Annotated in this window: 57 protein-coding genes and 1 pseudogene (1 of these 58 running past the window's edge); 46 read left to right on the top strand and 12 right to left on the bottom strand. The window is 39.1% G+C overall.

All coding sequences use genetic code 11. From position 1 onward, the window contains the following. From F886_RS00285 to F886_RS00195, 19 genes are all read left to right on the top strand, one after another. Window positions 1-973: the 3' portion of a hypothetical protein gene (locus F886_RS00285; protein ID WP_005299171.1), read on the top strand. 524 nt of this gene lie to the left of the window's left edge; only the last 973 of its 1,497 coding nucleotides appear in the window; its start codon lies beyond the left edge, outside the window; it ends in the stop codon at window positions 971-973. A 7-nt stretch (window positions 974-980) separates the two neighbouring features. Next, complete coding sequence (locus F886_RS00280) at window positions 981-2,384, top strand: DUF4055 domain-containing protein (RefSeq protein ID WP_005299168.1); 1,404 nt, start codon at window positions 981-983, stop codon at window positions 2,382-2,384. Then, complete coding sequence (locus tag F886_RS00275) at window positions 2,350-3,435, top strand: minor capsid protein (protein WP_005299165.1); 1,086 nt, start codon at window positions 2,350-2,352, stop codon at window positions 3,433-3,435. The genes F886_RS00280 and F886_RS00275 overlap by 35 nt, the downstream gene beginning before the upstream one ends. Before the next feature lie 192 nt (window positions 3,436-3,627). Further along, window positions 3,628-3,930, top strand: coding sequence for a DUF2829 domain-containing protein (locus tag F886_RS00270; RefSeq protein ID WP_005299158.1), 303 nt, complete (start codon window positions 3,628-3,630; stop codon window positions 3,928-3,930). Between the two features lie 103 nt (window positions 3,931-4,033). Beyond that, entirely contained in the window at window positions 4,034-4,840 is an 807-nt protein-coding gene (locus F886_RS00265; RefSeq protein WP_005299154.1) for a hypothetical protein, read from the top strand. A gap of 12 nt (window positions 4,841-4,852) precedes the next feature. Next, complete coding sequence (locus F886_RS00260; protein WP_005299151.1) at window positions 4,853-6,007, top strand: major capsid protein; 1,155 nt, start codon at window positions 4,853-4,855, stop codon at window positions 6,005-6,007. A gap of 39 nt (window positions 6,008-6,046) precedes the next feature. Continuing rightward, entirely contained in the window at window positions 6,047-6,460 is a 414-nt protein-coding gene (locus tag F886_RS00255; protein WP_005299148.1) for a hypothetical protein, read from the top strand. Between the two features lie 3 nt (window positions 6,461-6,463). Further along, a complete protein-coding gene (locus tag F886_RS00250) occupies window positions 6,464-6,856 on the top strand; it encodes a hypothetical protein (protein ID WP_005299145.1) in 393 nt (130 codons plus the stop codon). 2 nt (window positions 6,857-6,858) lie between these two features. Further along, window positions 6,859-7,239 carry a hypothetical protein gene (locus tag F886_RS00245; RefSeq protein ID WP_005299142.1) on the top strand — a complete coding sequence of 127 codons (381 nt, stop codon included), beginning with the start codon at window positions 6,859-6,861 and terminating at the stop codon, window positions 7,237-7,239. Window positions 7,240-7,294: 55 nt separating this feature from the next. Continuing rightward, window positions 7,295-8,008, top strand: coding sequence for a hypothetical protein (locus F886_RS00240; RefSeq protein WP_005299140.1), 714 nt, complete (start codon window positions 7,295-7,297; stop codon window positions 8,006-8,008). 32 nt (window positions 8,009-8,040) lie between these two features. Next, window positions 8,041-8,463, top strand: a complete 423-nt coding sequence (locus tag F886_RS00235; RefSeq protein ID WP_005299137.1) for a hypothetical protein — start codon at window positions 8,041-8,043, stop codon at window positions 8,461-8,463. Window positions 8,464-8,465: 2 nt separating this feature from the next. Further along, the gene (locus F886_RS00230) at window positions 8,466-8,861 is read left to right on the top strand and encodes a phage tail terminator-like protein (protein WP_005299134.1); all 396 of its coding nucleotides are present in this window, start codon (window positions 8,466-8,468) and stop codon (window positions 8,859-8,861) included. A gap of 1 nt (window position 8,862) precedes the next feature. Next, window positions 8,863-9,084 (top strand): hypothetical protein, encoded by a 222-nt coding sequence (locus F886_RS00225; RefSeq protein WP_005299131.1) that lies wholly within the window; start codon window positions 8,863-8,865, stop codon window positions 9,082-9,084. A gap of 80 nt (window positions 9,085-9,164) precedes the next feature. Beyond that, the gene (locus F886_RS00220; RefSeq protein ID WP_005299127.1) at window positions 9,165-10,094 is read left to right on the top strand and encodes a phage tail tube protein; all 930 of its coding nucleotides are present in this window, start codon (window positions 9,165-9,167) and stop codon (window positions 10,092-10,094) included. Between the two features lie 46 nt (window positions 10,095-10,140). Next, window positions 10,141-10,665, top strand: a complete 525-nt coding sequence (locus tag F886_RS00215; protein ID WP_005299124.1) for a hypothetical protein — start codon at window positions 10,141-10,143, stop codon at window positions 10,663-10,665. A gap of 687 nt (window positions 10,666-11,352) precedes the next feature. Next, the gene (locus tag F886_RS00210) at window positions 11,353-12,075 is read left to right on the top strand and encodes a DUF4760 domain-containing protein (RefSeq protein ID WP_228129957.1); all 723 of its coding nucleotides are present in this window, start codon (window positions 11,353-11,355) and stop codon (window positions 12,073-12,075) included. 88 nt (window positions 12,076-12,163) lie between these two features. Next, the gene (locus tag F886_RS00205; RefSeq protein ID WP_005299118.1) at window positions 12,164-12,511 is read left to right on the top strand and encodes a hypothetical protein; all 348 of its coding nucleotides are present in this window, start codon (window positions 12,164-12,166) and stop codon (window positions 12,509-12,511) included. Window positions 12,512-12,561: 50 nt separating this feature from the next. After that, window positions 12,562-13,032: a hypothetical protein gene (locus F886_RS00200; protein ID WP_005299115.1), complete on the top strand. Its 471-nt coding sequence runs from the start codon at window positions 12,562-12,564 to the stop codon at window positions 13,030-13,032. A 58-nt stretch (window positions 13,033-13,090) separates the two neighbouring features. Continuing rightward, window positions 13,091-17,026, top strand: a complete 3,936-nt coding sequence (locus F886_RS00195) for a tape measure protein (RefSeq protein WP_005299112.1) — start codon at window positions 13,091-13,093, stop codon at window positions 17,024-17,026. 58 nt (window positions 17,027-17,084) lie between these two features. On the opposite strand, the gene F886_RS00190 is transcribed toward F886_RS00195, so the two are convergent. Next, complete coding sequence (locus F886_RS00190; protein ID WP_005299109.1) at window positions 17,085-17,942, bottom strand: ORF6N domain-containing protein; 858 nt, start codon at window positions 17,940-17,942, stop codon at window positions 17,085-17,087. A 144-nt stretch (window positions 17,943-18,086) separates the two neighbouring features. Between F886_RS00190 and F886_RS00185 the strand changes: the two genes are divergently transcribed. The 11 genes from F886_RS00185 to F886_RS00135 all read left to right on the top strand — a co-directional run bounded on the left by F886_RS00185 (window position 18,087) and on the right by F886_RS00135 (window position 26,980). Beyond that, entirely contained in the window at window positions 18,087-18,422 is a 336-nt protein-coding gene (locus F886_RS00185) for a hypothetical protein (protein ID WP_005299106.1), read from the top strand. An 89-nt stretch (window positions 18,423-18,511) separates the two neighbouring features. Next, the gene (locus F886_RS00180) at window positions 18,512-19,015 is read left to right on the top strand and encodes a DUF4468 domain-containing protein (protein WP_005299104.1); all 504 of its coding nucleotides are present in this window, start codon (window positions 18,512-18,514) and stop codon (window positions 19,013-19,015) included. A 399-nt stretch (window positions 19,016-19,414) separates the two neighbouring features. Next, window positions 19,415-19,891, top strand: coding sequence for a hypothetical protein (locus tag F886_RS00175; protein ID WP_005299100.1), 477 nt, complete (start codon window positions 19,415-19,417; stop codon window positions 19,889-19,891). Beyond that, window positions 19,892-20,398, top strand: coding sequence for a DUF1833 family protein (locus tag F886_RS00170; RefSeq protein ID WP_005299098.1), 507 nt, complete (start codon window positions 19,892-19,894; stop codon window positions 20,396-20,398). A gap of 14 nt (window positions 20,399-20,412) precedes the next feature. Next, window positions 20,413-20,745, top strand: a complete 333-nt coding sequence (locus tag F886_RS00165) for a hypothetical protein (RefSeq protein ID WP_005299096.1) — start codon at window positions 20,413-20,415, stop codon at window positions 20,743-20,745. Continuing rightward, window positions 20,723-21,043: a hypothetical protein gene (locus F886_RS20480; RefSeq protein WP_005299094.1), complete on the top strand. Its 321-nt coding sequence runs from the start codon at window positions 20,723-20,725 to the stop codon at window positions 21,041-21,043. Before F886_RS00165 ends, F886_RS20480 begins: the two co-directional genes overlap by 23 nt. After that, window positions 21,040-23,862, top strand: coding sequence for a host specificity factor TipJ family phage tail protein (locus F886_RS00155; RefSeq protein WP_005299091.1), 2,823 nt, complete (start codon window positions 21,040-21,042; stop codon window positions 23,860-23,862). The genes F886_RS20480 and F886_RS00155 overlap by 4 nt, the downstream gene beginning before the upstream one ends. A gap of 59 nt (window positions 23,863-23,921) precedes the next feature. Beyond that, window positions 23,922-25,820, top strand: coding sequence for an SGNH/GDSL hydrolase family protein (locus F886_RS00150; protein ID WP_005299088.1), 1,899 nt, complete (start codon window positions 23,922-23,924; stop codon window positions 25,818-25,820). A 50-nt stretch (window positions 25,821-25,870) separates the two neighbouring features. After that, the gene (locus tag F886_RS00145) at window positions 25,871-26,221 is read left to right on the top strand and encodes a hypothetical protein (protein ID WP_005299084.1); all 351 of its coding nucleotides are present in this window, start codon (window positions 25,871-25,873) and stop codon (window positions 26,219-26,221) included. Beyond that, complete coding sequence (locus F886_RS00140) at window positions 26,218-26,436, top strand: hypothetical protein (protein ID WP_005299081.1); 219 nt, start codon at window positions 26,218-26,220, stop codon at window positions 26,434-26,436. The genes F886_RS00145 and F886_RS00140 overlap by 4 nt, the downstream gene beginning before the upstream one ends. Then, complete coding sequence (locus tag F886_RS00135) at window positions 26,426-26,980, top strand: lysozyme (protein ID WP_005299078.1); 555 nt, start codon at window positions 26,426-26,428, stop codon at window positions 26,978-26,980. Before F886_RS00140 ends, F886_RS00135 begins: the two co-directional genes overlap by 11 nt. Before the next feature lie 126 nt (window positions 26,981-27,106). Here F886_RS00135 and F886_RS00130 read toward each other — a convergent pair whose 3' ends face one another. From F886_RS00130 to alaS, 5 genes are all read right to left on the bottom strand, one after another. Next, the gene (locus F886_RS00130; protein ID WP_005299074.1) at window positions 27,107-28,405 is read right to left on the bottom strand and encodes a Y-family DNA polymerase; all 1,299 of its coding nucleotides are present in this window, start codon (window positions 28,403-28,405) and stop codon (window positions 27,107-27,109) included. After that, complete coding sequence (locus F886_RS00125; protein ID WP_005299072.1) at window positions 28,402-28,902, bottom strand: LexA family protein; 501 nt, start codon at window positions 28,900-28,902, stop codon at window positions 28,402-28,404. Before F886_RS00125 ends, F886_RS00130 begins: the two co-directional genes overlap by 4 nt. 142 nt (window positions 28,903-29,044) lie before the next feature. Continuing rightward, the gene (locus F886_RS00120; protein WP_005299069.1) at window positions 29,045-29,680 is read right to left on the bottom strand and encodes an SOS response-associated peptidase family protein; all 636 of its coding nucleotides are present in this window, start codon (window positions 29,678-29,680) and stop codon (window positions 29,045-29,047) included. Between the two features lie 178 nt (window positions 29,681-29,858). After that, window positions 29,859-31,061 carry a tyrosine-type recombinase/integrase gene (locus F886_RS00115; protein WP_005299063.1) on the bottom strand — a complete coding sequence of 401 codons (1,203 nt, stop codon included), beginning with the start codon at window positions 31,059-31,061 and terminating at the stop codon, window positions 29,859-29,861. A gap of 286 nt (window positions 31,062-31,347) precedes the next feature. Further along, window positions 31,348-33,984, bottom strand: coding sequence for an alanine--tRNA ligase (gene alaS, locus F886_RS00110; protein ID WP_005299060.1), 2,637 nt, complete (start codon window positions 33,982-33,984; stop codon window positions 31,348-31,350). Window positions 33,985-34,254: 270 nt separating this feature from the next. On the opposite strand from alaS, the gene gap reads away from it, so the two are divergent. The 6 genes from gap (at window position 34,255) to F886_RS00080 (ending at window position 40,596) form a co-directional block, all read left to right on the top strand. Next, the gene (gene gap / locus F886_RS00105) at window positions 34,255-35,274 is read left to right on the top strand and encodes a type I glyceraldehyde-3-phosphate dehydrogenase (protein WP_005299057.1); all 1,020 of its coding nucleotides are present in this window, start codon (window positions 34,255-34,257) and stop codon (window positions 35,272-35,274) included. A gap of 165 nt (window positions 35,275-35,439) precedes the next feature. Next, window positions 35,440-36,528 (top strand): hypothetical protein, encoded by a 1,089-nt coding sequence (locus F886_RS00100; RefSeq protein ID WP_005299054.1) that lies wholly within the window; start codon window positions 35,440-35,442, stop codon window positions 36,526-36,528. 183 nt (window positions 36,529-36,711) lie between these two features. Next, on the top strand, window positions 36,712-37,878 hold the full coding sequence (locus F886_RS00095) for an ATP phosphoribosyltransferase regulatory subunit (protein WP_003652693.1): 1,167 nt from the start codon (window positions 36,712-36,714) through the stop codon (window positions 37,876-37,878). Between the two features lie 63 nt (window positions 37,879-37,941). Continuing rightward, window positions 37,942-39,261 (top strand): adenylosuccinate synthase, encoded by a 1,320-nt coding sequence (locus tag F886_RS00090; RefSeq protein WP_005299051.1) that lies wholly within the window; start codon window positions 37,942-37,944, stop codon window positions 39,259-39,261. 119 nt (window positions 39,262-39,380) lie between these two features. Continuing rightward, window positions 39,381-39,698 (top strand): hypothetical protein, encoded by a 318-nt coding sequence (locus tag F886_RS00085; RefSeq protein WP_005299047.1) that lies wholly within the window; start codon window positions 39,381-39,383, stop codon window positions 39,696-39,698. A gap of 115 nt (window positions 39,699-39,813) precedes the next feature. Next, complete coding sequence (locus F886_RS00080) at window positions 39,814-40,596, top strand: M48 family metallopeptidase (protein ID WP_005299044.1); 783 nt, start codon at window positions 39,814-39,816, stop codon at window positions 40,594-40,596. 56 nt (window positions 40,597-40,652) lie between these two features. Here the strand turns inward: F886_RS00080 and F886_RS00075 are convergent, their stop codons facing one another. Further along, window positions 40,653-41,702, bottom strand: coding sequence for an NADP(H)-dependent aldo-keto reductase (locus tag F886_RS00075; protein ID WP_005299040.1), 1,050 nt, complete (start codon window positions 41,700-41,702; stop codon window positions 40,653-40,655). A 159-nt stretch (window positions 41,703-41,861) separates the two neighbouring features. Further along, window positions 41,862-42,569: a cAMP-activated global transcriptional regulator CRP gene (crp, locus tag F886_RS00070; protein ID WP_004793675.1), complete on the bottom strand. Its 708-nt coding sequence runs from the start codon at window positions 42,567-42,569 to the stop codon at window positions 41,862-41,864. A 242-nt stretch (window positions 42,570-42,811) separates the two neighbouring features. On the opposite strand from crp, the pseudogene F886_RS20475 reads away from it, so the two are divergent. The 3 genes and pseudogenes from F886_RS20475 to F886_RS00060 all read left to right on the top strand — a co-directional run. Beyond that, window positions 42,812-42,874, top strand: a pseudogene (locus F886_RS20475) (hypothetical protein); the annotation flags it as partial. A 135-nt stretch (window positions 42,875-43,009) separates the two neighbouring features. Beyond that, window positions 43,010-43,432, top strand: a complete 423-nt coding sequence (locus F886_RS00065) for an OsmC family protein (protein WP_005299036.1) — start codon at window positions 43,010-43,012, stop codon at window positions 43,430-43,432. Between the two features lie 94 nt (window positions 43,433-43,526). Next, the gene (locus F886_RS00060) at window positions 43,527-43,952 is read left to right on the top strand and encodes a GNAT family N-acetyltransferase (protein WP_005299034.1); all 426 of its coding nucleotides are present in this window, start codon (window positions 43,527-43,529) and stop codon (window positions 43,950-43,952) included. Here F886_RS00060 and F886_RS00055 read toward each other — a convergent pair. Next, a complete protein-coding gene (locus F886_RS00055) occupies window positions 43,949-44,758 on the bottom strand; it encodes a peptidoglycan DD-metalloendopeptidase family protein (protein WP_005299031.1) in 810 nt (269 codons plus the stop codon). The genes F886_RS00060 and F886_RS00055 overlap by 4 nt on opposite strands. Window positions 44,759-45,058: 300 nt before the next feature. Between F886_RS00055 and clpB the strand changes: the two genes are divergently transcribed. Continuing rightward, a complete protein-coding gene (gene clpB, locus F886_RS00050) occupies window positions 45,059-47,638 on the top strand; it encodes an ATP-dependent chaperone ClpB (protein WP_005299028.1) in 2,580 nt (859 codons plus the stop codon). A 65-nt stretch (window positions 47,639-47,703) separates the two neighbouring features. Here clpB and F886_RS00045 read toward each other — a convergent pair whose 3' ends face one another. Next, a complete protein-coding gene (locus tag F886_RS00045) occupies window positions 47,704-48,183 on the bottom strand; it encodes a CinA family protein (RefSeq protein WP_005299026.1) in 480 nt (159 codons plus the stop codon). 269 nt (window positions 48,184-48,452) lie between these two features. Between F886_RS00045 and F886_RS00040 the strand changes: the two genes are divergently transcribed. After that, window positions 48,453-48,869, top strand: a complete 417-nt coding sequence (locus F886_RS00040; protein ID WP_005299023.1) for a hypothetical protein — start codon at window positions 48,453-48,455, stop codon at window positions 48,867-48,869. 18 nt (window positions 48,870-48,887) lie between these two features. Here F886_RS00040 and rlmKL read toward each other — a convergent pair whose 3' ends face one another. Beyond that, on the bottom strand, window positions 48,888-51,098 hold the full coding sequence (gene rlmKL, locus F886_RS00035; RefSeq protein WP_034590538.1) for a bifunctional 23S rRNA (guanine(2069)-N(7))-methyltransferase RlmK/23S rRNA (guanine(2445)-N(2))-methyltransferase RlmL: 2,211 nt from the start codon (window positions 51,096-51,098) through the stop codon (window positions 48,888-48,890). A 239-nt stretch (window positions 51,099-51,337) separates the two neighbouring features. On the opposite strand from rlmKL, the gene F886_RS00030 reads away from it, so the two are divergent. The 5 genes from F886_RS00030 to F886_RS00010 all read left to right on the top strand — a co-directional run bounded on the left by F886_RS00030 (window position 51,338) and on the right by F886_RS00010 (window position 56,577). Beyond that, a complete protein-coding gene (locus tag F886_RS00030; protein ID WP_005299015.1) occupies window positions 51,338-51,682 on the top strand; it encodes a hypothetical protein in 345 nt (114 codons plus the stop codon). 122 nt (window positions 51,683-51,804) lie between these two features. Beyond that, window positions 51,805-52,821, top strand: coding sequence for an aspartate carbamoyltransferase catalytic subunit (locus tag F886_RS00025; RefSeq protein WP_003652674.1), 1,017 nt, complete (start codon window positions 51,805-51,807; stop codon window positions 52,819-52,821). Between the two features lie 12 nt (window positions 52,822-52,833). Continuing rightward, window positions 52,834-54,069 (top strand): dihydroorotase, encoded by a 1,236-nt coding sequence (locus F886_RS00020; RefSeq protein WP_005299011.1) that lies wholly within the window; start codon window positions 52,834-52,836, stop codon window positions 54,067-54,069. A 213-nt stretch (window positions 54,070-54,282) separates the two neighbouring features. Then, complete coding sequence (locus F886_RS00015; RefSeq protein WP_005299008.1) at window positions 54,283-55,704, top strand: OmpA family protein; 1,422 nt, start codon at window positions 54,283-54,285, stop codon at window positions 55,702-55,704. 93 nt (window positions 55,705-55,797) lie between these two features. Then, window positions 55,798-56,577, top strand: coding sequence for a Rossmann-like and DUF2520 domain-containing protein (locus F886_RS00010; RefSeq protein WP_005299006.1), 780 nt, complete (start codon window positions 55,798-55,800; stop codon window positions 56,575-56,577). Between the two features lie 14 nt (window positions 56,578-56,591). Here F886_RS00010 and F886_RS00005 read toward each other — a convergent pair whose 3' ends face one another. After that, entirely contained in the window at window positions 56,592-57,218 is a 627-nt protein-coding gene (locus tag F886_RS00005; protein WP_005299003.1) for a glutathione S-transferase family protein, read from the bottom strand. Between the last annotated feature and the right edge of the window lie 453 nt (window positions 57,219-57,671).

Below are 57,671 nucleotides of genomic sequence, written 5' to 3'. Positions count from 1 at the left end.
TCGCATCACGTTAGAGAGCACCGCAGAAGGTAAAAGTGGTTACTTTTATGAGTTCTGCCAATTAGCTGAAAAGTTATTTCTACTCAGCAAAAAACTAAGCCCTCTAGATTGGAAATTCTTTTTCTTCTCATGGTGGAAGAATGCTGATTATGAAATTGAGCCTACAGAAGAAATACCACAGCGACTAGTTCAGTACTTTGAAGAACTAGAAGCCAAGCACAAGATTAAAACCACCGCCAATCAAAGAGCTTGGTATCACTCGAAAGAGAAGACTCTTGGCGAGGATATGAAGCGGGAATATCCAAGTATTCCAAGTGAAGCATTTGCTCAGTCGGTTGAAGGTGCTTATTACAAGAACCAATTCAAATTCTTGTATGCCAATAAGCGTATTGGTGCACTGCCTTCTAATGATCATTTACCTGTGATGACCTTCTGGGATTTAGGTGTTTCAGACTCGATGGTTATTTGGTTTGTTCGAAAGCTCTCAGACAATTATTACCAAGTTATCGATTACTACGAAAACTCTGGTGAAGGTATGCGCCATTACTTCAAAGTCTTGAAGGAAAAGGGCTACAAGTACAGCAAGCACTATGCACCACACGATATTAAGAACCGATCAATGATGAACGATGGTAAATCGCGTTTAGACATTGCCAAAGAAGGTTATGTCTTGGATGACGGTGAAAAGTACTCAGTTTCATTTGAGGTTGTGCCAAACATTTTAGTGATGGATGGGATTGAGCAAGTGCGCGAGATTCTGCCGCTATGTGAGTTTGACGAATACATGTGTGCTGAAGGTATTACTCATCTTGAGAACTACCGCAAAGAATGGAACGACAAATTAGGTTGCTGGAAAGATAACCCACTTCATGACATGCATTCACATGGTGCTGATGGTTTCCGTATGTTCGCTGTGGCTATGAGCAAGAAATCTAGGGTGGTTACTCAGACTCCAATTTATGGATTAATGTAGGTGAATTATGACAGTTAGTACTGTTCATCCGGATTATGCAAAGGCGTTGCCGGATTGGGAATTTATGGATTATGCCTTGGGTGGGGAACGTTGCGTAAAAGAGCAAGGTGTTAAGCTTTTACCAAAGTCCCAAGGCATGATGATGGCCGAGGAAGTTGATCCAAATAATAAATATATCTATGAAGCCTTTAAGCAACGTGCTGAGTATCCTGAATGGGTGCGTGATTCTAAAAGAGCAATGATAGGTTTGGTGTCAAAACTAGAGCCAGATATTAATATTGTAGATTCCCGTTTAAAGCCATTAATCGAGCAAGCAACAACGGACGGGTTTGGTTTAAAGCAATTATTCCTGCGAGTTGTTGAAGCGCAGTTATCTTATGCAAGATGTGCTTTGATGCTTGATTTTGATGATAACGGCAAGCCATATATTGCATTGTATTGGGCGAAAGATGGCATTAACTGGAAAGAAAAAACAGTTGCGGGGCGTACTGATTTAACACTTTCTGTATTTAAAGAAGCTCACGATAATTCTGAAGATGAATTTGCTCACAATAAAGAATGTTTTTACCGTGCTCTAGATATTAGTGATGGTAAATATCGCTCTAGATTATTCACTGATGAAAATACCGTTAGTGAAGAAACATATCCGGGCTTAGGTAATAAAACACTATCATTTATCCCTGTTGTCTATGTGGGTAGTATGAATAATACCCCTTCAATTGATGAAATGCCGTTAATGACAATGGCTAAAGCTGCTGTTAAGTATTACCAGCTTAGTGCTGAATATTTTCAAGAGTTGCATTTAACTAGCCATCCTCAACCTTGGGTATCAGGTGTTGATGAAGATAAGCCTTTACGCGTCACAGGCCCTATGGCTGCATGGCAATTACCACAAGGTGTACAATGTGGCTATCTTGAAATCCAAGGGATAGGCATTGAGGCAAAACGTACAGCAATGCGTGACCAGAAGAACGCAGCATTAGAGGCTGGTGCACGAGTAATGGATATTGGTGTTGCGGAGTCAGGTGAGGCGCGTAAAGCTCGTCAAGATGATCAGTACTCAACCTTGTATGGCATGGTTATTACGGCTGCTGAAGCAATTGAGCAAGTCATTAAGTATGGGGCATTGTGGCTAGGTCTAAGTGACAAAGATTACCGTTTCAATGTTAAGCCTGATTTTGGCTCATTAGGGTTTGATGCCAATCTTGCAAAACAACTCTATGAGGCTGTACTGGGCAATAAAATCTCAATGGAAACATATTGGGATTATATTCGCACAGGCAAAATACCAGACATTGAGTATTCTGATGAACTTGAGCGCATTGAAAATGAAATGACTAATAGTCCTATGACTGGATATGTTGCAGGAGTGGCTAATGGTAAACCAGATGTCACAACAAGTACTACTTGATGCCTTAGTCTCACATCAAGCCTACCTTTACCGGTTGTCATCTAGCGAGATTAATAAGCTCTTAGTTCAATTTGATTCTTTATCAGGTGGAATGCTGTCAAAGCTTAGGGATCTGCTAGATGAATTGAGTGATGCCGAAAGATCAGCTTTGATGGCAGGACAATACACAACACCAGCTTTAAAAGAGATTCGGACAGTCCTCCAGTCATGGCAAAGTACAGTTGCTTCTGCGCTTCTTGAGAGCTTCTCTGTAAGCGCTACTGCTTTGGCAGTATACGAAGCAACTTATCAAGCTAAAACCCTCGCTGAGAAGGCAATAGAGCCAACTGGTAAGACATTGCTTAATAAGGCTAAGAAGGCTCCATTAAGTGGCGGCATTTTAATTGATTCTATCTTTGCCAGAATTGCTGATGACACTCGACTTAGAGTTGAGCAAGTCATTCGGGATGGCTTATCAAAAGATCAGACCAACCAACAGATCATTCAGCGAATTAAGGGTAAGAAGGCCCTCAATTATCAGGATGGTTTGCTAGATCAAAGTCGATCACAGATATCTACCATGGTTCGTACTGCGCGAAGCCATGTATCTAATGTGGCTTTGAATGAAACATACACAGCCATAGGTGTTGAGTATGTGAAGTTCATTGCGACACTGGACAGCCGCACTTCTAAAATCTGCATGGGTTATTCGGATAAAGTTTACAAGAAAGATGAGCCACATCCGGTGCCGCCATTACATCCTAATTGCCGATCGATCCTTATTCCTGTCACAGATGAGAAGGGTAAAACCATTGGCAAGCGCCCATTCAACAACAAAGTGAATGGAGAGGGTGAAATCGGTGTTGTTGATTCAAACACGACTTTTAAAAGTTGGTTTGAGAAACAGGATGCAACTTTCCAAAAGCCTTGGCTTGGTCCATCTCGATACAAGCTATTTAAAGAGGGTAAATACTCTCTAGATAAGTTTGTTGATCCATTAACAGGTCAGCCATTCACACTTGCTGAGCTCAAAAAGCTTGATGAAGAAATGTTTAAGAGGTTGGGATTATGAAGCAAGTTACCATGAGTGAGGCGCAATATGTCCTCAGCACAAATCTTATTCTATTGCCGTTTGTTCGAAAGATAATCCCAAGATACATAGCAATTTTTGGTTATAGCTTTGAACGACCCAAAGCATTAACAGCAACTATTTTTTAATCAAACCATAAGCAGCCAATAGGCTGTTTTTTTTGCGAGCATAAAAATGTCAAATGAAAAACAAACAGCAACTGTGGACTTCGGTTCAGCAATTTTTGCGTTAAAGCAAGGTAAGAAAGTTGCACGATTTGGTTGGAATGGTAAAGGCATGTTCTTGGCTTTAGTTAATGGGAGTGATGTTGACTATCATGTTAATTCTCGAATTTTTGGTACTGGTGTTGATGGCAACTCAGAAGAGCAAATGCCAATACTAGATGCTATTTATATGAAGACCGCTGACAACAAGCTAGTTCCATGGCTTGCAAGTCAAACTGATGTTTTAGCCGAAGATTGGCTAATTTTAGAGTAAAGGATTTAAACCTTAGCACCTTCGGGTGCTTTTTTATTGCCTGAAGCAAAGCCAAAGGCTCCAACAATTAAATCCGCAAGGCGGTGTCTCTAGGAGATTTTAGATGTCTGAATTTTTAAAACGCCAATTAATGTCTTTACAAAATCAAGCTGGTGCAGATGGGGGTGAAGGGGGTTCTGGTGGGCAAGGCTCAACACCTATCAACTTTGAAGATCCTGCAATCAAAGCACAGCTAGACCAATATGTTGAACAGCATGTTTCTGGCTTGAAAGCTAAAAACAATGAACTGCTTGGTAAGAACAAAACCTTATCAGATGAATTGACCAATTTTAAAGGACAGTTTGAAGGTCTGGATATAGGTGCCGTAAAGGGTCTATTGCAAAAGGTTGGTCAGGATGAAGAAACGAAATTACTTGCTGAGGGCAAGATTGACGAAGTATTCGGAAAACGAACAGAGCGATTAAAGGCGGAGCATCAAAAGCTTTTTGAATCTGAAAAAGCACGAGCTGATAAAGCAGAAGCTTATGCCAATAAGTTTAAGCAGTCAGTGGTTAAGGGCCAGATTGCACAAGCTTTCAGCGCTGCACAGGGCTTATCTGAAGCAACAGATGACATTACAGCTTTAGCTCTATCTAAGTTCTCTTTAGATGAAAACGGTAATGCAGTCGCAATTGATGCCAATGGTGATGTGATTATCGGTAAAGACGGCAAAACCCCACTTACGCCAAAAGAATGGATTGAAGATATCCGTGAATCGAAACCTTACTTCTTTCCAAAACCGAACGGTGCAGGTGGTCAGGGCGGGAACAATACAGGCAGCAAAAACACAATTAAACGTAGTGAGTTCGATGCAATGAACCCTACTGAAAAAGCTAACTATATCCGCAAAGGCGGTAATGTAATTGATTAATGGAGCTAATAAATGGCTAATACTTTAACGGGCCTAACGGTCACAATTTTTAATGCGCTTGATGTTGTTTCTCGTGAATTAACTGGCTTTATTCCGGCTGTTTCATCTGACATGACTTATAACCGCGCTGCTAAGGGTCAAACTGTAACTTCACCAGTGGCGCCTGCGGCAACCGCATCAGATATTACTCCTGGTGTGACACCTCCAAACGATGGTGATCAAACAATTGGTAAGGTTGATATGACCATTACTAAAGCACGTCGTGTTCCTGTTCGCTGGAATGGTGAAGAAAAGCTTGCGCTAGACAACAATGGTGCTTCATACAACACAATTCTCCGTGACCAGTTTGCTCAAGCAATGCGTACTCTCGCAAATGAAGTGGAAGCAGATGTTGCTGGTTTAGCAGTTGGTGCTTCAAGAGCGGTTGGTGTGGCAGGGACAACCCCTTTTGCTACCAACTTAAAAGACAGTGCTCTTGCATTGAAAGCGCTTCAAGACAATGGTGCTCCAAAGGGTGATTTGCAGTTGGTAATTGACACCACAGCAGGCGCAAACATGCGTACTCTTGGCCAACTAACCAAAGCAAACGAAGCTAATGATGATTCATTACTTCGTCGTGGTGTGTTGTTGGATGTGCATGGTTTTGCTATCCGTGAATCTGCACAAGTGGTGACTCCTGCGTCTGGAACAGGTGCTAGTGCAACCACTAATGCTGCTGGCTATGCAGTAGGTGCGACAACTATCACTCTTGCAAGTGCTGGTACTGGAACAATCGTTTCAGGTGACGTAATCACTTTCGCTGGTGACACCAACCAATATGTGGTTGTTGCTGGTGATACTGATGTATCAAATGGCGGAACTATCACTCTTGCCAAACCGGGCTTGCGTAAAGCAATTCCAGCAGCTGCAACTGCAATCACTGTGGCAGCAACATCTACCCGCAATTTGGCATTTGCTCGATCTGCAATTGCTTTAGCAACTCGTATCCCAGCACTTCCAGAAGGTGGAGACTCTGCCGATGACCGTATGATTGTTACTGATCCAGTAAGTGGCTTATCTTTTGAAATCGCCATTTACCGTCAATACCGTCAAGTGCAATACGAAGTATCACTTGCATGGGGTTGTGCAATGGTAAAACCAGAGCATTCTGTGCTCTTGTTGGGTTAATGAATTGGGGCTTCGGCCCCATTCTTTTTGGAGAGAAAAATGTCTAAGACAGTAAAAATTAAACCTAGCCATGAATCCCAAGGCGAATTTGTAATTATTTCTGTAGAACAATTCAACCCGTCAGAGCATGAGTTGATTGAAGGTGAGTCGCTTCCAGTTGATGACAATGAAGTTCCCAATGATGCGCTTGTCCCTGTAGAGCAATTTGATGAATTGGCTAACAAACTAGTTATCTCAGAAGAACAGCTTTTGACGGCTAAAGAAGAATTAATGGCTTTCAAAAATGATGTGCCAGCTATGCAAGCACGAATTACAGAACTTCAAGGTGATAACACTGCTGTTGGCGCTACAAACGAAAACCAAAATCCATCAACAGAGAATACTGGTGACGCACAGTCAAACGGTTCAAAGGCTGCTGGTAAAAATAGCAAGCAAACAAAAGATCAGGAATAAGTCATGATTGAATACATTACCGTAGCAGATATCGATGCAAAACTTGGTAACGATTGGGCAAGCAGTGATGCTGCAAAAGCACGCGCGGTAATGATTACCAATGTTTGGCTGACCAATCTTAAATTACCAGACACTACTGATAATCAACCTCTACAAGATGCGATTTTATTAGCAGCTGTGGAATTAATACCTGATGCTGTAAATGGAAATCTCTATACAGAAGTTGAAACTGGTGTATTGAGTGAGACAGTGTCGGCTCAAACTGGAACCAGTGTTTCAAACCACTATTCAGCCACTCATAAAACCTATACAGCGAGCGAAAACCTAGCCTTATCCATTCTAAAACCATGGCTAGATAAAGGATTTGGCAATGTAATTTTATTAGTGAAGATCTAATTATGAGAGCGAAAATCCAATCTAAATTAGGTAAGGCATTTAGTACAAAGCTGGCAGATGCTGTAGATTCATTTACCTGTACTCGAAAGATATTAGTTGGCTCTAATCCAGCTACAGGTGTCGATGTGTACGATGAGTTTGCATACAGCGGCAGAGGCGTCCTATTTGGGTCATATTTGAAAGACTTGGTGAAGCCTATAGATTACCGCGCCACAGACTTTAAAGCGGTGCTACTGCAAAATGAAGTGGTCTCAAATGATGGTGATTTGGTAGAACCAGATGTAAATGACATTTGGGTGTTTGAAGGCGGCAACTATCGAGTTATGAGTTATGGTCAGGATCCATCTTCAAGCGTATGGACTGTACAGCTTAGAAAAGTATAAAGCTTTGCTTCACAAAGAATATTTGATATAAGCCTCTTAAACATATGGGGGCTTTATGAAAAGTAAAACTTTAAAAGAAAAAATTAGTGATATTGTTTTCTCAATTTGCGCTGGTGGGGTTATATATTTAATTGTTGGCTATTTAATGAAAACGAACTGGTTAAGCTGTCCTAAACCTTTACCAGATTTGTATGAAATTGTCCGCGATACGCTAACTTTAATGGCTTACTTCTTAGCTCCAGCGATTGCACTTGCTCTATTTACCGATTGGCGACAAGAACATGTAGAAAAGAGTCGTGAACAGCAGGGTGAAGAATTATATAAATTAGTAAAACAAGCAGACAGTGAGTTGCATAAATTGTATATGGAAGCTTCCGATGAAGATAATCACAATGAAACTCAAGCTGAATATATTATTTCGTTGTATAGAGCAGTTCTGGATACTATTTATAAAGTTGAAATGCTATTAGGTGAGTTTGATTTTAATGATGAACAAGCAATTGCTTTTAAGAATCAGGTTAAAGACATTTCTGATTTACAAAGAGAAAGTGTAAGTTATGTTAATTTGATGTATTCGGCAAAGCTCAAGGCCATTAACCCTGAACAATACAATTTTCAATACGAAGATTTAGGTAATGAGGAATTTTCTGAAAAGGAAGAGGAAAAATACTTGGAGTTTTATTCTCAATATGAAGGTGTTTATAGGATCAAACATAAGCTCCTAAAAAGCTTAAAGCCACTGAAAGACTCCATAAAAATCCACGCATGAAGCCCTTAATGGGCTTTTTTAATAGGTGAAATATGGGCTGGACAAGCAAACCTTCTAACTTCATCCAGACAGTTGAAGCTGATCTAACCAAAAGACAAAAAGATATTGTGATTGATGCCCTTGGTGGTGTGGTTCTTCAAAGCCCGGTTGATACAGGCGCGTTTAGAGCTTCACACAGGGTTAGCATTAACCAACCAGATCAAGCCTACAATGAATCCGAAAAGGACAAAGGCGGAGCATCAACAATTAGCAAGGGCACAAGTGCTTTGTCTCGATTAGTTCCTTACTCTATTGTCTATATTCAAACAAATAGCGCATACGGCACAAAGATTGAGTACGGAGGCTTCACGGACAAGCCATCCACACCTAAAACAACAGGCGGCTACTCTAAGCAGGCACGCCAAGGCGTATATGGTCTAACCTTTAATTATATTGCTCAAAAATACGGTGGTTAAAAATGGCAATGACACTAGATCAAGCACGACAAGCCATAATCACTAGAGCAATGGCATTCACTGGAATAGCTCAAAATCGGATTAAATATCCAAATAAAGATTTCACAGTTCCGGTTGATGGTCTTTGGTGTGACATCAATATTTTATGGGGGCAGTCATTAATAGCGGCTATTGGTGATGATCCATGTACACGCAGAACTGGTCTAATCTCAATTAACTGTATGGCTCGCTTAAATACTCATGAAGTAGCAATCACTCAACTTGCTGACGCTTGGCTAAGCCACTTTGAATATTTCTCAATCGGTCAATTAGAAATACTACAAGGCCAAGTGCAGAACTTGGGTAATAACACAGACTTTGTTCAATATAATGTGTCGATTGGTTATAGGGTGAATTGATATGAATGACTACCAAATGATGCTTAAAGAAATAGAGCAGAAAAAGGCACAACTTGAGCTAGAGTTGATGCAGCTTGTCAGTGACAAAGTCAGCGAATGGCAGAGTGAGAATAATCTACCAATCAAAAGTATTTACATTGATCTTGCCGATGTAACTTCACTAGGCGGGAATAAGAAATACATCGTATCAGGTGCATCTGTAGACATAGACTACAAACCTTAATCCCACCAAAAACCAAATTAACTTTTAAACGAACCTGTCCTTAGCGGCAGGTTTTTTTATGCCTAACAGGAGTAAAAGCCATGTCGAGTGGTGCAAAAATCCGCCTCTATTATGCAGAGGAACAAACACCTGAAGTATTGCCAACAACGCCCGTATGGAAAACTGTTCGTCGCGTTACGGATGGTTTAACCGAAAACGTTACTACTGAAACTTCAACAAGTGTTGCAGATACACGCTTCCGTCAAGGTGGTATGGCTACTGAAGCAGAAATCACAGGCTCATTAGAAGTGGAGTTGTCTATTGGCTTGTTCGATGACTTCTTGTCTGGTGTAGCCTTAAATAACTGGACCAGTGACGTATTAAACTTTGGTGGTGATGTTCGTAAAACATTTACCTTTGTTAAAGTTTATTCTGATATCAACCAAGTCTTTATTTATCGTGGTGTTCGCATTAATGAATTCACGATGTCGATTGCGACTACTGGTAAAATCACAGCAACGTTTGGTTTGATGGGTACAGTATTTGAGCGCACAACTACTAATCCTGTAGTGAATCCTCTTCCAGTTCCTGAAACTGTACTTGTATCTGCATTGAATGTTGGTGATTTAACTGTAAATGGTGAAACGGTGGTTGGTACTGCTTGTATGCAATCACTTGAACTCACAATCAACAACAACATGGAAGCGATTCGCTGTATCGGCTCTCAGAAGCTCACAGCAACGACTTATCTCGAAAAGATTGTAGATATCACGTTGAATACTCAATACATGTTCTCAGCGCAATCTGCTGGTTATATCGACTACATCAAATCCCGTGACACAATGCCTATTAACTTCTCAATTGAAGATCAAGACGGTAATGGTTATGCGTTTGAGTTCCCTAAACTTGAAGTTGCAGAAGCTCCGCACCCCGATGGAGGTGGTGAAGACACAATCACAATCGACATCAATTACAACCATATCCGTGTTTCACCAATCATTACCCGTGTGATTGCACCTGTAACGCCTTAATTCTGATTTGGCAGCTTAATTGCTGCCTTATTTTTGGAGAAATAAAATGGCTCTTGAAGTCAATATTCAAAGAAATAAAGACGTCAGTTTGTGGCGCGAGTATAAAGATGCAGAAGGGAATGTTTTAGCTGAGTTCAAGATTCGTGGAATTAGTTATAAGCCTTACCAAGTCGCATTAGAGCGGGTAAACAATCAAATCACTTCTAAAGGTTTTGATGTGGCCTTAGCTTCTAAAGAGGATAAACTCTATCATGAGCTTTTATTGGAAGCTGCTGCATGCCATCTCATTGAAGACTGGAAAGGCGTGGTATTTGTAGAAGTAAATGCTGATGAAGAGCATGTAAAAACCGAACCACCTTACAATGCGGAGAATGCGACGAAGCTTCTTAACATGGGTGACTTAGGTATTTCTATATGGTCCTTCATTCGCAAAGAGTCAGAAAAAATGCAGAAAGAAGCTGATGCATATAAGGATGAAGTTGTGGGAAAGTCACAAACCTCTACAACTACGCCAACAAGTTCGCGGGGCTCACGGACCACGAAAAAAAGCAAAGAGAAGCGCTCGGCGTAAAATTGCCTGATCCTCCTGAATATTCCTACACTGCAAACGCCATTCTTTCAGCTTATAACACCATTGCTCGTTCTCGACGATACGAGCAGGGTGTTCCTTTAGCGATAGATATAGCTGCGATCAATTCTTACTTAGAGCAGTACGACTTGCCGGTTGAGCGTTTCATTTTTAATGACTGTATCTTTACGCTGGATAACTTGTTCTTGGATGAGTCGCATAAGAAGGCGACGCAACGAGCGACGAAGACTTAGGTACGATAAACAGACTATAACCGCGAACGCACGACGTTATATAGCGCACTTGATGTTACATAATACAGTCAGGTGGTTGACATTGACGCGACGATTCTGTATTGACAAAATTGTCATTAGTAAATAGTATTCGTTTAAACGCGGTGTTCGCAAACGCGAACATTATCCCAATGCGCTAATAGGAGAATACTATGAAAACTTATAATAAACTTACCGATGGCTATGGTTTGGGCTAACAAACCGTTAAAGATTTATATAAAATAAGGCATCTCAAGTAGATGCCTTATTTTTTGAGCATGCAATGATAATATTTCTATTAAATCTTTTACTTATTTTGCCTTACTTAATTCTTTCAGGGTACTTCTTCTTTAAGGTTAGGGATAGATATTTCTATAAGTATAGAAGTAGTGTCCAATTACTTTATGTATTTTTGTTTTTGACTATTGTACTTATAGAACTATTGGTCTGGAAGGGGTTCTTTGAAGAATATACTTTCTTAAATATTAGTTTGGTGAAGGAAGCTAACAATAGTTATTACTTCCAGCAACATACAATTTTTGGATTGCTTAGTGAAGCACCCGCAGGATCTGGTAAACTTACATCTTTTGTAGCTTTTCTTTCAGCCATAGCAGCAATCGCTGGGTGGATTTTTACAAGCCGTCTTCAAATAATAAATGCAACTAAAACTCATGCTATGCAAGTACTTATGAATAGTAGGACTTCAACTGTTTATATGGCCAAAGTTGATGATGCTATGAAGTTAAGAGTGGAAGTACTAAAAGAAAATAATTGGAGTGAAAAAGATAGATCATTTGTTTCAAAAGAAAGATATTTGAAACTTAATGATACTGAAAGATCTGCTGTTCATTATCTTCTAAATTTCCTAGAGTTTATTGCTGTTGGTGTTAGACACAATAATTTAGATGAAGACATGCTAAAAGGTAGTTTTAACTCTATCCTAACCAACAACTTTCTATTTTTTCACCCAATTATCCTTCATATCCGTGAGCAGAGGCCTAGTAACTACACGGAACTTGAAGTTCTGTTTCTAAGGTGGGATAAGGGTGAGCATAAAAAATGTATTAAATGTGCTGAATGGTACAAAACTAAAGAATTAGATGTTGCAAATAAATGTTGCAAGACCTGCCTCAATACATAATTTGAAAGAACCCGCTAAGTGCGGGTTTTTCTTCATGTGACATTTAATGACCAGTTTGTTAAATTACCCCTAAACAAGGGGTATTTTTATGAAAAAGATTATTTTATTGGCTATTAGTTGCCTTCCTTTATTCACGTTAGCAAAGCCAGTTCAACCTGTTAGTGATGATGAACATGAACAAAATTGTAGAAGTACAATGGAGTTTGCTCAAGCAGTTATGCAACATAAGCAAAATGGAATGCCACTTTCTAAAGCATTAGAAGCAAATGATTATGCTTTTAAGAAAAACCCTGATAAAAATATGCAGAAGATCACAAGTTTAATAATCCGTGATGCTTATGAACAACCTAGTTATTCCACGCCATCAATAAGGCAGGAACAGTTAAATGAGTTCTCGGCAAAATATTACTTGGGTTGCATGGCAATGTATGAATAAATAAAGACATGTTCTTCGAATATTTAAGATTTATAAAATAGGTTGTGGGTATGAAAAAAATAATTGTTATTGCCATGTTAGCTTCAACAGTTGCAAATGCTGAGATTGTAACTAATTCGAAGGGACAAAAGATTGAACTAAAAAGTGATGGCACATGGGCATTCGTAAATAAAAATAAAACAACTCAAGTTGAAGATGGTAAGGAATTTCTTGCAGTAGTAAATGATGGAAAAGATAAACCAGTTAAAATTAAAGTTTTCGCAAAAGTAGACAATGGCCCAATTCGATTATTTTCAGAAACCGAAGTAGTAGATAAGATTAGGACCGCTGCTGAAGTTGCAAAAATAAGTTTAAAGAATAAATATTCTTTTATTCCTAAAGTTGCTTATATAGAGCAAGAAGGAACAGGGCTGACAATTAATCTAGAATATACAGCTGAAAATAGTTACGGGGCTGACACTATTGGACACCAAAAGGTGAATTTTGCCCTAGATTCAAATGACAAGTTAAAAATGTACTAAACCTTCATTAACATTAACCCGCGAAAGCGGGTTTTTTTATTGCCTAGAGGAAAGTAAGATGGCACAAGAATCACGTCTCGTCATTGTAATTGATGCTAAAAATGCAGAGCGTAATGCGCGTAATCTAGGCAATGAATTAGATAGCATTGAGCGCAAAGGTGACTTTGCAACTAAGTCTATGGATGGGTTGTCAGTAGCTACCCGTCAGCTTGCAGGTTATATGGCTGGGCTTGTTACTGTTAGTGCCGCCATTTCCAAAATGGATACATACACAGGACTTCAAAATCGCCTCAAGTTAGTTACTAATAACCAAGTAGAACTTAATAAAGCAACTGAAGATACCTTTCGAATTGCTCAAAAAACCTATTCTGCATGGGATTCTGTATTACAGGTTTACCAACGTTTTAGTGACAATGCTAAAACTTTAAATCTAACAATGGATGATACTGCACGTCTAACAGAGACAGTTTCAAAAGCTGTTGCAATCAGTGGTGCAAGTGCAGGGGCGGCTGATGCAGCATTAGTACAGTTTGGTCAGGCGTTGGCAAGTGGAACCTTGCGTGGCGAGGAACTTAACTCTGTAATGGAGCAAACCCCTGCTTTAGCTAAAGCTATTGCCCAAGGCATGGGAATTACTGTCGGTGAACTAAGATCAGTTGCAGCTGAAGGAAAAATTACATCACAAGAATTGGTACGTGCTCTTAAAAACGTTCAATCTAATGTTGATGAATTATTTGCAAAAACAGATATAACTATCGGGCAGTCTCTAACACTTCTTGGAAATGAAATTACTAAGTTTGTTGGCGAGGCTGGCAAGAGTTCAGGTGCTGCACAAGTACTTTCTGGATCTATTAAAACATTAGCGGGTAACTTAGATGTTTTAACATCAGCAATGATGGTTGGTGGAGCATATTGGTTGGGAACATATATTCCAGCTATTTATGCTTCAGGCGTTGCAGTTGCTGCAAAGACTAAAGAATTAGCTGCTCAAACTATTGCACAATACACAGCAATCCAAGCTGACAGAGCAGCAGCGGCTCAAGAAGTAATTAACACTCAAGCAGTGGTTGCAAATACACAAGCAACATTAGCATCATTGGCCGCGGAAAAAGCTCTAGAAGTACAGCGCTTAAAGTCTCAAATTACTGAAAAAGGGCGTACAGCAACATTAACACGTATGGCTGAACTTAAGAAAATTGAAGCACAAGTCACACGTGAACTAGCTTTAGCTGAGGGTGCTTTAGCTGCTGCACAATCTAGATCGGCGGCTGCGAATGCTGCAACTTTGGGAATAGGTTCTCGACTTTTAGGTGTTCTTGGTGGTCCAGTTGGCATTGGCATTACTGTGGCAAGCTTGGCAGCTGGTTATCTATTAATGCGCGACAACTCTGATAAGGCTAATAAGAAACTTGAAGAACAAGCAGCAGTTGCTAAAAAGGCAAAAGATGAACTCTTGGCTTTAAAAGGCTTAGAAAAGGACTCGGCAATAAATGATATGACTTCTTCATTTGAGCGTCAGAATCAGGCACTTGCTGAATCTAGTAGTAAGATAAATATCCAGCTAAACGCTATTGCACAACTCTACAAAGGCAACAAAGACATTGTTCAGGTTGTTAATGATGCTAGAGATGGCACTATTAGCATGAATGATGCAGTTAAACGCTTTAATGAGTTGCGTATTAGCAAGGATATTTATAACGCAATTAAAGAAAATACTGCTGAATTTGAAAAGAATGCTAAGGAAGCAAAAACGACAAGAGATTCGTTAAAGCTTTTTGGTATTGAAGTTGAATTATCTGGTCGAAAAGCTCAGACAGCAGTTGCTGGCATTGATGACAACTCAAAAGCTTTAATTGGCAATGAGAGTGCAGCGCAAAAAGCAACAAAGGCCCAAAAAGGGTACTTTGATAGTCTTCGCACGGAAGTTCTTAATTCCAATGAAGAGCTTGCTTTGTTGAATCTTGGATATAGTGAAGAAACTATTAAGAAGATTATTGAGCTGCAAAAGGCAAAACAAGCCGTCGCTGTACCAGGTACAACCGCAATTGTCACTAATGAAGAAATAGAGCAGATTGTGCGCGCACAAAAGGCACTAGATAATCTTAAGGAAAAAAAAGATGAAATAACTGCCGCTGAACGCAAGCACACAAGTGAGCTTGAAAAACAGCAAAAAGTACTTACTGTAAATGCCAAAGTTCGTGCACTTTCTGCTAAGTATGATATTTCTTCAAAGGCTGCTTCTGCGAATATACCTCAAGGTTTAATCGAAGGTATGATTATGCAAGAAAGCCGAGGGGATACCTACCGGAAAGGAAAGTTATTAACTTCCCCTGTAGGTGCACAAGGTTTAGCTCAATTCATGCCTGGTACTGCTAAACAATATGGCGTGAATGTGAAAAGTGAGGAGTCAAGTATCAATGGAATGATTAAGTACGTCTCAGATCTTCTTAAAATGTTCAAGGGAAATGTCGAGAAGGCTGTTATGGCCTACAACGCAGGCCCTGAAAACGTCAGAACTGGTAAGGCAAATGGATTCAAGGAAACCAAAAATTATCTATCTAACGTTAAGTCATATGTAGCTGGGTTTAATGGATTTAGTGCTGATGACATTTCGTCTAAAGACTTTGACAAGCTGCTGCAAGATGCCACAAAAATGGCAGAAGATCAGGCTAAGTTGCGTCTTCAGTTGGAGAATGATGTTGCCAATGAAGTCACCAAGATTAGAAATGATCTTGCCAAAAAGTTGGAGGATGTTGATAAGGCTAACTTCACGCCTGAGCGTTCGAAAGAAATCAAGGCTGAGTTAACTTCTCGAGCAGAAACTGATATTGCGATTGCTCAACAAGCTTTAAAAACCAAGTTGGATGATTACAAGCAATTCAATTTGACCGAGGAGCAATTACTTAAAGATAGTTTTGACCGCAAGAAGTTTAATGCGGCTCATGATATTGAATTAAGTAAGGATCAGCGTGATGAAGCGATTAAATATCTTGATCAGCAATATCAGCATGAGTTGGAGCTTATTAAGCTTACCAAGCAGGCTCAACAGGAGGCATATGAGCAGTCAAATTTAAAAGCCCTGCAAGAGCTTAAACAGCAAAGAGACCTTTTAGTAGCTCCTCTTGGTCAAAGAGCAGGCCTATCATTGCAATTTAGTGAAAGAAATGCTCTTTCAGAAAATGACACTACTCTTTTCAATAAGGGAGAGGACTACAAGACCCAACTTGCGAAAAAAGAGATTGATACTCTCCAATATCACAAGAGGATTGAAGATGCAGTTAGAATCCATGAAGAGACTAAATTGCTGATTCAGGAAGAATATGCTGAGAAGTACAAGAATTTACTTAACGAGCAATATGACTCCAATCTCTCATATGGTGAACAGATAACTGGATCATATGTAGAAATTTTTAAGACCATTGGTGGGGAACAATCGAAAGCTTTTAAAGTAATGTTCGCTGCTGAAAAGGCGTTTGCAATTGCTCGCTCAATCATGGCTATTCAAACAGGTATTGCTGAAGCTGCTGCAAACCCATTCCCTTATAACTTAGCTGCTATGGCGAGTGTTGCAGCCAGTACTGCAAGTATTGTTTCGAATATCCAGTCTGTTGCTGGTGTTTTCCATGGTGGTAAGGATTATGTACCTAAAGAAGCTACATATCTTCTTGATAAAGGCGAACGAGTTGTTTCACCACGCCAGAACCAAGACTTAACAAATTTCTTGGCTTCCCAACGTGAAATGAATCAATTCCAAGCAATTAATTCTAATCCATCTAATGGTGCCACTGTTTTAGAGCCAATTGTCAATGTCTATGTAATGGATGGGCAAACGGCTGATGTGACCAGAAATGATGATGGTTCGCTGGACATTCGTATTAGACAGCTTGCTGCTGATGAGGCAAAAAGAGTATTTCAGCAAGAAATACGCAACCCTAATAGCGGGATGAATAAGGCCATTAAGCAGAACTACAATGTAGCTCCTAAAAGGTTATAATTAAAAACCCCCAATGTTTACACAGCGGGGGTTTTAATACTTGGAGGTGAATCAATATTTAATATTTGGCAAGATACCATTCTATGTCATGCGGCGATTTATTCCCAACATGCTCTAAAGTAAGGCCATAGCCGATTGCTTTACGATTTAAAGCATTAGCATGACAGACTGCTTCAGATGCTAAACCACATAAACGACCCGCATAACTACTTTGAATTGCTGCTAAGGCTGGATAGATTTCATTCTTAATGAACTTGCCAAGAATTGGAACATACCACATCAAGAATTGAACATCCTTATCTCGCAATACAGTATGAATATGTGGTTCAGTTTCTTTGTACTTCTCAGCTCTGCTGTACATAGCGATCAAGTGGTGAACATATTCAACTGCCACAGGAATTACATCATATGGAATTTCATCAATGTGCTGAACATTGAAACGTTGGTGAACCAATTTATAAGCATCGCTATAGTTCAAATGCTTGGTTTTAGACACAAGCAGATTTACGGCACTTGTTAAAGGTTCGCGTTCTGTTTTATGGGTTTTGGCTAATATTTCTTTACGTACAAAATATGAATCTTCGAGCTGCTCGAATACGTCCCATGCTTGGTCTGTATCCAACATCTTTGCATGGCGTGCTGCTCCTCGTTCTGTCCACAATGTAAGGTGTGGAGCGCGTTTATTAACTAACCCTCTTAAAGAGGGTAAGTTCTTAAACTTCTTTAATTGCTCGCCAACAAGTTTAAAAAAGTGCTTTCCTTCAATAAATCTTCCGCTGTTTCTGAGGTAGTTATTTTGAATATGCTTTGCATCAGTTTGATAGAAGTCCGCAAGCATTTCTGTAGTGACAACAGGAATTGAATTGAAGTTAATGATTGATACTTGCGTATCATTGATTTGTGCTATATTAGGCATGTTGATTTTCCTTAGTCTGGGAATGATACAAAGCCCTGTTTGATGTGAGAGTCGGCAGGGTTGTTTGTTACTAGATTAGTAACATTGACATAAATTTATATTGATACTAATCTAGTGTCAATATTTATTTTGAGTGCTTTCTAAATGACTGAGAAAACGCGTACACAGAATCAGGATGACTGGAAGCGTACCCAGATTCGCATTCCACTGCCTTTCTATGAAGAAATAGTTGAGTTTGCAGAGCAGAGAAATATTTCCATTAACACAGCTATGCTTGAGTTGATGGAAAGGGGTATTCATTCAGCTGAGGAACGCGAGAATAAAGCAGTAATTGGAGTGCAACGTGAGCATTTGATGCTATTAAATGAATATCAAGATCTTCAAAAAAAGACTTTAAACTATCAAGATGATCTGTTGGCATCAAAGAAGGAAATAATTCGTTTATATAGTTTACTTAATGAGCATAAAATTCATTACTAAGAACAAAGACTTCATACTATTCTAGTTTCTTATAAATATGACATTTAATGACCAGTTTGTTAAATTACCCCTAAACAAGGGGTATTTTTATGAAAAGAATTTTAATTGCAGCTATTTTAACTTTTAGCGTTACACGTACTTTCGCTGGCGAGCCTCTAAAAGAGGTTTCAGAAGTTGTTGAATTGCCTAATATGGCTCAGAAACAAATCTATGATTCTTCAAAAATATGGATGGCTAAGGCTTTTAAGTCTGCAAATTCTGTTATCCAATATGAAGATGCTAGCACTGGCACAATTGTTGGTAAAGGAAATATGCAATACCCTTGTTCAGGAACATGGAATTGCTTGGCACATGCAGACCATTTAATCCTTTTTACTGTAAAAGTAGACACCAAAGATAATAAAGCTCGCGTTACGTTTAACGACCTATTATTAAAAACAAAGACAACTATAAATGCGGGGATTGTGGCTAAAGGTTACGAGGTAGGCATTTATGTTCCTAAAGATAAGGAACTAGTTGAAGCTGGCCTTAAAGAAGTGATCTCTAAATATAAGCAAGATATACAAAATCAAAAGAATGATGACAACTGGTAGAGAAGTGAAACTTGTAATTTTAAAGTTACAGGTATAAGGAGAAACAACCACCTACGGGTGGTTTTTCTATTTCTGAATGTGGAAAAACCGCAGGATGAAACGACAAAGGAAGGGATTTAAAATCCTATAAAAGCAAAAACCCCAGTGTTAGCGCACTGAGGTTTTTTATTCAACTCAACCCGACGAGATTAAGGAGAAATACAATCTATATGGAGCATTTTAAACCAACAGTGGAGCTTATGAAAGTGTCTATTGAAAAATACGGATTATGGCAGACAATTGTTGCCTTTCTAATATTGTTTTCAGTACCAATATTTCTGTGGAAATTACCAGAAATTATTGCAGCGATTAAAGCATAAAACCGACCCATAAAGAGGTCGGTTTTTTTATGGGACAAATATGAACACATTAATGTATTGCTCAACACAAGAAGGCTACTCTGCTAGTTTAAAGAGCGGAGTGATTTCCCAAGAACTGGATGGCGGTGCACCACGTTACCGAAGGGGATTAAAAAACGGGTATCACACTGTAAATGTTCAATGGAAGGTTTTTGATGTTGGGTTTCAATATCTTGATGCGTTCTATAACGTTTGGTGTGAAACACCAGGGCAGAGATTTAACGCTTCACTTCGAGTGAACGGCCCAGAGTTTAAGCCTTACGAATGTTACTTTGTAGAAGACAGCTTTCAGCTATCAAGTATGCAAGGTCCAGTCTATACAGTGACAGCTCAACTAAGAGTTAAGCCAATTGTTGATTCAGAGCTAAATCACATCATTGTTGAAGCTGGTAATGGAAATCAGGACTTAGCGTCAATCGTCAATCCACTAGAAGAACTCGTGAATGAAGACCTGCCGAATGCCATGGAGGGAATATAGATGCCTGACTATAAATCATACTTCCTAAACTCAAGCAGTGGTGTGGTGCCGTTGGAGTGTGTAGAGATTTCTCATCCTGACTTTACAGAGCCTTTTCGATTCGTCAAAAACGATACTGAAGGCGTAGTTGTAAAGCATGAGTCGGCAGGGCCTGACATTCAATATGACTATCAAGCAATGTCCATTCAGCGCTCTACAGTCACTAACGACCTTGATCAGAAACTTAGCCTTACTATAGGTGATGTTGAGGATGAGCTTATTAAATCGGTTGTATCTGCTCGGCGTGGCACCAACTGGAAAGTTAGACCTACAGTGAAGTGGCGACTGTATCGAGATGATGACTTAACAGCTCCAATGGTGTCACTACAGACACTAGAAGTTGCTTCTATGTCTAAAGATGGCTCAGGCAACTGTACCTTTGACGCTCAAGCACCTGAACTTAACAGTGTAAGGACTGGTGAAATCTATGATCTTGAGCGGTTCCCATTATTGCGGGGCATGATCTAAATAAGGAGACAGATATGGTTGCCATAATATTTATAATTCTAGTGCTTCTAATTATATGTATTCGCTCTGGGAAAAAACAAAAGTTACCCCTTCAAAAAAAACAGCAATTTGATCTTGAATTGGCAGAAAAGCTTGGGTTGCTGAAACATAAACTTGAAGAAAGTGCTAGATCGGGCGAAAAGGTCTTTGTTGATACAAAAGATTATCAAGATGAGCTGTCGGATTTGGTTGCTTTAGATGTGATATTTAGTGATGCAAACGCTGATCTGACGCATAAAGGTAAGAAAATCCCAACAGTGAAACAGGTAATGGAGATTGTTAAAGATGAACCTAGACGACCTTCATAGCCGTGTCTGGACTAAGGACTACACTTGCAATGACTTTCTTTGTGAAGCATGGGAATTAGTCACAGGTGAAAAACTTAAAAAGAGACTGATGGCTTTCCTAAATGGCAAGGGAAACTTCCAAGAGTTGGAGGAACCACAATCCCCTTGCATTGCCTTTTTCTCAAATGGCCCAAGAAGCTCAACACATGTTGGGCTTTTTTATTGCGACAAGGTTTTGCATTTAACAGGAAGAGGGGTGCAGTACGTACCTCTTGAGATTATTTCGATGAACTTTCGGGAAACGAGGTTTTACAAATGAGTTTGAAAAAAGCCATCATCGTTCCTGATGTTTATGATCGATCTACATGGTCAGAAGCAGATGTGGAGGATGTATTAGCATACATCTACCAGCAGTTTGATGTGTGGCCAGAGAATGCCAGGATTTACCACAATCATATTGCTGAGTCGTGTGATGTCACTCCGAATCACCCAAAGAAAATTAATGTTCAGATCCAGCACATTCAAACTCTTGATGGCACATTCTATGTAGTTATTCAGCCAGCTTGGCTACAGTTCCTCTACTATGCAATTGTGGCAATTACTGCGGCATATAGTCTTTACACTGTATTGACGATGCCTAAGCCTCAATCGCCTACTGTGGGTTCATCTAACAACGAATTAGCGCAACGATCTAACCAAGCACGTATTAATGGGCGTATTCCTGATATCTTTGGGCAAGTACGTTCGTATCCTGACTTAATTGCACAGACATATACTATTTATATTGATGGTGTCGAAACCGAAGAGTGCTTGATGGCAGTTACTCGCGGTTACTGTCAAATATTAGATATGCGCGATGGCGATACTGATGTCGCTAATATTGCTGGCACATCGGTTTCTGCTTATGACCCATTTACTTCAATTATTGGAACACCAATCTATCAAGTAGGTGAGCCATTCACTGAATTACCAAAGTATGTGAGAACTTCATCATCAATTAATGGCCAAACCATTGAACAGCCTAATAGTGCAGTACTTGAGTCAAGCAGTATCTGGTTTCAAAGTCCGAACTTAATTAAAGCGACTGGCTTAGATTTCACACAGAAGTTTGCGGCTAATGACCGAATTGCTTTGAGTGGTGCGGTTTATGGCGTGCAAGATGTGAATCTCTCAGGATCAATCATGGTGAATGAAGATAAGATGGTTATCATCGAATCTTCTACAAACATTGATAATCCAAACCTGTTTAAAGGATTGCTGCTCACTGGTGCATTAGTTGATATAGAAACTACCTCAGGCACACCACCAGTAACAGAAACAAATACCCGCGATCTATCTGGGCAATATGTAGTTTCAGGGGTGACGAAGACTGTTATTTCAGGTGGTTTTCATTATGAAATTACTTTATCAAATCCTGAAAAGGTCAATGCTAACTGGCAGTATGTAAATAACAGCTACACCATTACAGCAGGTGCTTCTTTAAACCGAAACTCTAATTCAATAACTCTTGATGATACCTACACAATTAACAGTGTAACTGCAGATACGATTGCATTAGTGAACCCCTCAGCCATCAATAGTGATTGGGATAAGTTGCTCACTCTGCCAAACCAAAGCACTCAAGGACAAGACGTTTTAGTCCGCTTTGATGCTGTAAGTTCTAAATATGTCGGGTGGTTTAACTTCGATATGCCAGAGGCAACGCAAGCAGTGTTTAACTTCTTCTTTCCTAATGGCTTGTTTTACCAAGACAGTAAAGGTGGGGTATGGGAAGAAAAGATCACAGTAATTATTGAATTGCAGGCAATCGATGGAAATGGTGATCCAGTTGGAACTATCACAACCATTAACCAAGAGATTCGAGCTAATAACAAATCACAGTTCGGTAAAACTATTTATATCGATTTGCCAACGGCTGGATCTTTCCGATTCAGATTAAGCCGAACAACACCGACTCAAGCAGGTAAAACGCAGGATACATGTAAGATTAAGTCTGTATATGGCATGACGGATTCAAGCATTAGTGACTACGGCAATGTAACCGTTGTTCGGTCTCGTACGGTTGCCACTGATGGCGCTTTGTCTATCAAAGAACGTAAGCTCAATTGCTTAGTCAATCGCAAGCTGCCAGTAGACGGTACAGGGCCTTTACAAGTCACACGCTCAGCAGGTCAAGCACTAATTAACCTTGCTTTGGATGAGTACATTGGCCGTCGAACTAGTGCAGAAGTGGACATAACCCAAATCAATGCAGAGATTGACAAGGTGAATGCATATTTTGGCTCAGATGTTATGTCTGAGTTCAACTATACGATTGACGATGACAATCTAAGCTTTGAGGAAATTGCGGGCATGGTTGCAAGTGCTGCATTTTGTGAGCCGTACCGGTTCGGTAGTCTTACTCGAATCAAGTTTGAGCAGCCTCAAGAAAATTCAGTCTTGCTTTTTAATCATCGAAACAAAGTGCCTTTAACTGAAAAGCGCTCTTATACATTTGGTGTGCAGAAAGATTATGACGGGGTAGAGCTTGAATACACTTCTGATATAGATGATGCCCGTATCAAATACACCATTCCTGAAGATGTCACGCCTAAGAATCCACTAAAGATCACGACCACAGGTATTCGCAATGAAGCTCAAGCAAAAACACGTGCTTGGCGAGAATGGAACAAGCTCCGCTACAAGTACGTGTCTTGTGAAATGGAAGTGTTAGATGAGTCTGAATTGCTTATCCGTAATGACCGAATCTTAAATGCCAATAACACCGTTGTTGAGACCCAAGATGGTGAAGTTACTGGTGTAGATGGCTTGACCATAATGACCTCTCAGCCATGTAAGTTTGAAGTTGGGCATGATTACTATGTTCATCTGCAAATTGCAAATGCAACAGTTGACATGGTGCCGTGTACTGTCGGAACAGATGGCTATTCAATAGTTCTATCTAGACCACCAGTTCAACCACTTGTTGTTGATCCTGATCGATATGTGAAGACGCTCTATACACTAGTCAGAGCAGATCAAGCTGAGATTGATGCATTCATGCTCGAAGAACTTACACCACAAACCCAAATGACCAACACGCTGAAAGCATCTAATTATGATGACCGATTCTATGAGCGTGACCACGACTTTATTTAATTAATTAACAGAAATCTAAGCCCCTTAACTGGGGCTTTTTTTATGCTTGGAGAAAAGTAATGTCAGATATCATTACTCGGGAACAGTTGGAAAATGCTTCATTAGATGCTGATAGTTTGGAGTTATTTATTAGTGGAACTGATGCTGAGGATGTTCTAACACGATTGGGGCAGATTTACCCGACACTTGCAAAATTAGTTCGAGTTTTAATGGAAACAGGTGGCTGGAAGGCTTATTTAACAGAAGCGGCTTTGTTGGCCACTACGCCCATTGTCAATCCTTCAGTTGGCTATGCTTTTGATACTAAGAAACTATATTTATGGAATGGTACAAGTTGGATTGATGAGGGTTTGAGCCCGCTTGATCAAGCTAAGAACTTCACACTTTCTCAATTCACCATTGACAACCTTAATCTCTATCAAAAATCTAACAACTTTAGTGGCTTATTCGTTTCTGTAAGCACCAATAATATTGCAGCAAATGCATCAACAGCACTCAATAGATTTCCTGTTGAAGCAGGGAAAACCTATGCGGTTAAGTCATCAAGTTTTGATCCAGCAGTTTTTATTATTGTACTTCGCGATACTGATTCAGTAGCAGTTGGGCCAACCTTAGGGAAAGTTACATTTTCAGATACCGTAGATGCAAATGTGAAGACCTTTACAGTGCCAACTGGAAGTACAGCCAAGTATGCATTTATGAGTATTTTACTACCAGCATACAATTTTGATATCCGTGAAACATGCATTGTTAATATCGGCACAACGATTAATGAAAAAGAGACAGTCAGTAAAATTTCTGGACGGGAAATTGTTGACATTTTTGCCCGTGCAGCGTTTTTACTGAAAAGCGCTATTTCTGAATCCATTCAACTGTATAGCCCTGCATCAAATATTAATAACTTCTATGTAAGAGCTAGTGACGCTGCAGTTGGCACTTCCACAGGAACAGTAATGGGGCAATTCCCAGTTGAGGCGGGAAAAACATATGCTGTTCGATCAAGTAATTTTGACTCAACTGCTTTTGTTATTGCCTTAAGATCAACCAACTCGACTGGATTAGGTGCAACACTTGGAAAAATATCTCTAACTGACACTTCAGACGCAAATGTGAAGACATTTACAGTACCAGTCGGAAGCGCTGCTAAGTATGCATTATTAAATATTAAGTTACCTTCAATATCTTTTGATATCAGTGCAGTTCTATCAATCATGGCTGGCACTGAGATTGTCGATTATGATGCAATTGTCGGAATAAATGGCAAGCCAATTGCTGACATATTAGCTCGTAAGCAAATTGAAGCCATAGGAAATGGCTCACTCATATTAATGGGGAAAAAGTGGATTGTAATTGGGGACAGTATTACTGAGCACAATTACAGATCGCACTTGAACTACCATGACTATGTCGCAGAGATGGTTGGAGGGATGACGATTTATAACTATGGTATTTCGGGCACTGGATACTATGGTCGATTTAATGTTGCAGACGATATTACACAATCACCAGATGATATTGATATTGTCACGTGGTTCTTTGGTACTAATGATTGGAACCATGGTAATAAGGCCTTAGGCACTTTTTTGGATACAACCACATCAACTATTTCGGGCTGTATTAATACTACATTTATAAAGCTAATCACTAAGTTTCCAAAGCACAAGCTTGCTGTATTTACTCCTTTACCGCGATTAAATAACTGGGGTTCAAATGCTGCAAATAACTCGATGGGGTACACACTTGAGCAGCTTGCAAACTTAGTTATTCAGTATGCTAAGCACTACTCAATACCTTATTTAGATTTGTATCATGAATCTAACTTACCAGTTTATGTGCCTGCTGCTAATGAGTACTACTTCTGGGCAGATGGTCAGCCTTCACCAGATGGCTTACATCCAAATGATAATGGACACAAAGTTTTAGCTCGAAAAGTAAAATCGCTTTTAGAAGCTATCTAACAAATGCACCCAATCGGGTGCTTTTTTATTGCCGAAATTAGGGGGAAGGCATGACTGAAGCAGAGACATATGGAACACGTATTGAGCGAAAACTTGATTCTGTTCAGCAAGAAGTAAAAACACTTTCGGAAACAGTGCTTCGGCTAACGGTTATTAATGAACAACATAAATCTCTTAGTGATGAGAACGCTAAGAAGATCGAGCGGTTGGAAGGTGATATTCAACAAGCGAAGGGGGCTATTAACCTACTTAAGATAGTAAGTGGTGTTGCTGTTGCCTCGCTTATTACCTTTTGCACATGGATAGTTTCATCAAATCAAGTAACTCAACAGCGAATATCTGACATCAATCAGAAGGTTGCTGTTATTGAATCAAAAATTGCATTTAGGGGCGCTCCATGAATAGTGAAAACACAAGAGCATATCTGGCTTTTGCATTGGTTGGTTTGATGTTTGTTTTAGTCATTGCTTTGTTCTTTGTCGATATGCCTAGAGAAAACAGCAATTTGATTAATACTGCATTAGGTTTTATTGCTGGCGCCATGACAACAGCATGTGGTTTTTATTTTGGTAGCTCTGAACTGGAAAAAAAGAAAGGGGAACGAGATGAGCACTAAACCATTTTTTGATGCTGCTCGAGCAATTGCAGGCGGCAAGCTCACACAAGATCAAGTGGATGATTTAAACAAAGTAGTCGATAAGCTTTCATCTGGTGGGAGGACTACAAGCCAGATTGGTGTTGATTTAATCACAAGCTTTGAAGACACCAGAACTAAAGCCTATGACGACGGTGTTGGGGTCTGGACCATTGGCATTGGTACAACATTTTACCCAAGCGGCAATAAAGTTAAGCAAGGCGACACTTGTACTTTAGAGCAAGCCAAATCTTACTTTAAACATGATCTAGCAAAGTTTGAAAAGGCTGTAAATGAATCTGTCAGTGTGCCTTTAACGCAGAGTCAGTTTGATGCTTTGGTATCTCTGACCTACAACATTGGATCAAGTGCTTTTAAAGATTCAACCTTATTGAAGAAACTTAATAAAGGTGACTATCAAGGCGCTGCTGATCAATTCCTTGCATGGAAAAAGGCAGGTGGTAAAGTTTTGCCCGGTCTAGTTCGTCGAAGAGAAGCTGAGCGAGCGCTCTTCTTAAAGAAGTAACTTATATGTGTAAACGTACTAAAGTTGCATCGATCATCACATTGCTGTGCCTCCTTTTCTCAGGTTGCACAGCTCACACTATTAATACTTCTGTAAATGTTGGGATATGTGTTAAGGCCTTGTAGGTCAATTCTTTATCTCAAGTAGAGAGTCCCATTTGAACGGGTTATTGCTCAACTTATCTCGAGACATGGCCCAATTTCTACTTGGAACGTAACAAGTTCCTATTCCTAGTTTTTTCTTACCAAATCTTGTGTGGACATTATCAAGAGCTTGCATCAGATGCTCTTTCTTTTCTATCGTTTCGAAGTCTGTTAAGAGGTCATATGTATGGCCTGATTTGGACTCAAGACATGTCAGGATGACACCACATTTCTTGAATTTAACACCTTCTTTAAAGATGTGACTAACCATTACCACGGCTGCTTTAACAAAATCTAGAGCACAATCTGTAGGCTCAGGGAATGCATAAGAAATGGATTTATTATAATAAGGGGCACTTTCATCAAATGGGCTAGATTGCACAAAGACAATTAAGCATCCACATAATGATTTATCGTCTCTTAAGCGTTTACATGCTTCTTGAGCATGCATTGCTATAGCTTCTTTTAAATCATTGAGCTCCGTTACTTTGGCACCAAAAGAGCATGACTTAATTATTTGTTTTTTTGAGGGTGGGGTGTCTTCAATCTCTATACATGAGATGCCTTGTAGTTCATTAATTGTACGAGCCATGACAATTGAGAATTGTCTCTGCATCTCTCTAGCTTCAGTGCAGGCTAGGTCTAAGACTGTTTTTATACCCATGGCATGAAGTTTTTTAGCGTGTTTGCGACCTACGCCCCAGACTTCACTGACATCTATTTGAGAAAAATAATATTCTTTGTTGCACGGATCCATATTTACCAAATCACAGACACCATTAAAACCTGCATTCTTTTTGGCTATATGATTAGCAATTTTAGATTCTGTTTTACTTCTACCAATCCCCACGCAAACTGGCAATCCTAGCCATTTCAAAATCCTTTCCTTCATATCTTGCCCTACAGTTTGTAGATCAAAATTTTTCTCATAAGCTGAGAAATCTACAAAGCACTCGTCTATTGAATATCCTTCTACTTCTTCCTCAGTGACATATGAACCAAGTATCTTGTGAAAACGTCTAGACATTTCAGCATATAGTGCATAGTTGCTTGATAGAACAATCACATTATGCTGCTTAACTATATCTTTGATCTGGAATAATGGCACACCCATCTTAATATTTAGAGCTTTGGATTCGTTGCTGCGTGCAACAGCACAGCCATCGTTGTTTGATAACACGATGACAGGTTTGTTATTTAAACTTGGATTAAAGACTCTTTCACATGAGACATACATGTTATTAACATCTATGAGAAAAAAGACTTTTTCCTCATGCTTCATGATCGTTTTCTTGTATTTTTTAAGATAAAAGTTACAACGCCCCAAATTAATAGTTCTTGTCCATCACTTAGGTGGATATCTTCATAATCAGGATTTTCTGCTTTTAACCATCGTTCATTTTCATCAAGCATGAGGCGTTTTACGGTGAAGTCATTATCTACTAGGGCAACGACAATATCGTTATGTTTGGCTTCAAGGCTTCGATCTACAACAAGCTCGTCATCTATATCAATTCCTGCATTTAACATTGATAACGATGCGACTCTTACAATAAAAGTAGCTGTTTCATTTTTAATTAAGTGCTCATTCATATCGAGAGCTTTATCAATGTAATCTTGTGCAGGCGATGGGAATCCCGCGGAAATCTTCTCGATTGCTAAAGGAACAGAAATTCTAGTCGATGGAGTAACCAATTTTATAGAGGCAACCTCTGTCAAAGCGTTACACTGCCTTAGGTGTGGCTTAATCTCTATAATGGACGGGCTTAAAGTGCTCACAGTTACTCCTTGAATTTGTTACGTATTCAAGATGATATGCTAGAGCTAGAAAGAAATTCAAATTTAAAAAACTGTGGATAAATAAGCACTAGTCGTAACTTGTCGCGGTGATTGGTGCATTTGGTCGGGAATTATCCGTATTTTAATTTGCTGATTTTTTAGGTTTTGGGAAGTAGTCGGCAGTAAATTCACCCAGAGGCATATCAAAGAAAAACTGATCTGTATCCTCTTTCTTGCAGTTTAACCAATCTTCTCTATATTCATCTGGAATGACAATGATTGATCTTTTTTCATCTTCTGGCTTGTGGAATTGGCTCATGAAAGGGTGATTATCTGCATTGATGGTAAGCATCGACATTGAGCGAACCTGTTGCCCATCAATAACGGTTGAATCGTAAATTGCCGCAACGGTGAAAGGTAAGCCATCTTCTCGATAAATTCCCCATCTTTCCGCTTTGCCATTCACATATCTCGGTTCATAAATTTTTTCGACTGGGATTAAAGCAAACTGACTTTTAGCCCACGCATGTCTAAAGCTTGGCTTTTTATCTACTGTCTCAGTTCTAGCATTGTATGTGTACTTAGAAAACTTAAGATCATGGTTCCAAGGTGGAATCATACCGAATTTAACTTCTCGCCATTCAATCTTTCCATCTTTGGAAAATATAAGAGGGCAGTCATAGCCGGGGTAGACATCGGCTTTATATTCGAAAGTCGGCTCGAAGAGATCTAGAAGGTGAACACGGTCTTTACTGATAGGTTCGTAATTGGCACACATATTTAGATCCCTCTAAAAGCTATTTAATCAATCCTATGTCAGCTATGTATTAAACTCACTACCATAAAATTATTCCTTAAACCCAGTGACCATCCTATCTCTTTATAAAATGGCTCACCATACTTAATAGTATGTTCAATGTAAAAATAGACCCAATCTCTCATTTGATATTTCCCATCTATTCAGTCAGTGATTTAATTTTTTCAATCCACTTTGCATATGCTTCAGTTTGCTGTGGTAAGTATTCGTAATAATCATAAGTGCCTTGTTCGCCAGACATTACATGACCAATCATGAGCTGAGCTACATCACGTGATGTAAATGCGCTGAAGTTGGTACGAGCTGTTCTTCTTAGGTCATGAAGAGACCAATGCTTCATATGGTAATCATGATGTCTTCTAAGGCGCTCCATTACATAAGCGGGTAATGAATTTGAAGATCCATGACTCATAGGAGTTTCTTCACTATCATTTGTTAAGAAATACTCAGAGGTGTTGTAGTCGAAAGCCTCGACAATTAATGCCTCCATTTCTGGTAAAATAGGGCGAATTATTTCACGGCCAGTCTTCTTACCAGTCTTATTATTTATTACTGGTACGATCCAAACTTTTCTATTTAAATCAAAATCTGTCTTTTTAGCTTTTCTAAGTTCACCATTTCGACAACCAAACATTAAACATAATTTTAAGAAGATCTTATTTTTAGGCAAAATATTTGACTCTTCAATCGTAAGCCACACCATTTTAATTTCTTCATCAGTAAGAAATCTGGTTCCTCTATTCCTCTCAATACCTAAATCTTCTTTCGCATAGATATCAGACAAAACATTTACTTCCAGCAACTGTCTCTTTTTAGCCCACTTAAGAACCTGTTTTGAATTTGTTAATACTCGATCAGCAATTGAAGGTACTTCATCAGCTAGCTCTTCGAGTAAGGCTAACCACTGTTGCAAGGTAATTCGGTCAATTGGTAAATCGCCAATTTCAGAAATGACATGTTGCTCAAAAGTATTCTTAATTTGCTGAGCAGAAGTTTTCTTCTTCAAACAATAACTTTGATACCAATCATTAAAAACTTCTTCAAATGTACTTGCATCAATATATTTTTGTTGTTGAATGCGTTGTTCAAGTTTTGGGTTTAATCCCTTGTCTAAAAGGGCGCGCATCTCACTAGCTTTAATTCGAGCATCTTTTAAAGAAATGTGAGGGTATGTACCTAAGTCTAACCGGTCAGCTTTACCTGCAAATCTATAGCGAAGTTGGAAAACAATTTTGCCTTTAGGGGAGACCCGAACACCCATTGAGTCACGATCTGCTATTTCTTCAACTTTCTCTCGCACCTTTCCATTATTAGCTTTCAGCCACGCTTCAGTTAAAGCCATAGTCCACCTGTGTACATAATTTTAGTTGAGCAAACGGAAGGTACGAATATGTACACGCATGTGTACATAATTGATGAGACTTATTCTGTCCTAAAATGTCTTAGTGTGTCTATATCAAAAGTAAGGGAAATATTGAGGAATAAGGCTTTTATTGTAATTCTTGTCTTGGTCTGTCTTAGAGTGACTAAATGGCATTAATTCTTTTGAACGATTAATGCCATAGTTTTTCCATATAAGCCATGACCCTGAGAGGCTTTTCAGGGTCAGTTACACAAAAAGTGAAGTCTTATTTTTGTTCAAGCCATGCAGGTAATGCAGCAATAACTTGTCCAAACTTCTCGTTAAGTGGCGCGCCACCTTGTGCTAAGTCAGGTTTACCACCACCTTTACCACCTAACTCGGTTGCTAGATGCTTGATGATGTCACCTGCTTTTAGATTTGCAGTGTATTGTGATGCAACTGAAGCAAGTAGGCTAACTTTGTCACCCTCTACGCCAGCTAACACAATAACTGCATTCTCTAATTTTGATTTAACACTGTCGTGCAAGTTGCGAAGTGATTTCGCATCTACACCTTGAACAGTGGTAATAAGCGTTTGACGACCAGAAATCGTTTGTACCTGATCAATCAATTCTGACGCTTGGAAGTTTGCCAATTTCTGATCGAGCTGTTCAATCTGCTTTTGTAATGCAGAAACAAGTTCTACATTAGCCTGTACACGCTCAACAGTTTGGTCTTTCTGTGCTTTTAATAAGCCATTAATGTGCTGGATATCAGCATCAGTTTTTTGTACTATATCTAAAGCTTTAGTACCTGTAACCGCTTCAATACGACGTACCCCAGCAGCTACACCGCCTTCAGAAGTGATTTTAAATAAACCAATATCACCTGTACGCTTAACGTGAATACCACCACAAAGTTCAATCGAGAAGTTTTTCTCATCAATCACTGAACCCATAGCGAGAACACGAACTTCGTTACCGTATTTTTCACCAAATAACATCATGGCACCTTTGGCTTTTGCCGCTTCGATGTCAAGAAGTTCAGTGGTTACAGCTGTATTTGCAATAATTTCTGCATTCACCAAACGCTCAACCTGTTGTAACTGTTCAAAAGTTACAGGTTGGTCGTTAGCAAAGTCAAAACGTAAGATATCACTTGCAACTAAAGAACCTTTTTGTTGTACATGTGAACCTAAGATTTGACGTAGAGCAGCATGTAATAGGTGAGTTGCCGAGTGGTTGCGTGCAGTAGCTTCACGAATATCTGCTTTAACAATTGCTTCAACGTTTTGATCAGCTTTAAGGTTACCAACGGTCACAATACCTTGATGAACAAAGGCACCGCCTGACTTTTTGGTATCTTGAACTTCAAAAATACCAGTTTCGTTTTTGAAGATACCTGTGTCACCAATCTGACCACCACTTTCTGCATAGAAAGGAGTCTGGTTTAAAACGATAAGTGCTTCGTCGCCTTCAGAAACTTCATCAACTTGTACGCCATCTTTGTAGATCGCTACAATTTGGCCTTGACCAGTGGTGTTGATGTAACCGTCAAACTGAGTTTCGCCTTCAACTTGTACAATGCTGTTATAGTCAATAGCGAATTTACCAGCATCACGAGCACGTTGACGCTGAGCAGCCATTTCTACTTCAAAACCAGCTTCGTCAATAATAAAGTCACGTTCACGTGCAATATCAGCAGTTAGGTCTGTTGGGAAGCCGTAAGTGTCGTAAAGTTTGAAGACTGTCGCACCAGGAATAGTCTTGTCTTTTAATTGAGCAAGTTCACCTTCAAGTAGTTTTAAACCTTGCTCAAGTGTTTTAGCAAACTGTTCTTCTTCACGAACTAAGGTTGCTTCAATCACATCTTTACGAGCTGCGAGTTCAGGATAAGCCTCACCCATAACTTCGATTAAAGGTTGCAACATTTTGTAGAAGAATGTACCAGTTGCACCAAGCTTATTACCGTGACGCACAGCGCGGCGGATAATACGGCGTAGTACATAACCGCGACCTTCATTGCTTGGGTTAACACCATCAGCAATTAAGAAACAGCATGAGCGTGCATGGTCTGCAACAACACGTAAAGAAGGCTGACCTTCGTCTTCAATACCAATAATGTTTGCAGCAGCTTTTAATAAGTGTTGGAACAGGTCAATGTCGTAGTTTGAATTAACATGTTGCAATACAGCAGAAATACGCTCTAAGCCCATACCTGTATCAACAGATGGAGCGGGGAGAGGGTGAAGCACGCCATCAGCAGTACGGTTGAACTGCATGAAAACGTTGTTCCAGATTTCAATAAAACGGTCGCCATCTTCCTCAGGTGTGCCTGGTAAACCACCCCAAATGTGATCGCCATGATCAAAGAAAATCTCAGAACATGGACCACATGGACCTGTATCGCCCATTGCCCAGAAGTTATCAGATGCGTATTTTTCGCCTTTATTATCACCAATACGGATAATACGTTCAGGCGCTAAACCAATTTCTTTATTCCAGATGTCATAAGCTTCATCATCGGTGTGATAAACGGTCGCATATAAACGGTCTTTAGGGAGAGCTAACCATTCATCGCTAGTCAAAAATTCCCAAGCGAATTTAAGTGCATCACGCTTGAAATAATCACCAAATGAGAAATTACCTAACATTTCAAAGAATGTATGGTGACGAGCAGTGTAACCAACGTTGTCTAAATCATTGTGTTTACCACCAGCACGTACACATTTTTGTGATGTAGTTGCACGTACATAGTCACGTTTTTCAAGACCTAAGAAGCAGTCTTTAAACTGGTTCATCCCAGCATTTGTAAATAATAAAGTTGGGTCGTTGGCAGGAACAAGAGAACTCGACGCGACACGTGTATGCCCTTGCGTCTCAAAGTAGCGCAAAAATGCTTCACGAATTTCAGCAGATGTCATTAAACGAGTACTCACAACCAAGTCACTCCATATTTTCGAATTTGGCTAAATGTATCAATGCCTGTTTGTTTTATGCCAAACCTTAGCATGTGATACGGGGCTTATTTTTTAAAAACGCTAAATTGTAGCGGAAAAACCCCACCGAACCAACGATTTTAAAAGGAATATCTTACAAAACTGTGATTTGGCTAAAAATCTATATTCAATTAGGCGTGACGTGCTTTACTATATGCCTTCTTTAGCCTGTAGTTTTGTAGATAAGGATAGGTTATGCAACGTATCGCCATTAATGGGTTTGGCCGAATTGGACGTAATGTGTTACGTGCCTGGTTTGAGAGCTCAAAACAATTTCAATTTGAAATCGTGGCGATTAACGACATAGCAGATGTGCAAACATTAGTGCATTTATTTAAATATGACTCAACACATGGCCGCTTCAATGGAAATGTGGAAATATTCATTGAAAATGAAAAAGTTTTTTTGAATATTCAGTCAAATCAACGAGCGTTAAAAGTTGAGGTTTTAAAGCAGGAACAACCTGAACTTTTACCATGGTCTAGTTTAGATATTGATGTGGTACTTGAGTGTACAGGACTGTTCCGTTCTCACGCTGATGCAACGCGTCATCTACAAGCAGGGGCGAAGCGGGTGATTATTGGGGCAGCGCCTTTTGATCATGTCGATGCAGCCATTGTTTATGGTGTAAATCATCATGAAGTCAAAGTGACTGATCAGATCATATCAAGCGTTTCATGTACTACGCAGGCTTTGGTTCCATTGGTGAAAATTATTGATGATGCTTTTGGTATTGAAACAGCGCTTATGACCGAAATTCATGCAGTAACGGCAGACCAATCTGTACTTGATCATGCACATCGTGATTTGCGCCGCGCTAGAGCTTCAGGACAAAATATTATTCCAACCACGTCTAGTGCACTCGGTGCATTAAAACGTGTTATGCCTAAAATGGAAGACCGTATAGACGGTTATTCAATTCGGGTACCTACTATTAATGTAGCTGCAATTGACTTAACTTTTATCGCGCAATCTCCAATTACTGTCCATCATATTAATGAATTGTTAATTAAAGCATCTCAAACAGACTATGCAGAAATTATGGCAGTAACAGATGAGCCGTTAGTTTCCAGTGATTTTAACCATTCACCTTATTCACTCATCGTTGATTTAACTCAGACTATGGTCGTTGGGCATCAAGCTAAAGTATTTGCTTGGTACGATAATGAATGGGGCTATGCAAATCGATTATTAGATTTGTGCGATTCTTTCTGAAAGTGAACTAAAGTAATAAAGGATGTTGAATAAACATCCTTTTTATAATTATTAATTTGAAGTATAAAAAGTTAAAAATAATGAAAATTATAAATATTGGTGTTGTGTAAAATTATATCTATTTGTATGATTCGCAAACATTAAAATTTTAATTATAGAGTTCATATGAAATTTAATTCAAAAAGAATAAGTGTTTTTTTAATTTTTACATCTACTATTATTTTAACTGCTTGTGGTGGTGAAAGCTCAGATCAAAATACCAATGGTCAAGCTGAAAATAATTTAGAAAAAGAAGACAAAATTTACCAAGTTTATTATCAATCTTCTGATATTTCTTCAGGTATCTATAGTGATTTTTTTGAAATTACTCAATATCCAATTAAAAATAATGAAATATTTTTTGCAAAGTCACATAACCAGCCGTTAGAAACTGAGGTTTTAACTGAAAAGAAAATTTTAAATAAAGGGACGTTACAAACTAATATTGTGAAAAGGTTAACATCGAGCAGTTGGACTTATGAATTAACCCCTGATTTGAAACAAAATTTAAAGTTTGAAATTGTGAAGTTGGATGGTGAAAATATCTTTGATCGTGTATTGCCGGGCTATAAAGAAAATATAAATTTAGAAACGGGACTTCATAATCAGCTTGATAAAAATTTAATTGAATTTTACCAAAACTATAAGAATGTTACGTTTCCAAAAAATAGTTATTGTTATCGTTTAAAAGAGACTCAATGGAATCAATCTTATATTTCATATATATCTAGTTTTTATGCCAATCCCGCGTTTAGTGAGAAAAAGCAGTCAATCATCGAAAGATATAATAACCTAGGTCTAGATAAAAAGTATTTTAGGCTTCTAAACTCGCAGTGGTATGGTTATAACTTAACTGTTTTAGAAAACTTAGAAACTGGTGATACTCAAAGTGTAGCAGGTAATAATAATGATCAGTCTGCTTCTATGGAATTTGTATCAAGCAGTTTATGGGATGCCGATAAAAGTTTGGCGTATGAGAAGTCTCACCTTTATTTTATAGAAGATAACCCGCTTAATGATGTGCATTCATTAATTGCTTTCAGACAAAAGTTAAAAATCGCAAATCTTGAAAAAGGTTGCTTTGCTTTTAATACTCAAGCAGCTCAAGCCATTCAAAAGCTAAATTTGATTAACTGGAAACAAGGTGATAGTTCAGTTATTGGTCCATTCTTTGGTCGAAGAACTTTTGACTATGATATAAGTAAAGCTGAGTAAAGCATTGAATATTATTATTAATTGTTTAAATCTTCTTTTTGACTTTAGAGTTTATTAAGAAAGATTTATGCAAATTGTCAGGTGCATGGCAGAAAGTATCATGCTACACTAAGAGAAATCGGGTGTGTTCCCGATTTTTTTATGTGGGGTCGTTCCACGTTGATCAGATTTTAGGCTTGAAATATGACCATTTCAGAGACATGGTTGCTGCCTGACGGGGTAGCAGATGTATTGCCGGAACAGGCACAAGTCATTGAAAAACTTCGCCGTGAAGCTTTAGATTTCCTCGCGGTGCGAGGTTATCAATTGGTATATACACCATTTATCGAATACATCGAATCGTTGTCTTCATTATCAGAATCAAATCAAGACTTAGATTTAGTAACTTTTAAGGTTATTGATCAGCTCTCAGGCCGTTTACTCGGTGTTCGTGCTGATATGACGCCGCAAGTTGCACGTATTGATGCACATGTAAGGCCAGTTGAAGGTGTTGCACGTTACTGTTATTCAGGGACTGTATTACATACTAAACCACAAAATTTCAATGCTACACGTGCACCTTTGCAATTAGGTGCAGAGTTATATGGCCACGATAGTATCGAAGCTGATGTCGAAATGGTCGATGTCATGTTAGGACTGATTGAGAATATCTATACATTACAAGGCGCGCATTTAGATTTGGGTCATGTAGGTTTGTTCCGCAGTCTAGTGAAGTATGCTGGCCTGTCAAAAAATGAAGAACATGAACTGTCTGATCTTTATCAAAGAAAAGCATTGCCAGAGTTAGCAGAGTTTACTCAAAGCCTTAACATGGGTTCTGATTTCTATGCGCTTGGTCGTTATTCTAGTGATCTAGAAGCATTGCAGACGAATTTAAGTGCCAATATTTTGCAAGATGCTGAATTTAAGTCAGCATTAGATGCACTCAAGACGACGCTTGAGCAAATTAAAGGTCGTTGGCCAAATCTCAATATCGGTATTGATGTTGTAGAGCTACGTAGTTATCACTATCACACCGGCTTAATGTATGCAGTATATGCGCCGAACCGTGCTGCGCCGTTAGCGCAGGGTGGCCGTTACGATGGTATTGGTGAGCACTTTGGTCGTGCACGTCCTGCTACTGGCTTCAGTTGCGATTTATATGCCTTAGGTGCAAATCAGTTCGCCGAAATAGAAACTGTTGTTGCTCCAAAAGGCTCAGAACAAGATTTACTCTCAGCAATTTCGAATGCACGCGCTCAAGGTTTACGTGTCGTTCAATTGTTAGGTAATGATGATTTAAGTTCTATTCCATACGCGACCCATCAACTCGTGGCGCAAAATGGTCAATGGAATATTGAAAAGATCTAAACGCCAACGGTAAGTTTTTACTGGTGGTTTCCAATTTTAACAGCATGATGTAATGAGGCTATTATGGGCAAAAATGTTGTGGTACTTGGTACCCAATGGGGCGACGAAGGTAAAGGTAAAATCGTCGACCTGCTCACAGATCAGGCGGCTGCGGTAGTACGTTATCAAGGCGGACATAACGCAGGTCATACTCTTGTCGTAGGTGGTAAAAAGACTGTATTGCACCTCATTCCATCAGGCATTTTACGTGAAAACGTATTGTGCTTAATTGGTAATGGTGTGGTACTTTCACCAGCCGCGTTAATTGAAGAAATGGGAATTTTGGAAGCGGAAGGAGTTCCTGTTAAAGAACGCCTACGTATTTCTCCAAACTGTCCACTCATTTTGCCTAACCACATTGCACTTGATCAGGCACGTGAAAAGAAACGTGGTAATGCTAAAATCGGTACTACAGGTCGTGGTATTGGTCCTGCTTACGAAGATAAAGTAGCTCGCCGTGCAGTGCGTGTTGCTGACCTTGTTCGTGGTGGCGCGGCATTAGAAGAAAAACTGTCTGAAATGCTTGAGTTACATAACTTCCAATTGACTCAGTTCTACGGTGTAGAAGCTGTTAAATTTGAAGATGTATTGGCTCTTTGCAACCAATGGCGTGAAGTTCTTGCTCCATTAGTGATTGACGTGACTAAAGTGTTACATGACTACCGCAAAGAAGGTAAGCCTGTAATGTTTGAAGGCGCTCAAGGCTCACTTTTAGACATCGACCACGGTACTTATCCGTATGTGACTAGCTCAAATACAACTGCTGGTGGCGTAAGCTCTGGTTCAGGTATGGGACCTTTACATCTTGATTATGTATTAGGTATTACTAAAGCTTATACAACACGTGTAGGTGCTGGTCCATTCCCAACTGAATTGGTTTACGATGCAGCTGCTGATGCTGGTGACCCAGTGGGTAAACACCTTGGTACAGTTGGTCATGAATTTGGTGCTTCTACTGGTCGTCAACGTCGTTGTGGTTGGTTTGATGCTGAAATTCTTCGCCGTTCTGTAGATGTAAACTCACTTTCTGGTATTTGCTTAACTAAACTAGACGTTCTAGATGGTTTAGAAGAAGTGAAAATCTGTGTGGGCTATGAAAATACAGATTCAGGTTGTGTAGGTTCTTCTGATGCGGTTTCTTTTGAATGTTTGAAACCAATTTATGAAACTATGCCTGGTTGGAGCGAGTCGACTGTTGGTTTAACCAGCATCGAACAATTGCCAGCAAATGCTTTAGCTTATGTGAAGCGTATTGAACAATTAATCGAATGTCCGATTGATATCGTTTCAACTGGTCCAGACCGTGCAGAAACAATTGTTTTACGTCATCCATTCTCTGCTTAATTAGCAAAGATTAAAAAGGCCTCCTAAAAGGGGGCTTTTTTATACCCGACTAAAGTGCAGTTTTCGTTTTATTCGATTCAGATTAAAACGTTAGATAGATAAGGAATGATGGGCTCAGGATGAAGCTACAACCAACTATTTCGAAAACAATTTTTTATTCTTTTTTATTCGCTATTGGTGGTTCACCGACACTGGCGATGTTAGTTATTTATGGTCAAGAATATCATGAAGATTTCTTCATGACCGCGTTTATGAGTCTGTCAGTATTGTTCGCATGTGTGTTAATTCCTGTGGTGCTCATACAAAATAGTTATTTACTCTGGAAAAGAGAAAGCCCTAATCTTGAAGAGAAAGTTAAGTTTTTAAGTTATGTTTATCTTGGCTTAAATGTAATATGTCTAATTTTCTGGATTTATTTGATGACTTTATCGGCTTGATCGTTACATAAATACTATGATCATGAAGAAATGAGACATTCAAAGTGTGAATGGTATTTCTTATAATAAGTGCAAAAGAATAAACAGCTTTTTCTCGATTTAGGTGATCCATGTTATGAATAAAAAACTCTTTTTAAGCTTGTGTGCGGCAAGTGTGATGACCATTTCTGGCTGTGCAACAGTAGCGGACATGGCGGGTGCAGATACTGCAACCTTAAATGCTCAGTCTGCTCAAGGTTTTAGTAAAATGGTGCAGGAAGCGCGTGGCAAAGGAACGCTGGACACAAGTTCAAGTACCTATAACCGTATTAATGCTGTTTTTAACCGTTTAAAACCGTATGCAAACCAGATGAACCAAACTGGTCAGCCTTTTAGTTGGCAGTTGGCAGTACTGAAATCAGACACCATTAATGCTTATGTAGCACCAGGTGGTAAAGTGGTGTTCTATACAGGCATTGTAAATAAATTGAACCTGACAGATGCTGAAATTGCAGCTGTTATGGGGCATGAAATGACTCACGCCTTAGAAGAGCATGCAAAAAGTAAAATTGGTGCTCAAGCTTTAACTGATTTAGCATTAAATATTGGCTTAAGTCAGATTAATGGTGGTAATGTGGGTCAACTAGGGTCGGCTGCGGCTCAGTTAGGTTCACAAGTCGGTGTAGGCTTACCATATTCGCGTAGCTTGGAAAGTCGTGCTGACCAAGGTGGCTTAATGCTAATGGCACGTGCAGGTTATAATCCAAATGCAGCGATTACACTTTGGGAAAAAATGAATAAACTTGAAGGTGGCGGTGGTTCATCATTCTTGTCTACTCACCCTTCTAACTCTCAGCGTATTAGCGATATGCGTCAAAACTTGCCTGCAGCAATGGCTATTTATAATAGCCGTAAATAAGATATAAATTTTTTATAGATAAAGAAGACGGATGCTTAAGCATCCGTTTTTTTTATTTAAGGAGCTGGGTTGGGCTGTTGAACATGAATGGCTTCAATGCCTTGTAAGACTTCAGCAGGCAGTTCAATTTCAAATGCCTGAATATTTTCTTTAAGTTGGTCTAGATTAGTGGCACCAATAATTGTGCTGGTTACAAAGAATTGTTGTTTGATAAATGCTAATGCCATTTGAGTTAAGCTTAACCCATGTTTCTCAGCTAGCTGTGCATATTGTTCAGTTGCCCACTCACTTTGAGGGTTACTATAGCGGCTAAAACGTGGAAATAATGTGACACGAGCATTAGCGGGACGAGCGCCATTTCTAAACTTGCCAGAGAGGTAGCCAAACGCAAGAGGAGAGTAAGCGAGTAAACCAACATCTTCATATTTAGCAATTTCAGACATACCTATTTCATAAGTACGGTTGAGAAGGCTATATGGGTTTTGAACACTTACAAACTTACTGACACCTAGCTTTTCAGCCAAATGTAAAAATTTCATAGTGCCCCACGGTGTTTCATTCGATAAGCCAATATAGCGAATACGCCCACGGTTAATCTCTTCTTGTAGAGCAAGTAATGTTTCTTCTAGAGGGGTGGTGTCGTAATCATCTTGTGCTTGCTGGTTGCCATAAGCTAGCGTACCGAAAAAGTTGGTATGGCGTTCAGGCCAATGCAGTTGATAGAGGTCGATATAGTCGGTTTGGAGACGTTTCAGGGAGTTATCTAGGGCTTTAGCAATATGATCGCTGTTGAAGCGCGTATGGCCTTCTCTGATGTGTGTTCCTCCAAAGCCTGGCCCTGCAATTTTAGAGGCAAGAAAGACTTTGTCACGTTGACCATTTTGGGCAAACCAATTGCCAATAATTGTTTCAGTTGCACCATAGGTTTCAGGTTTTGGCGGAACCGAATACATCTCTGCCGTATCCCAAAAATATAAACCGTGTGCCAGAGCATAATTGAGTTGTTCAAATGCTTCTTGTTGGGAGTTTTGCTCACCGAATGTCATGGTGCCTAAACAAATTTCTGGAAGTTTGAGGCCTGTGCGACTAAGTGGGTTAAATTGCATACAGCGGAATCCTTGGAAATTTTGAGTTAGCCTAACGGAGAATATGTATTCAACTTAAATCATAAAATTAGAATAGTTTGTAAGTTTTGTGTATTAACTCATTGTTGCATATAAAAAAAGCAAACCGAAGTTTGCTTTTTATTAAAAATTTAATAAATATTATTCTTCATCATCATAGTCTTCATCAGAAACAGGTGCTTCTTCTAATGAAACATCAAAAATAAGAATAGCTTTACCATCTGTCTGGATCATGCCTTGATCTTCTAATGTCTTAAGTACACGGCCAACCATCTCACGTGAACATCCCACAATACGGCCAATTTCTTGACGTGTAATACGAATTTGACGACCGTTTGGCAAAATCATTGCTTCTGGTTGTGAAGATAAGTCGATTAAACAACGTGCAATACGCCCAGACACATCAATAAATGCAAGATCTGTCATTTTACGAGTTGTATTTTTTAGACGGCGAACAAGTTGTGCAAAAACAGCATAACTTAAGTCCGGATATTGTTTGCTAAGTTCGTGGAAGTTGTCATAAGAAATTTCTGCAATTTCACAGACATCACGAGTACGAACTTCAGCTGTACGTTGAGGGTTCGGTTCGAAAAGCCCCATTTCCCCAAAGAAGTCGCCCGGATTCAAATACGCAACAACAATTTCACGTTCGTCATCTTCACGTAAAATAATTGAAACTGAGCCTTTTAAAATTAAGTATAAAGATTTTGACTCTGTTCCGGCATCAACAATTGTGGTTCGTTTTGGATATCTGTTGATGTGAGCACGTTTTAACAATGCTTTAACGGATTCAGGTAGTTGCCCCGGAGATAAAGCATCTGTGCTGAGTTGTGAAAAATTTGAAGTCATGCTTAATATGTTCCGAATAGGGTAAACAATTCACACAAGCCCGAGATGAGCTATTACACAGAAGAGATGAAATTCCTTATCAACTCATTTTATGTTAGTGTACAAAACAAGGGTCTGTTGACATTTCACAGATGGTTGCGACATAAGACAAATTCTTTTAGACGTTACCAAGCAAGAGCTATGAAATTTAGCCATTCTAAATAAATAGATCTTAACAACGGAACGTACAAAATAACATGGTCTTGCGCTGTGCCTGCGCTGCTTAAATGGCAACTCAGATTATGGCTGAAATTTCACAAACTATATAACAAAACTGGACAAAGGATTGCCATTGTCTGGGTTTTGCGTCTTATTTGGATTAATTTTTAGCTCTAACGCAATCCATAGATGAAATGTCAACAGACCCTGCTTAAATTTATAATTTTTTTTAGGTAGTTGCAATGCAAACAAGTGTACATTGGCTAGAGAATGTTGCTTTTGAAGCGAAATCGGATAGTGGGCATAGTGTCATTATGGATGGCTCACCTGAGTATGGTGGTGAAAACCGTGGTCCACGTCCTATGGAATTGCTATTAATGGGACTTGGTGGGTGTGCTTCGTTTGATATTGTGACCATTTTAAAGAAATCTCGTCAAGATGTGACGAATGTTGTATGTGATTTAAAAGCTGAGCGTGCTGACACAATTCCGGCTGTTTTTACTAAAATCCACTTACACTTTGTGGTAACGGGTAAAGCTGTTAAAGAAAAACAGGTTGCAAAAGCGGTTGAATTGTCTGCCGAAAAATATTGTTCAGCGAGTAAAATGCTTTCCGATGGTGGTGTAGAAATTACCCATGACTTTGAAATTATTGAAGCGGAATAAGACAGTTTTTTGATAGCTAAAAATTAAAAGAAGCTGACATTAGAGTTGGCTTTTTTATTGTCAAAAATAACTAAAAAATAAGAGGAGAGATGAAATGAATATTCGTACTGCTAAATGGGAAGATACTCAAGCAATATGCGATTTACTTAAACAGATGGGCTACCCACAGCCACTCACTCTTATCCAAGAAAAATTTGAAATACTGCATAATGACGCTAACTCACAAATTTTGGTTGCTGAAGAAAAGGGCAAGATTTGTGGTTTTTTATCTCTTTATTTTATTCCGCAAATTGCCTTAGAGGGTGACTTTGCCAAAATATGCTATCTGTGCGTTGATGAGAATATGCGTAGTAAAGGTGTAGGGCGGTTACTCGTACAAGAAGCTGAGCAACAAGCCAAGCGCCGTGGTTGTGATCGAATGGAACTTCATTCTGGAGTGCAAAGACCTTTGGCACATCAATTTTACCTAAGAGAAGGCTATATCGAAGCACCAAAGTATTTTCGTAAAGCTTTAAATTAACGAGCTGTATTTAGAAAAAGCTGAGGATCTACCCGAGCATTATTAAGACTCATGCCCCAATGTAGGTGAGGACCTGTCACACGTCCAGTTTTGCCCACTAAACCTAGTGTTTCTCCTTGGTGGATATGTTGGCCTTTCTCTACTTTAATTGCGCTTAAATGGCAGAACATGCTGACTAGGCCTTGGCCATGATCAATCAACACGGTTTGACCATTAAAAAAATAAGATCCGGTTTGGATAACGACACCATCTGCGGGTGCAACAACTTTTTGTCCTATTGGCGCAGGGATATCTAAACCTGAGTGGGGAGCACGCTCTTCACCATTAAAAAAACGCTTTCGTCCAAAAGAGTTAGAAAACTTCCCTGAAGTCGGGCGTATAAATGCTGGTAAGGTTTGCCATGAACTCTTCGTAAATGAGCTATACACATCATTTTGTTCTTTAGCTTCTTGAGCATAACGGTCTAACTGGCTTTGGTTCGGGTTCACATAATCTTGGTTAGTGACTTTAATCCGTTGCTCCGCATAAGGATAGGACTTAATTTCTATTTGAATAGGGGTTTTATTCGTGTCGAGTTGTACATTGCCAAGTGGGGTAGATAAGGGTATACCCACAACAGCATAACGCTGCTGACCTTCGTGACTAATTAAAACTGGCTTTTGTTGAAAAGTGACCTGAGTAATATCAGCGGTTAATGGGACAACTGCGATGCCACCGGGTCTTCTTGAGTCTTGTGGAAGCTCGGCGACTGCCAGTGCTGAAGTAAAAAGACAAGTTGTTGTTAATAGAATGTGTTTAAAGTGCATTTTTCATTTCAAAACGAGTAGTAAACTAACAAGATAAACTAAAGCTTAATCAATAAATTCTCAATGAAGAGTTTGTGAAAAGCGTAGTATGAATAAGCATGACGCTAAATATTCAAGTATTTTAATAAAATGTAGCTGAACTATACTTGAAATATATACAAAACAATCCCATATTATAATGGAGTTTTACTCATTGTTATTTTAATAACATTATGAAAAATATATAAAAATTTATTTGAAATCCGAAAAAATGTTCCCATCTATTAGACAAGTACAAATTTGTTGTGAGGAATAACAAGAATGCGTTTTGAAAAATTTACAAACCGCTTGCAGCAAGCCCTTTCAGATGCTCAATCTTTAGCGATGGGTAAAGACCATACCGCGATCGCTGGTATTCATATTTTGTCTACCCTATTAGAAGAGCCATCAAATATTAGTTTGTTGCAACAAGCAGGTGCACGGTTACCTGAACTTAAACAAAAGCTTGAGCAAGCTATAAAAGATGCTCCGACCATTGCGAATCCGACTGGGGATGTCAATTTAAACCCTGAAGCTGTTAAAGCGCTTAATCTTGCAGATAGATATGCACAAAAAGCGGGTGATGAATTTTTGTCAACTGACTGGGTGCTATTAGGCTTAGCAGAAACAGGCGAAACTAAAAATATTTTAAGTGCCGTAGGTGTAACTCCCGACAGTCTACGTAAAGTAATTGAACATATTCGAGGTAGTGACAAAGTCATGAGTAATAATCACGAAGATCAACGTGACTCACTTAATAAATATACGATTGATTTAACTGAGCGTGCCTTATCTGGAAAACTTGATCCGGTGATTGGGCGTGATGACGAAATCCGCCGTACTATTCAGGTTTTATCACGTCGTACAAAAAACAACCCTGTTCTTATTGGTGAACCAGGTGTAGGTAAAACCGCTATTGTTGAAGGTTTGGCTCAGCGTATTGTCAATGGTGAAGTACCAGAAGGCTTAAAAAGCAAACGTGTTTTATCTTTAGATTTAGGTTCATTACTTGCTGGTGCTAAATATCGTGGTGAGTTTGAAGAACGTCTAAAAGCTGTTTTAAAAGATTTGGCAAAACATGAAGGCGAAATCATCCTGTTTATTGATGAGCTACATACGCTTGTAGGTGCAGGTAAAGGCGATGGCGCAATGGATGCAGGTAATATGTTAAAACCTGCATTGGCTCGTGGTGAATTGCGCTGTGTGGGTGCAACAACTTTAGATGAATACCGCCAATATATTGAAAAAGATGCTGCATTAGAGCGTCGTTTCCAAAAAGTGTTGGTTGATGAACCAAGTGTTGAAGATACTATTGCGATTTTACGTGGTCTAAAAGAGAAATATGCCACTCACCATGGTGTGCAAATTTTAGACTCAGCGATTATTGCAGCGGCAAAAATGTCTCATCGCTATATTACAGATCGTCAATTACCAGACAAAGCAATTGACTTGATTGATGAAGCCGCTTCTCGTATTAAGATGGAAATTGACTCTAAACCTGAAGCACTTGATAAACTTGATCGCCGTTTAATCCAGTTGAAAATGCAATTGGAAGCTGTGAAAAAAGATGAAGATGTCGGCAGTAAAGCTGAAGTTAATCATCTTGAAAAACAGATTGCTGAAGTCGAGAAAGAATACAACGATCTTGAAGAAATCTGGAAATCTGAGAAGACTCTTGTCGAGGGTACTAAACAGGCTCAGGTTGAACTTGATAAAGCACGTATTGCTTTTGAGAAAGCCCAGCGTGAAGGTGATTTAGCTGAAGCAGCACGTTTACAGTATGGTGTAATTCCAGAGTTACAAAAACAACTGGAGCAAGATGAAGTTGCTGAAGAAAACGAAGAGCCAAAACTCATTCGTACTAAAGTGACTGAAAACGAAATTGCCGAGGTTGTGAGTGCTGCAACAGGAATTCCGGTCACTAAAATGATGCAAGGCGAGCGTGAAAAACTCCTTAATATGGAAGAGTTTTTACATGACCGTGTTGTAGGTCAAGATGAAGCTGTTGTAGCCGTTTCGAATGCCGTACGTCGTTCACGTGCTGGCTTATCTGACCCGAATCGTCCTAGCGGATCATTCTTGTTCTTGGGCCCAACAGGTGTCGGTAAAACAGAATTAACCAAAGCATTGGCTAATTTCTTGTTTGACAGCGATGATGCCATGATTCGTATCGACATGAGTGAATTCATGGAAAAACATTCGGTTAGCCGTTTAGTTGGTGCGCCTCCAGGATATGTGGGTTATGAAGAAGGTGGTGTTTTAACTGAAGCTGTTCGCCGTAAACCATATAGTGTGGTGTTGTTTGATGAGGTTGAAAAAGCGCATCCAGATGTATTCAATATCTTGCTACAAGTGTTGGATGACGGTCGCTTAACAGACTCACAAGGTCGAGTAGTAGACTTTAAAAACACTGTAATTGTGATGACCTCGAACTTAGGTTCACAAGATGTACGTGAGCTAGGTGAGGGTGCAACAGACGATGAAGTGCGTACCATTGTAATGAATGCGGTAAGTCAGCATTTCCGTCCGGAATTTATTAACCGGATTGATGAACTTGTGATTTTCCATTCACTCAAAAAAGCACAGATTCGAGGCATTGCCGATATTCAGTTGGATCGATTACGTTCACGTCTGGTTGATCGTGATATGAGTTTAACTGTAGATGACACTGCTTTTGATTTATTGATTGATGCTGGTTTCGATCCTGTTTATGGCGCGCGTCCATTAAAACGTGCGATTCAACAACAGATTGAAAACACATTGGCACAAAAAATCTTGTCGGGTGATTTTGTCGCAGGTGATACCATTTTAGTGAAAGGTGAAAATGGTCATTTAGTCTTCGATAAAATGAAACTCAGCTAATCTTGTTCTGCTAAAACCGAAAAGAGAATATGGAAACATATTCTCTTTTTTTATGGTGAGGTTATTTATGTTTTTGATGTGAGTAAAGCAATTAAGGTGTCTGAAACTTTCTGAGTTAATGTCTTTAACTTTTGTTCGGGATGGCCAGATAAAAAATAATGGTAATGATAAATACGTTCTTGATAAGAAATGCAGATAAAAAAGGTACCTACAGGTTTTTCTGAGGTTTCACTTCCCCCAGATTTTAATAGCCCAGTACAACTTACAATAATATCAGCTTGTTGAAATAACGTTTGTCCCAACCTGCACATTTCCTCTGTAACTTGTGGTGACTCAGCTGTGTAAGTCTCTATTAACTTGGGATTAATATTTAAAATACTAATTTTAATGCTGGGGTCATAACTCACTAAACCACCGAGTAAAATGTCTGCACCGCTATTTTTATGAATAGAAAATTGACTGGTTAAATAACCGGAACTGGCACTTTCAATAAAGGCAATTTTGAGTTGAAGATTTTCTAATAGTTGGCAGCAGTGCTGAAGCATTATTTCACCTCGAATGGTGTTTATTTATAAATAAAATCGATTTACAGATAAATTATAAAATTACAGTAAGTGATTTAAGGGTGTCATTCAAGTCTGGGATAAAAATCTATAAAACTGCTTGAATATTCACAAAATGCCTGTGAAAAAAATCCGGTTTTAAAATGATCAATGTTAATTGTCGGGAAGTTTATTTATAACATTGCGACAAGCGTAAAAAATTGTTAATTTTGTTCGATATAACGAACAATAACAATTTTAGGATGAATGAAATGAACAATAAGCAAGGGTATATGCTGGGATTTTTGAGCGGTGTATCTGTATTATTATCAAACACATGGGCAGCACAACCAATGTCGGAAAGTGCACTTGCCACTCAAACAGGTGCGATAACAGCATCTTTACCAGTGATTATTGCCAAAGCTCAGAATGATGCTAAAAAACCTGTGATAGAACAACAACAAGTACAGCAGGCGTTAGGAGATAACTATTTACAGCAAGTTCGATGGGATGCGCTTAGAACTAGCGTACTTTCTCCGTATCAAGAACAAAAACAGAATCATGTTGTTGATAGTAAAGAAAAGAAGAAGTTAGAAATGATTGCGTTACCAGAAAGAGCAGATCGTTTTACTAAATATGATTTTGAGTCAAAAAATGTTCATGGTGAGGTTATTATTACCGTGAAGTAATAATAACCTCTAGTCTCATTAATACTGATCTAAACCAGGGTGCTGAATTTTCCATGCACGGTGGATTTTTTGATTACGTTTAAAATCAAGGCCGATGGTTTCAGAAGTGATTTCTTCAACCTGAAAAATAGCTTCGATCTCTTCGTCCATTTCAAAACCACGATAGTTATTCGAGAAGTAAAGCGTACCTTCACTGTGTAAACGGTTCATTGCGCGTTTAATAAGTGAGATGTGGTCACGTTGTACATCGAATGTACCATAGAATTTTTTCGAGTTTGAGAATGTCGGTGGGTCAATAAAAATAAGATCATATTGTTCATGACCTTCTTTTAACCACTCAAAACAGTCGCTGGCAAAGAACATGTGTTGTTCATCTGCATGATCTACAGTTAAGCCATTTAAAACGAAGTTTTCTTTTGACCAGTTTAGGTAAGTGTTAGATAAATCCACACTTGTTGTACTTGCAGCACCGCCAAGAGCAGCATGTAAGCTTGCAGTAGATGTATAGCTATATAAGTTCAAGAAGTGTTTACCACGTGCTTCTTGAGCAATACGTAAACGCATTTGACGGTGGTCAAGGAATAAACCTGTGTCGAGGTAATCAGTCAGGTTAACTAAAATTTTAGCTTTACCTTCTTGAACGATAAAGCGTTTTGAAGCTGTACTTTGCTTCGTATATTGAGTTGTACCAGTTTGGCGTGCACGTGTCTTAATAAAGATAGCATCACGGTTTAAGCCAGTAACAGCACGAATTGCGGCAAGCGCTAAATTAAAACGTTTTTTAGCTTTTTCTGGATCGATTGTTTTTGGTGGTGCGTATTCCTGAACGTGTAAACGGTCACCATATAAGTCAACAGCGACATTAAAGTCAGGTAAGTCTGCATCATACAAACGTAAGCAATAAACATTTTCTTTCGTTGCCCATTTTTTCAAAGCAGTCATATTTTTTTGCAAACGATTAGCGAAGTCTTGGGCTTCTTCCATTTCAATAGGTTGAGCTTGCCAAGTTGCTAAAAATGGTTGAGTTACTTTTTCAGGTTTGATTGCACCGAAACGAATATAAATTGGTAATTTACCATTCATTAAGCGTAAGGTTTCAGGCGCTTCAAATGCCAAAACATCAGATTGTTCAATTTGAGCTGCAATAACTGCTGCATATTGATTTGGGAAATGCTTTTGTAAAAGCGCTGATAAACCTAAGTATAGAGAACGGTTTGAAGCTTTTTCACCTAAACGTTCACCATAAGGCGGGTTAGTCACAATAAATGCAGTTTTGCCTTCAGCAGCAAAATCTGGCCAGTCAGCTAAAGTACGCTCTTCGATTTGAATCTGACCTAATAAATTTTCAAAGCCTGCCGCAATAATATTTTCACGGGTTGCTTTAATTGCTTCCCAATCTGCATCGTAGGCATAAAATTTAGGTAAAGGTAATTGAAGTGCTTTTTCGTGACGTTCTGCTGCTTCTGCTTTAAGTGAAAGCCAAAGTTCACGGTCATGACCATGCCAGCCATTAAATCCAAAACGGCGAACAAGTCCCGGTGCACGGTCAGTTAAAATCATTAATGCTTCAATGATGAATGTGCCTGAGCCACACATTGGGTCAAGTACAATCTCTGGATTACGCTGTTTAAGCTGAGCTTTTTGTAAAATTGCCGCAGCAAGGTTTTCTTTAATTGGTGCATCTGTCATGTAACGGCGGTAACCACGCTTATGGAGTGAGTCACCTGATAAATCTAGACAGTAGGTATGTTCAGTTTTACCTGCCAAAGCATAGATCGTAATTTCTGGTTGTTTAGTGTCAATGCTGGGACGACGACCTACAGCTTCCATAAAGGAATCAACGACACCATCTTTTACACGCAGAGTAGCAAATTGCGAATTGACCATGATTTCACGTTCGGCATGCAAGCGAATTGCAAAGGTACTTTGTGGTGCAAAAACAAGTGACCAGTCAAAGCTCATTGCACCTTCGTAGAGTTCTTCTGCGACATCACGTGCATCGTGCGTAAAATCAAGTTCATAAGTATGAATAGGAAGTAAAACACGAGACGCGAGACGCGACCACATACAGATGCGGTAAGCTTGTTCAAGCGTTCCTTCAATGATTAAACGTCCTGCTTTACGTTCTGTCACTTTGGTGCCAAGTTGTTCTATTTCTTCTTGTAAGAGGGGTTCTAAACCATCAGCACAAGTAATCCAATAGTGGTTTAAACGTAAAGAGGTATTCATAAACTCGATTGACCAAAACATATAAATATTAACGATGCAAAGTTTAACTTATTTTGATGTCTAAAGGTTTTTAAATTATTGCAACCTTTCATTTAGCAACCAATAATCTGATTTTTAAAGAGTAATACCTTGTAATTGGTATGTATTTTGCTAGACCAAGATAATTGATGGTTATTTATTTAACAGACAAAGTCGATTTTTAACCATTTTTATAATTTTAATGGATGGGGACGTTATAAATGAAAGACATGATGGGGAATGGTTTTATTACTAATGCGGATGCTTTCTCAGTGGCTACACAAATATATGTACGTATGCGTCGGGTAACTGGGCGGGTAATCGATGCAATGTATGTAATTCAAAATAAAGATTATGCAAAATATGTAATTACGGTGGCGTTAGAAACAGAGGATGATGAATTAAAACGATGTGTTGAGCGATTAAGAGCGTTAGTTGACACATTGCCAGAACCTTCTCAAAAAGAAACGCTCGCTGTTGCTAAGGTCGATGAAGAGCCAGAAATAACAGCCGAAGACATTTATCGGGCACAAGTTCCACATCATTATATTGGTGCTTTAAGGTAATCTCGAATAAGACCTTAAATTTTGGTCAATTTAGGGTCTTATTCTGTAAAGTTCTTCTGCGAAAAGAGCGGAATTCAGCTACACTATGCACGTTTTCGCGATTCGACCCATAGGAATCCATTATGCATATTGCAGCGTTGCATCAGCCGAGCCAGGTTCAGCTCAATCAGGACGGAAATTTAAAACATTTTTTAACAATTGAGGGACTTTCAAAAGAAAACCTCACGAAGATTTTAGATACCGCACAAAGCTTTTTAGATGATAATAATAATTTAATTAACCGTCCGCTCTTAGAAGGATTGACGGTTATGAATCTTTTCTTTGAAAACTCCACCCGCACCCGTACTACTTTTGAAGCAGCAGCAAAACGCTTGTCTGCCAATGTATTGAATATTGATATTGCACGTTCAAGTACATCAAAAGGTGAAACGCTACGAGATACGCTTTGGAACCTTGAAGCAATGGCTGCCGATATTTTTGTTGTCCGCCATTCATCTTCTGGCGCTGCACATTTCATTGCTAAAGATGTATGTCCAAAGGTCGCGATTATTAATGCTGGAGATGGACGTCATGCTCATCCAACGCAAGCGATGCTTGATATGCTTACAATTCGCCGTGAAACAAAAAAACCTTTTGAAGAGTTGAGTGTTGCCATTATTGGAGACATTAAACACTCTCGCGTAGCACGTTCGGATGTGGCTGCATTACAAACTCTTGGATGTAAAGATATTCGCGTGATTGCACCGAATACATTATTGCCAGTGGGTTTTTCAGAATATGGCGAACACGTTCGCTTGTTCAATAATATGGATGCTGGAATCGCAGATTGTGATGTGATTATTGCTCTACGTATTCAAAATGAACGTATTGACTCTCCGGCATTATCTTCACAGTCTGAATTCTACAGAATGTATGGATTAAACAAAGAGCGTCTTGGTTTAGCTAAACCGGACTGTATCGTGATGCACCCGGGACCAATGAATCGTGGTGTGGAAATTGACTCAAGTGTTGCAGATGGAGACCAGTCGGTTATTTTGAAACAAGTAACCAACGGTATTGCTGTTCGTATGGCTGTGTTGGCACTGTCAATGCAAGGCCAACTCCAAGAGCAAGGTTTAATTGAAGCGATTACGTTGTAAGGAATGGATCACATGAGTATTGTAAAAATTGAAAATGTACGTGTGTTAGACCCAATCCAAAAAACAGACAACGTACAAACTGTATATATTCAAAATGGCAAGTTGGTTGCTCCAGTAGAGCAAGTTGAACAAACCATCGATGGTCAAGGCAAATGGTTAATGCCAACCATGGTTGATTTGTGCGCGCGTTTGCGTGAACCTGGTCAACAGCAACACGGTACACTTAAATCTGAAGGTAAAGCAGCACGTGCTAATGGTATTTTGCATGTGATTACTCCACCAGACTCAAAACCGATTGTGCAAGACAATGGTGCGCTTATTCATGGCTTGATTGAAAAGGCATGGCTTGATGGCGGCATTCATATGCATATTATCGGTGCTCAAACCCAAGGTCTAAATGGTAAACAACCTGCAAATATGGCCGGTCTTAAAAAGGGTGGTTGTACTGCTGTTTCAAATGCTAACGCTGCTTTTGAAAATGATGATGTGGTTATTCGTACTTTGGAATATGCAGCGGGTCTTGGTTTAACGGTTGTGTTCTATGCCGAAGAACCACAAATTGCTAAAGATGGATGTACACACGAAGGCTTTATTGCTTCTCGCCAAGGTCTGCCAATGATTCCGGCGCTTGCTGAAACTGTAGCGATTGCAAAATATTTGCTTATGATTGAAGCAACTGGCGTAAAAGCTCACTTTGGTTTGTTATCTTGTGGTGCATCGGTTGAGTTAATTCGTGCGGCAAAAGCAAAAGGCTTGCCTGTGACTGCTGACGTTGCAATGCATCAGTTACATTTAACTGAACACTTAATCGATGGTTTCAATTCACTTGCACACGTTCGCCCGCCATTGCGTTCTGAGCAAGATAAAGAACTTTTACGTCAAGGATTAAAAGAAGGCGTAATTGATGCAATTTGTACGCACCATGAACCTTTAAGCAGTTCGGCAAAAATGGCGCCATTTGCTGAAACTCAGCCGGGTATTACCGCTTTTGATACTTATGTATCTTTAGGCGTTCAACTCATTAATGAGGGTTTATTTGAACCTCTTGAATGGGTTGCTAAAGTTACTAGTGTTCCAGCACAGGTTGCGAATATGACCTCGCGTTGGGAAGATGAAGCTGGATGGGTATTGGTAGATCCTGCTTTAAGCTGGACAGTAAGCAAAGACACTATTTTATCGCAAGGAAAAAATACTCCATTGTTGGGTCAAACCTTGACGGGTAAAGTACTTCAAACTTTTGTTAACTGATAAAGTGCTTAGTTAAAGTAAATTTAAAATATAAACAGGTAGATCAATATGATCTACCTGTTTTGTAAATACTAGATGGAAAATTGTATATAAATTATATAAAAAACAACAAAAGATTGAAGGAAGATTAGAATAAAAAACTATCAGCAAAGAGAAGTATTTGAATAATCAAAAATTGCTGGTTACGACGTATAAGATTCGGGAGAATAACCAATGTCGATAAACCCTATAGAATTGCTTAAAGAAAAAGTATCTTCAATATTATTAAATGAACAGGATGGATACCTAGGCGAAAAATCGAATGCTTTATCTAAGTTTTATCCAATTTTACTTTCATTATTAGCTGCTAAACCTGATCTTATCGGACAATTGAAAAACAGTTTGGCTCCTTCCTTATCAGACCTTTTTTCTCATAATGACCAAATCAAAAATACTGTACTTACCCATTTAAGTGGTACAGCACCAAATAATGAAATTGAAAGTACACTCAACAGCGCGATTAAACCCAGCCTTAATGCAATTTCAGATGTTGCCGGAAATGACCAGCAAAGTATTGTGAATTACTTGCGCCAGCATGCAGATACTATTCGTTCATATTTACCTGCATGGGCAGTGGGTCTATTAGCACCTCTAGGTGTTGGTGCAGGTCTATCTTCGGTTACACATTCAACTTCAACAGCTCCACCATTAGCCGCAGCCAGCGAAAAAACAGGTAAGTCTCGTGGGTTTTTGCCCATTATCGCTCTAATTATTCTGGGTCTTATCATTGCGTGGTTATGGCGTTCTTGTCAGCATAAAGAAGCTGTACCAGCACCAGAACCATCAGCTGCAAGTGGTGTTGAAGCCGCTGCTGCACCAGCTAGTTTAACTTTAAGTACAGATGATAAAGGGGCAGTGAGTCAGTGTCAGGTTGGGATTGGCGACCAAGGCTTCTTGGCAACGCTACAAACAAACGTTAAAAAGGTTTTTTCGACAACTCAAGATTGTAATGTAGATACAAGCCAAACTTATGCGGCTTCATTTACAGACAAAGATGCACTTGCTGGTGTGCTTGGCGCATTAAAAGGTGTGCCAAATGCATCTTTAGAATGGGTGGGTGATAAAATTACTTTGAAAGCTGGTGATGCGGCAGCATTAGAAGCTTTAACTGCAAAAGTAAAAGCATTGGTGCCACATACTGAGGTTGTAGCCGCAGCACCAGTAACAGCTGAACAATCTGTGAGCAATAGCTTGAGTGCATCACAAACTGCTCTAACAGCAATTGACCCGAACAATGTCGATGTAAATGCTTTGGTGAAAGCCCTTAACTTGCAAATTATTAATTTTGCGAGTGGTTCAAGTGAAATCCCTGCGGATAACAAAGCTATTCTTGATCAAGCTGTAACACTTTTAAATAAAGTGTCTGGAGTGAAATTAAATGTTGGTGGTCATACCGACTCAACAGGTAACGCTGCTGCAAATAAAGCTTTGTCTCAACGCCGTGCTCAAGCAGTGGTAGATTATTTAAAATCTAAAGGTGTGGATGCTTCTAAATTAGTTGCAGAAGGTCATGGTTCTGATCAGCCAGTTGCAGAAAACACGACAGAAGAAGGTCGCTTTAAAAACCGTCGTATTGAGTTTTCAGTAGCCCAATAATCGATTGATTTATGAAAAATTAGTTATTTTAATTTGAAAAAAGCTTCTCATTTTGAGAAGCTTTTTTGTTGAGACAAATAATGTTGGATTGATATGAAAATCAGTTTGGTGGGAAGTGGGCGAGTTGCCTTTCATTTGGCAAAGGCTTTATTGGGCGAAGGTCATAACATCGTGCAAGTCTATGCGCGTGATTTTGATAAAACCCAAAAATTTGCAGAAAAAATTCAAGCAAAAGCATGCCAAACTCTTCGCGAATTTCAACCGACTGATCTTATCATTTTAGCGGTTTCAGATAGTGCAATTGCAGAGCTTGTAAAACAAGTTCATGAATTCTTTCCTGACACACTTATTGTCCATACTTCGGGGAGTACTGATATTGAAGTCATCCGTCATGTACATGAAAAAGCAGGGGTGTTTTACCCATTACAAACATTTAGCTTAGAAAGAGATGTTGATTGGACTTCAACGCCATTATTTGTTGAAGCAATAACAGATGTCGACCAGAAACTACTTTCAGATTTAGCAAATGGCCTAAGCAATCGAGTATATCAATACACCTCAAAACAACGTTTAACTTTACACTTAGCGGCTGTATTCGCTTGTAACTTTAGTAATTACTGTTTTGATATGGCAAAACAGGTTGTAGATAAAGAGCTGGTGGACTTTAGCTTGCTCTATCCTTTAATTATGGAAACAGCTAAAAAAGCGACTGAAAATGATCCGAAACAAATGCAAACTGGGCCTGCGGTAAGGGGAGATCAGAATATCTTGGCAATGCATCAAGACTTATTGGCTCAAGCAAATCAAGATGATTTAAAACAGGTTTATCAACTTTTAAGTGATGGCATCGTGAAACGCCATCACTCGGCTTAAAGCTTATTTAAAAATTAAGGTTCGCCGTTATTGCCCCATTTTAAGAAGCCAGCGCGTTGATTTAAACGTTCAAAATATTGGTCGACATGCTTAAGCGTTGGATGGTCAAAAGGAGTGGCCTTCCAGCGCTGTACAGACAAGCCAATTGGAATGTCTGCTAGGGTAAACTCAGTACCTGCAACGTAGGCCTGAGTTTTTGCAAGTTGTTGATCAAGAATCTGCATATGATGATTCCAGTCATTAATCCCTTGTTGTAATAAGTTTGGATCTTGATGATCTGGTGAGTGTCTCAAGAGAGACATAATCGTATAAGTCCAGCTGTTATTCAGCTCGATCGCTTGCCAATCAATCCACTGGTCGACAAAGAATCTTTCTTTCGCTTGAGAAGGGTAAAGCTGATGCTCTTTATCGTAAGCATTTGCTAGATAACGGATAATACTGTTGGACTGCCAAAGGACTAAATCGCCATCTAAAACAACAGGAATTTGACCGTTGGGGTTTAATTGTAAATATTCAGGTGATTGTGCTGAGCGAAAGCCTCGACCCCAATCTTCTCTTTCATATTCAAGATTTAACTCTTCACACAGCCATAAGACTTTGCGAACATTAATGGAGTTATCGCGCCCTAAAATTTTTAACATGTGTTTTCCTTAGCAATTTTTAGTATGGCAAGTACCAGTTTCTATAAATAGCTAGATTTGGCTCGATTGGCAATTATTAACTGGGTAGTGTGTTACGATTTATCTTCATTATTAGTAAAAAAACTAATCTTAAAAGTTCTATTTTTGATTGATACGTTAAATTATATTTTTTCACTAATTGAAGAACAGTTGTCTTGAGTTAACTGAAAGTTTACTCTTTAAATGAGTGAGTTCGGATATGAATTTTAGAAAATTAAATTATGTATATTGAATACATAGTAAAAAACTGAAACTATATTAATATCTTTTTTATAAAAAATATTTGTCAAATACACTATGAAAAAATATATTAAGTATGTATTTAAAAAGGTATTGAAAATCATTAGACTAGAGAGCTTGTGTGGGGTTTAACTAAACTTAAAATCAAGTTGTGATATTAATTCTTTAGAAGAA

This window comes from Acinetobacter sp. NIPH 542, assembly GCF_000369825.1.
GTDB classification, from domain to species: Bacteria; Pseudomonadota; Gammaproteobacteria; order Pseudomonadales; family Moraxellaceae; genus Acinetobacter; species Acinetobacter oleivorans.
Note: the sequence above shows the minus strand (reverse complement) of the source record. Positions and strands in the feature narration are given on the sequence as shown.

Coding starts and splice junctions, on each gene's coding strand:
- F886_RS00155 (WP_005299091.1), top strand. CDS start 21,040: ATGAGTTTGAAAAAAGCCATCATCGTTCCTGATGTTTATGATCGATCT.
- F886_RS00215 (WP_005299124.1), top strand. CDS start 10,141: ATGGCTCTTGAAGTCAATATTCAAAGAAATAAAGACGTCAGTTTGTGG.
- F886_RS00200 (WP_005299115.1), top strand. CDS start 12,562: ATGAAAAAAATAATTGTTATTGCCATGTTAGCTTCAACAGTTGCAAAT.
- F886_RS00095 (WP_003652693.1), top strand. CDS start 36,712: ATGACCATTTCAGAGACATGGTTGCTGCCTGACGGGGTAGCAGATGTA.
- F886_RS00010 (WP_005299006.1), top strand. CDS start 55,798: ATGAAAATCAGTTTGGTGGGAAGTGGGCGAGTTGCCTTTCATTTGGCA.
- F886_RS00145 (WP_005299084.1), top strand. CDS start 25,871: ATGACTGAAGCAGAGACATATGGAACACGTATTGAGCGAAAACTTGAT.
- alaS (WP_005299060.1), bottom strand. CDS start 33,984: ATGACATCTGCTGAAATTCGTGAAGCATTTTTGCGCTACTTTGAGACG.
- F886_RS00135 (WP_005299078.1), top strand. CDS start 26,426: ATGAGCACTAAACCATTTTTTGATGCTGCTCGAGCAATTGCAGGCGGC.
- F886_RS00245 (WP_005299142.1), top strand. CDS start 6,859: ATGAGAGCGAAAATCCAATCTAAATTAGGTAAGGCATTTAGTACAAAG.
- F886_RS00100 (WP_005299054.1), top strand. CDS start 35,440: ATGAAATTTAATTCAAAAAGAATAAGTGTTTTTTTAATTTTTACATCT.
- F886_RS00030 (WP_005299015.1), top strand. CDS start 51,338: ATGAAAGACATGATGGGGAATGGTTTTATTACTAATGCGGATGCTTTC.
- F886_RS00180 (WP_005299104.1), top strand. CDS start 18,512: ATGAAAAGAATTTTAATTGCAGCTATTTTAACTTTTAGCGTTACACGT.
- F886_RS00130 (WP_005299074.1), bottom strand. CDS start 28,405: ATGAAGCATGAGGAAAAAGTCTTTTTTCTCATAGATGTTAATAACATG.
- F886_RS00175 (WP_005299100.1), top strand. CDS start 19,415: ATGAACACATTAATGTATTGCTCAACACAAGAAGGCTACTCTGCTAGT.
- F886_RS00265 (WP_005299154.1), top strand. CDS start 4,034: ATGTCTGAATTTTTAAAACGCCAATTAATGTCTTTACAAAATCAAGCT.
- F886_RS00020 (WP_005299011.1), top strand. CDS start 52,834: ATGAGTATTGTAAAAATTGAAAATGTACGTGTGTTAGACCCAATCCAA.
- clpB (WP_005299028.1), top strand. CDS start 45,059: ATGCGTTTTGAAAAATTTACAAACCGCTTGCAGCAAGCCCTTTCAGAT.
- F886_RS00280 (WP_005299168.1), top strand. CDS start 981: ATGACAGTTAGTACTGTTCATCCGGATTATGCAAAGGCGTTGCCGGAT.
- F886_RS00090 (WP_005299051.1), top strand. CDS start 37,942: ATGGGCAAAAATGTTGTGGTACTTGGTACCCAATGGGGCGACGAAGGT.
- F886_RS00060 (WP_005299034.1), top strand. CDS start 43,527: ATGAATATTCGTACTGCTAAATGGGAAGATACTCAAGCAATATGCGAT.
- F886_RS00140 (WP_005299081.1), top strand. CDS start 26,218: ATGAATAGTGAAAACACAAGAGCATATCTGGCTTTTGCATTGGTTGGT.
- F886_RS00220 (WP_005299127.1), top strand. CDS start 9,165: ATGTCGAGTGGTGCAAAAATCCGCCTCTATTATGCAGAGGAACAAACA.
- F886_RS00195 (WP_005299112.1), top strand. CDS start 13,091: ATGGCACAAGAATCACGTCTCGTCATTGTAATTGATGCTAAAAATGCA.
- F886_RS00065 (WP_005299036.1), top strand. CDS start 43,010: ATGCAAACAAGTGTACATTGGCTAGAGAATGTTGCTTTTGAAGCGAAA.
- F886_RS00055 (WP_005299031.1), bottom strand. CDS start 44,758: ATGCACTTTAAACACATTCTATTAACAACAACTTGTCTTTTTACTTCA.
- gap (WP_005299057.1), top strand. CDS start 34,255: ATGCAACGTATCGCCATTAATGGGTTTGGCCGAATTGGACGTAATGTG.
- F886_RS00235 (WP_005299137.1), top strand. CDS start 8,041: ATGGGCTGGACAAGCAAACCTTCTAACTTCATCCAGACAGTTGAAGCT.
- F886_RS00120 (WP_005299069.1), bottom strand. CDS start 29,680: ATGTGTGCCAATTACGAACCTATCAGTAAAGACCGTGTTCACCTTCTA.
- F886_RS00270 (WP_005299158.1), top strand. CDS start 3,628: ATGTCAAATGAAAAACAAACAGCAACTGTGGACTTCGGTTCAGCAATT.
- F886_RS00080 (WP_005299044.1), top strand. CDS start 39,814: ATGAATAAAAAACTCTTTTTAAGCTTGTGTGCGGCAAGTGTGATGACC.
- F886_RS00260 (WP_005299151.1), top strand. CDS start 4,853: ATGGCTAATACTTTAACGGGCCTAACGGTCACAATTTTTAATGCGCTT.
- F886_RS00250 (WP_005299145.1), top strand. CDS start 6,464: ATGATTGAATACATTACCGTAGCAGATATCGATGCAAAACTTGGTAAC.
- F886_RS00240 (WP_005299140.1), top strand. CDS start 7,295: ATGAAAAGTAAAACTTTAAAAGAAAAAATTAGTGATATTGTTTTCTCA.
- rlmKL (WP_034590538.1), bottom strand. CDS start 51,098: ATGAATACCTCTTTACGTTTAAACCACTATTGGATTACTTGTGCTGAT.
- F886_RS00045 (WP_005299026.1), bottom strand. CDS start 48,183: ATGCTTCAGCACTGCTGCCAACTATTAGAAAATCTTCAACTCAAAATT.
- F886_RS00075 (WP_005299040.1), bottom strand. CDS start 41,702: ATGCAATTTAACCCACTTAGTCGCACAGGCCTCAAACTTCCAGAAATT.
- F886_RS00255 (WP_005299148.1), top strand. CDS start 6,047: ATGTCTAAGACAGTAAAAATTAAACCTAGCCATGAATCCCAAGGCGAA.
- F886_RS00275 (WP_005299165.1), top strand. CDS start 2,350: ATGGTAAACCAGATGTCACAACAAGTACTACTTGATGCCTTAGTCTCA.
- F886_RS00225 (WP_005299131.1), top strand. CDS start 8,863: ATGAATGACTACCAAATGATGCTTAAAGAAATAGAGCAGAAAAAGGCA.
- crp (WP_004793675.1), bottom strand. CDS start 42,569: ATGACTTCAAATTTTTCACAACTCAGCACAGATGCTTTATCTCCGGGG.
- F886_RS00085 (WP_005299047.1), top strand. CDS start 39,381: ATGAAGCTACAACCAACTATTTCGAAAACAATTTTTTATTCTTTTTTA.
- F886_RS00150 (WP_005299088.1), top strand. CDS start 23,922: ATGTCAGATATCATTACTCGGGAACAGTTGGAAAATGCTTCATTAGAT.
- F886_RS20480 (WP_005299094.1), top strand. CDS start 20,723: ATGAACCTAGACGACCTTCATAGCCGTGTCTGGACTAAGGACTACACT.
- F886_RS00015 (WP_005299008.1), top strand. CDS start 54,283: ATGTCGATAAACCCTATAGAATTGCTTAAAGAAAAAGTATCTTCAATA.
- F886_RS00205 (WP_005299118.1), top strand. CDS start 12,164: ATGAAAAAGATTATTTTATTGGCTATTAGTTGCCTTCCTTTATTCACG.
- F886_RS00170 (WP_005299098.1), top strand. CDS start 19,892: ATGCCTGACTATAAATCATACTTCCTAAACTCAAGCAGTGGTGTGGTG.
- F886_RS00230 (WP_005299134.1), top strand. CDS start 8,466: ATGGCAATGACACTAGATCAAGCACGACAAGCCATAATCACTAGAGCA.
- F886_RS00185 (WP_005299106.1), top strand. CDS start 18,087: ATGACTGAGAAAACGCGTACACAGAATCAGGATGACTGGAAGCGTACC.
- F886_RS00165 (WP_005299096.1), top strand. CDS start 20,413: ATGGTTGCCATAATATTTATAATTCTAGTGCTTCTAATTATATGTATT.
- F886_RS00005 (WP_005299003.1), bottom strand. CDS start 57,218: ATGTTAAAAATTTTAGGGCGCGATAACTCCATTAATGTTCGCAAAGTC.
- F886_RS00025 (WP_003652674.1), top strand. CDS start 51,805: ATGCATATTGCAGCGTTGCATCAGCCGAGCCAGGTTCAGCTCAATCAG.
- F886_RS00115 (WP_005299063.1), bottom strand. CDS start 31,061: ATGGCTTTAACTGAAGCGTGGCTGAAAGCTAATAATGGAAAGGTGCGA.
- F886_RS00190 (WP_005299109.1), bottom strand. CDS start 17,942: ATGCCTAATATAGCACAAATCAATGATACGCAAGTATCAATCATTAAC.
- F886_RS00040 (WP_005299023.1), top strand. CDS start 48,453: ATGAACAATAAGCAAGGGTATATGCTGGGATTTTTGAGCGGTGTATCT.